Origin of the sequence: Streptomyces sp. NPDC007084 (assembly GCF_040703595.1) — a bacterium.
Taxonomy (GTDB): domain Bacteria; phylum Actinomycetota; class Actinomycetes; order Streptomycetales; family Streptomycetaceae; genus Streptomyces.
In genome coordinates, this window is sequence record NZ_JBEYFY010000045.1 from 1 (window position 1) to 50,953 (window position 50,953).

Genomic DNA, 50,953 nt, shown 5'->3' on the forward strand with positions numbered 1-50,953 from the left:
CGGAAGCTAAGCCTTACAGCGCCGATGGTACTGCAGGGGGGACCCTGTGGGAGAGTAGGACGCCGCCGAACAATTTTTGAGAAAACCCCCGTGCCATTCGGCACGGGGGTTTTCTGCGTTTAGGGTCTTTTCCATGCGCTACGACCTGGTCATTTTCGACAACGACGGCGTCCTCGTGGACAGTGAGCCGATCTCCAACACCCTGCTGGCCGCCTACCTCACCGAGCTGGGGCACCCCACCTCCTACGAGGACTCCCTGCGGGACTACATGGGCGCCGCCATGCACCGGGTCCACGACACCGTCCTGGAGCGGACCGGGCAGCGGCTGCCGGACGACTTCGACGACGTGTTCCACGCCCGGGTGTTCGCGGCCTTCGAGCGCGAGCTGAAGCCCGTTCCCGGCGCCCTCCAGCTCGTGGAGAAGCTGGCCGCCGACGGGGTGCCGTACTGCGTGGCCTCCTCCGGAAGCCATGAGCGGATCCGGGTCGGGCACCGGACGACGGGACTCGACCGGTGGTTCGGCGAAGGGCGGATCTTCAGCTCGCAGGACGTGGGCCGGGGCAAGCCGGCGCCGGACCTCTTCCTGTACGCCGCCGACCGCATGGGCGTACCCCCGGAGAAGTGCGTGGTGGTCGAGGACAGCGCGCTCGGTGTGCGGGCGGCCAACGCGGCCGGGATGGACGTGTACGGGTTCACCGCCATGACACCGGCCGACCGGCTGGCCGGTGCCACTCAACTCTTCGACGACCTGCGGGACTTGCCTGACCTGCTGGTATGACGGCCCGTATGACGGGGGCCCGTGGAGCGCGCTGACATTTGTCATGCGGAGCACCGGACGATCGTTTCTGTCGGCGACGGGGGGCCGGCCGCCAAGCTGAGTACATCGGAACGGGACGTACACAGTGACGACGGAGGGACCCGATCATGCTCATCACCGCCACCGACCCCAGCACCGCGACGACGGACCGCCTCGCCCCCGCGGTCTCCGCACCGGCCCGGGGCGTGAGCGGCGCGGAGGCCACCGGTACCCGGCCGAGCTTCCTGCCGCTGATCGTGGACGTGGCCGTGCCCGTCGGGTCGTACTACCTGCTCAAGAACGGGTTCGGGATGGGCACCGTCGCCGCGCTGGGCTGGAGCAGTGTGGTGCCGGCCGTGCGCACCGTGTGGGGCGTGGTCAGGGAGCGCACGCTCAACGCGCTCGCCGGGCTGATCCTCTTCGTCAACCTGGTCGGTCTCACGCTCAGCCTGGTCGCCGGTGACCCGCGGCTCATGCTGGCGAAGGACAGCGGGGTCAGCAGCGCGGTCGGCATCGGCATCCTGCTGTCGGTGAAGATGGGGCGGCCGATGATGACGCAGGGCATGAAGCCCTTCGTGGTGAAGGGCGACGCGGTGCGGGCCGCCGCCTGGGACCGGCTCGCGGCCGGCTCGGAGCGGTTCCGGACGGCCGAGCGGACGTTCTCCCTGGTGTGGGGTGTGGCGCTGCTCGGCGAGTGCGTGGCCAGGGTGGTCGGCGCGTACACCCTGCCGATCGACACGATGGTCTGGCTCGGCACGGTCGTCATGGTCGCCTCGATGGCCCTCGCGTTCCTGGTCAGCGGGCGTCTCGCGGTCGTCCCGATGGAGGAGATGCTGGAGCGCGAGCTGGCCGCCGGGACCGGCACGGGCCGCTGACGGCCTCCCTTCCGAACAGCCGGCCGGGGCACCGGCCCGGCCACCGGCCGAAGAGTTGAACAGAATTCATCTTCGGCTTGATCTACCCACCGGTAAGCCGGGGCCCTACGCTCGCCGCCATGACAGATGTGCTGCGGCGCGGTAGGGCCTCTTTGGCGTTCGGTTTCTTCGCTCAGGGCGTCGCCTTCGCGCTGCTCGTGACGCGTATCCCGGCCATCCAGGACCGTTACGGGATCTCCGACGGGCTGCTGCCGGTGTTCCTGGCCGCCGTCCCGATCCTCGCCGGGGTCGGCAGCGTCACCACCGAGCAGCTCGTGAAGCGGATACCCCCCAGCCGCGTCCTGCGGTGGTCGCAGCCGGTCGTGCTGCTGGCGCTGCTCGGCGTCAGCGCCGGTGACCGGCTCGCCGAGGTGGCGGTCGCCCTCGGCGTCTTCGGGCTCTCGGTCGGCGCGCTGGACGCCTCGATGAACATGCTCGGGGTGAGCCTCCAGCGGTCGTACGGGCGCAGCATCATGCTCGGTTTCCACGCCACGTACAGCCTGGGCGGGATTCTCGGGGCCTCGCTGGCGTGGGCCGGGGCGCACTGGCACCAGTCGCTGTTCGTGTCGTATCTGCCGGTCGTGCTGGTGCTGCTGCCGCTCACCCTGCTGGGGAGCCGCTGGTACGTCGACTCGGGCGCGGCCGGCGGGAAGGACGCGGCGGGGGAGGGCGGGGCCGGGTCGGGACAGCTGGTCTTCCGGCTGCTGCTGCCGCTGTGCCTGGTGATGACGTTCGCGTACATCGGTGACTCGACGGTCTCCAACTGGAGCGCGAAGTACCTCCAGGACGTGCTGGGCAGTTCGGAGCAGCTCTCGACCGTTCCGTACAACGTCTACATGGTGATGACGCTGGTCGGGCGGGCCGTCGGGGACTTCGGGGTGCGGCGGTTCGGGGCGGTGGCCGTGGTGCGGCTGGGCGCGGTGCTCGCGGCGGCCGGGTTCGGGGTGGTGGCGGTGGCGCCGGGACCCTGGGTGGGCATGCTCGGGTTCACGCTGCTGGGGCTCGGGCTGTGTGTGATCGTGCCGCAGACCTTCGCGGCGGCCGGGCGGCTGTTCCCGGGGGCCTCGGACGCGGCGATCGCCCGGCTGAACATCTTCAACTACGTGGGGTTCCTGGTCGGGTCGCCGTTGGTGGGGGCGCTGGGTGACGCCTGGAACTACCGGGGCGCGATGCTCGTCCCCATGGTCCTGGTGCTCGCGACCCTCGGGTACGCCCGGTCGTTCGCTCCCGAACCGGACCGATACGGTGACGTGCATGAGCGGCCGCGCAGAGCTGATGTGGGACGAGAGAGTAACGGGGTATGACTTCGGGCCGGACCATCCGATGGACCCGGTCCGGCTCGCGCTGACCCGCAGTCTCGTCGGCGCCTTCGGACTGGACCGGGAGGCCGCCGTGGTGGCGGCGAAGCCGGCCGGGGAGTCGACGCTGCGGCTGGTGCACCGCCAGGACTACGTGGACGCGGTGCGGGCCGCGTCCGCCGATCCGGCGGCGGCCGATCCCGCGTACGGGCTGGGGACGACGGACGATCCGGCGTTCGCCGGGATGCACGAGGCGTCGGCGCTGATCGCCGGGCAGTCGGTGGGGGCGGCCGAGGCGGTGTGGCGCGGTGAGGCGCTGCACGCGGTGAACTTCACCGGCGGGCTGCATCACGCGATGCCCGGTGCCGCGTCCGGTTTCTGTGTCTACAACGACGCCGCGCTGGCCATCGCCCGGCTGCTGGAGCTGGGCGCCGAGCGGGTCGCCTACGTGGACGTCGACGTGCACCACGGTGACGGCGTGCAGGCGGCGTTCTGGGAGGACCCGCGGGTCCTGACGGTGTCGCTGCACGAGCATCCGCGGACGCTGTTCCCGCAGACCGGGTGGCCGGAGGAGACCGGCGCGGACACCGCCGAGGGTTCGGCGGTGAACGTGGCGCTGCCTGCGGGCACCGGGGACGCGGGGTGGCTGCGGGCCTTCCACGCGGTGGTGCCCGAACTGCTCGCGGACTTCCGTCCGCAGGTCCTGGTGACCCAGCACGGCGCGGACACCCACTTCGAGGACCCGCTCGCGCACCTCGCCGTGTCGCTGGACGCGCAGCGGGCGGTGCAGGTCGCCTGTCACGAGCTGGCGCACCGGCACGCGGAGGGGCGCTGGGTGGCGCTGGGCGGCGGGGGTTACGCGGTGGCGGACGTCGTACCGCGGTCGTGGACCCATCTCGTGGCGATCGCGGCGGGGCGGCCGGTGGAGCCGGAGACGGTGATCCCGGAGAGCTGGCGGCAGGAAGTCTTCGCGCGGACACGGCAGTTGGCGCCGATGCGGATGACCGACGGCCGGTGGCCGGTGTCCTGGAAGGACTGGGACGCCGGTTACGACCCGGCCGACCGCCTCGACCAGTCCATCCTGGCGACCCGTCGGGCGGCCTTCCCCCTGCGCGGACTTCTCCCGTAGCCCCGCCCCCGATCCAGCGCCAGGCCTACCACCGGCTCCGCCCCTGCCGGCAGCCGGTCCCGGCGCGGTGACGCGCGCGGGGATGCCCAGCTCCCGCGCGGGCATGCCCAGCTCCCGCGTGGCGAGCCGGACTTGGCGGCGCCCCGGGGTGGCATTAGCCCAACTGTGGGGCTTTTTACGGGTTTCGGGCGTTTGATCTTCGGGGATGCGTCAGCATCGCTGCGTGTTGAGCAGCGGAGCTTTGCGTGCGCATCTGCTGGCCGCCCGGCTGGCCGGGCCCGTGGCCACCACCCGTGAGGAGAGCCTGCGCAGTTACCGGCTCTTCGCCGCCCGCGACCCCCGGGTGCTGCTCGGGCTCGACCCCGAGTGGACCTGGCGGCAGCGGGACCTCATCGAACTGATGGCGGACAAGTGCGGGGTTTCAGCCGACCCTTCGAACGTTTCGGGGCATGATGTGATCGACCCGGAACGGACCCTGGCGGCTCTCGACGCTTTCGCGGAGCGGCTCGCCCGGGCGGCCCGTCATCGTCACCCTGTGCTCCTGGGCACGGGTCACCCGCACCGGCTGATCGCCTTCTACGCCGCGATCGCGGACGCCTTGTCGGCGGCAGGATGTACTGTCCTCACCCCGGCGCAGGGTGGCTCTGTCGACATAACGACCCGGTTCGGTCTACGCACCCACACCCTCGACTACGTACAAGGCGTCGCGCTGGTACGCGAACCCGGGGCCCCGGCCGCCGGGCGCGCGACCGGCGCGCACAGCCATTCCCCGCTCCCGGTTCGGACGGTTCTGGCGGCCGCGGCGGCTTGCGGCGGGCCCCTCCCGGAGCTGGTCATCGGAGACCACGGATGGGTCTGCGGAGCAGGTCAGCTGGGGTTCGAGGCCATCGGGCTCGCCGATACGGACGATCCCGCGCTCTTCGTGGGAGAGGCGGAGGGACGGGTGGCCGTCGCCGTTCCGCTTGATGACGCTGTGCGGTCTGATTACTACCGACCGCTTACTCGCTATGTACTCAATCGAGCGTGTCTGTCACAGTAGGCGGCCGATGCCATCCCCTCTTCCCCACTCGCATCACCCGCCCCTACATTGGGGAGTGAGCACGCAACGACGAAGAGTCACCGGAAGGGGAAGCCGGTGACCGTCGAGTGCGGAAGGTTCAGGTGTGTCATGGCTGCAGGCGAGAGGCCTCTGAACGAGGTTCAGTTCCTTACCGTGGCGGAAGTCGCCTCGGTGATGCGAGTGTCGAAGATGACCGTGTACCGCTTGGTGCACAGCGGTCATCTGCCGGCGATCCGGGTGGGGAGGTCCTTCCGGGTGCCGGAGCAAGCGGTTCACGAGTATCTCCGCGAGAGTTACGTGGGGGTGGAGACCGCCTGACGGCGTTCCGGGGGACCCTCCGTGATCTCCCGGAACACCTCGATTACGACCTCAGCGTTCGGACGGGTAGGCTGGCCCCTCATAGGTCGTGTGGGCCCATGCAGCCCAGCACCGAGTAAAGAGAAGTGAGCGAGGGTAGTCGTGGGCTCTGTTATCAAGAAGCGGCGCAAGCGGATGGCGAAGAAGAAGCACCGCAAGCTGCTCAAGCGCACTCGCGTCCAGCGTCGCAACAAGAAGTAGGCGACGCCGCGGAAACGCGCGCGTACTGTGGCCCTCCACCAGCGGGTGGGGGGCCACAGGCATGTCCGGCCCCGGCCGGGTCACCCGGACGAGGGGTACCGGGTCCCCGCGTGTCCCGCCGGAGCCTGTGGGCCGAATGGCTTGGTCTGGTCGCACGCCCGCGGCTGCCGTCACGTCATGCGTCGGGCAGTCATCACAGCGCAACATCGACCCGCTAAGTTGGCGGCACACGGGGAACTCGGAGCGGACGGCACACGCGGAACGCGGCAGGTACGGGCGAAGCCGCGTACCAGAGCGGGAAGGAAGGCGCTGATCTTGGGGAAGGTCGTGCTCGTCACCGGAGTGGCCCGCCAACTGGGGGGCCGGTTCGTACGACGGATCCAGCGTGACCCCCGGGTGGACCGGGTGATCGCCGTCGACGCCGTGCCGCCCGAGCACCACATCGGCGGCGCCGACTTCGTGCAGGCCGACATCAGACAGCCCACGATCGCGCGGCTCCTCGCCGAGCACTCGGTCGACACGGTCGTGCACATGGACGTGACGGGCACCGCGCTGGGCTCCGGCAGCCGGACCACGGTCAAGGAGACCAACGTCATCGGCACCATGCAGCTCCTCGGCGCCTGCCAGAAGTCCCCGACGGTCAAGCGGCTCGTCGTGAAGTCCAGTACGAACGTCTACGGTTCGGCACCCCGCGACCCCGCCGTCTTCACCGAGACCACCTCGCCCAAGTCCCTGCCCAGCGGCGGCTTCGCGAAGGACACCGTCGAGGTCGAGGGCTATGTGCGCGGCTTCGCCCGCCGCCGGCCCGACGTCGCGGTGTGCGTGCTGCGCTTCGCCAACATCCTCGGCCCGAGCGCGGACTCGCCGCTCGCCTCGTACTTCTCGCTGCCGGTCCTGCCGACCGTGTTCGGCTACGACCCGCGGCTCCAGTTCGTGCACGAGAACGACGTCATCGAGGTCCTGCTGCTCGCCTCCGACGAGCCGCGCCGGGGCACCCTCAACAGCGGCACGTTCAACATCGCGGGCGACGGCGTCCTGCTGCTCTCGCAGTGCGCCCGGCGCCTCGGCCGCCCGACGGTCCCGCTGCTGCTGCCCGCGCTGAGCTGGGCCGGTACCGCCGTGCGTACCCTGGGGGTGACGGACTTCTCGCCCGAGCAGCTCCGGCTGCTGACGCACGGCAGGGTGGTCGCGACGCACCAGATGCGCGAAACCCTGGGCTACGACCCGAAGTACACGACGGCGGAGACCTTCGCGGACTTCGCCCACAGCCGGGGGCCCGGACTGCTGCCCCCGGAGGCCCTCGCGGGGGCCGTGGACCGGATCGCCGCGCTGCCCGTCCTGGGCGGCGGCCACCCGAAGCAGAGCGCCAACTGAGGAGCGCATCAACGATGGCGGACGCCAAGGTCATTCCGTTCGACGACGACCGGTCGCGCGGGGGCGCCGCGCAACGCCCGCCGCGGCGCCGGACCACCGGGACCCGGCGCACGGGCGAGCCGCCGGCGGTCCGGGAGGTCCAGCCCCTGCCCGGACCGGCCGCCGCGCAGGATGATGTTCCCGTGACGCACGACGAACAGCCGCCCCGGGAGCCCCACCAGGACGGTGCCGGCCTGGAGCAGCGCATCGCGGGCGGTCTCGCCTTCCTGCGCCGCCGGCTGACGGGCGACTACGAGATCGACGACTTCGGCTACGACCAGGAGCTGACCGACCAGGTCCTGATGTCCCTGATCCGGCCGCTGTACGAGAAGTACTTCCGCGTCGACGTGAAGGGCATCGAGAACATCCCGTCCGAGGGTGGCGCGCTGATCGTCGCCAACCACTCGGGCACGCTGCCGCTGGACGGGCTGATGATGCAGGTCGCCGTCCACGACAACCACCCCGCGGGCCGGCATCTGCGGCTGCTCGCCGCCGACCTGGTCTTCATGCTGCCGGTCGTCAACGAGCTGGCCCGCAAGGCCGGTCACACCCTGGCGTGCGCGGAGGACGCCGAACTGCTGCTGGAGCGAGGCGAGCTGGTCGGTGTGATGCCGGAGGGGTTCAAGGGCATCGGCAAGCCGTTCGGCGAGCGCTACAAGCTCCAGCGGTTCGGCCGGGGCGGCTTCGTCTCGACGGCGCTGCGCCAGGGCACCCCGATCATCCCGTGCTCGATCGTCGGCGCGGAGGAGATCTACCCGATGATCGGCAACGCGAAGACCCTCGCGCGGCTGCTCGGCTTCCCGTACTTCCCGATCACGCCGACGTTCCCGTGGCTCGGCCCGCTCGGCATGGTCCCGCTGCCGACGAAGTGGACGATCCAGTTCGGTGAGCCGATCCCCACGGACGGCTATCCGCCGGAGGCGGCCGAGGACCCGATGCTGATGTTCAACCTGACCGACCAGGTCAGGGAGCAGATCCAGCACACCCTGTACAAGCTGCTGGTGCAGCGCAGGTCCGTGTTCTTCTGATCATGCAGTTACGGTTCTGCAGATGATGTGCCGATATGCCCTCGCCCCTGCGGCGGTACGGCGAGCGATACGGCGATGGGGGCGCCCTTCCTGAGAAGGGCGCCCCCATCGCCGTAAGCGAGGCGGCCGGGTCAGTCGCTGTCCTCGGTGTCGATGCCGAGGCCGGGCAGCAGTCCGGGGAGGAGCGGGGGAAGCGTGACGTCGGGCTTGCTCGGCGTGCTGCCGCCGCTGCTGGACGGCGAGGAGCTGGTGTCGTCCTTCGGCGGGTCGAGCAGGCCGCCGGTGTTGCCGCCGAGCAGGCCGTTGTCGCTGTCGCTGCCGGAGGTGGACGGCTTGGGCTTGCCGCTGCTTCCGGTGCTGCCGCCGCGGTGGCCGTCCTGGGCGGAACCACTGGTGGCGCTGGGCCGCGGGGTGTCCGCTTCGGGGGAGCCGGTGGACTCCTCGCTCCGGCCGCGGTGCCGCCCGGTGCCCTCGGGGGCGGGGGTGGTGGGCAGCAGCGAGCGGAGCGGGCCGACCTCGTCGTCTATGGCGTCGAAGACCGAGGAGACCTGCTCGCTGACGTCACCGAGCTGCACGGGCAGCCGGTCGCGCAGCGCTCCCCAGGCCTCGCGGTGCGACTGGGTGAAGGCGGACAGGGCCTGGATGGCGCCGAGCGAGCCGTCCCGTTCGTATGCCTCGTGCAGCAGGCGGTGGCCTTCGGAGGCGTCGTGCTGCATGCCGTTCAGCGTGCGGCGGACCTCGCCCAGGGACTCGTGGTCGAGCTGCTCGGAGCGCCCGCGCTCCATCAGCCTGCGGGCCTCGCTCAGGCGGGTGGAGGCCTGGTCGAGATACAGCTCGCCCCGGTCGCTGTCGCCGTGGGCCAGGCCGAGCTTGATGTCCTCCATGCCTCGCTTGAGCCCGTAGAGCGAGTCACCGGGCAGGGCGTCGGAACTCGCGGCGGCCACGCCGCCGAGGGCTCCGGCGGCCACGCCGAGGCTGAGCCCGCCCGCGGCGAGCCCCTTGGTCAGCCGCGACCTGGGCCGCAGCTTGCCCAGTCCGGTCGCCCGGTGCGCGCCCTTGGCCCGATGGGACCGCTGCTCGGGCACGGCACGGTCCAAACCCTCGCCTCCGGCGGCGGTGCCTTCCAGCAGCATGGCCTCCATCGCGGCGACGAGCTGGGCTCGCTGCACGACCTTGACCTCGGGGTCCAGCTCCGGTTTGGGCAGCTCGCCGAGACCTGTGGCAAGAGCTGTGAGCAGCTCCTGCTCGGTCCGTTCCGCAGCAGCCCGGGACGGTGCAGACCCGTCGGGCTGCTCGGCCGCCGTGCCCTGGTCGGACTCCTCCAGGGCCTGGGCGAAGGCGTTCGCCCGCCGGTGTGCCGATACGTTCGCGATCACTGGCGGCACCTCCTCTCGTCATGACGGTCGACTCCCCAGGGGGTCCTGAGGGTTGCACCCCCTGGCCGGGTCCACACGATCGGGCGATCGGCGATGGCCAAGGCGTGACCACAGGGAGCCTGTATCCCGCACAACGAGCGTCGCGGCACTTGGGTTACGGACGACGGATGATCGGACCGCGAAGTCAACGGACTTTTACGGACAGTGAGTTGATCATCGCTGACCGTTATGGATCACTGTGGGTCGAAGCGGGTTCAGCGGACGTCGTCCGGCAGGAGCCGGGCCAGCGTACGGACGGCCCGGTACTGGAGGGTCTTGATCGCGCCCTCGTTCTTGCCCATCACCCGGGCGGTCTCGGCGACCGAGAGCCCCTGGAGGAAGCGGAGCGTTACGCACTCCTGCTGCTGCGGGTTGAGCCGGCGCACGGCGTCCAGCAGGGCCGCGTTCGACAGGGACTCCAGGACGGAGTCCTCGGGGGAGCGCTCGACCTCGTTGGCGTCGAGCATCTCGCCGGTGGTGACCTCCAGCCGGAAGCGGCTGGACTTGAAGTGGTCGGCGACCAGGTTGCGGGCGATGGTCACCAGCCAGGCGCCGAAGTCGCGGCCCTGCCAGGTGAAGGTGCCGATCCGGCGCAGTGCGCGCAGGAAGGTCTCACTGGTGAGGTCCTCGGCGGTGGCCTTGCCTCCCACCCGGTAGTAGATGTAGCGGTACACGGTGTCGCTGTACTGGTCGTAGAGCCGCCCGAAGGCGTCGGCCTCGCCGGCCTGGGCTCGCTCCACGAGATCCATCATCCGGGCGCTGTCACTGTCCGCGGCCGGACGGCGTGCGGTGGTGGCCGAGCCTGAGCGGCCGCGTCTGCCGACCGCGGCGTTGCCGTCGGCCAGGGCATAGCAAGGTCCGACAGGCGCGGCGACGGCGAAGGCGGGGACGGCGTACGCGGTGGGGACGAAGCCGCGCAGACGGTCGAGGACCGTTGCGCGCAGCGTAGCCAGGCCAGAGGCGTCAACCCCGACGTGTGAGTACACGGGACTCCCAGAGGCAGAGCTTCCATCACGTGCAGTGCGGGACCTTTCACCCCTTGTAGCGAAGGAGAGGTACCGGATTGCGTCTGAGGAGAATAACGCTTCGTACAGGCAGCACTACACCCAGTTGCTCAAATCATCGATTACGACGGTTCTGAGGCTTATTGGTGCCCGTTCAAGTGCCGTCTGGTGATCGGTTGTTGATCGGGTGGGTTCGTTTTCCGCCTGAGTGCGGGGCGTGTTGTGCCCGCCTGCGGTGGGGGGACTGGGGGGTCCACGGGGTGGGTAGAGCTAGCGGGTTGACCCCCGGGGGCCGTGGCCCCCCGCCCCTCCCCGCCGCGCAGGTCCGGGCGGTTTTTCGCCCCCTCCGCCCCTGCCCGTCCCGTACCTGGGGGCTCCGCCCCCAGACCCCCGCTCCTCAAACGCCGGAAGGGCTGAATGGTCGCGAGGGGTGGGGCTTTTTCCTGGGGTCAGCGGCGGCGGCGGTGGAGGGCGATCGCCGCCGCTGTGCCGCCGGCCACCGCGCCGACTCCGGCCGCGGCCGGGATGCCGACCTTCGCGGCCTTGCGGGCCGTGCGGTAGTCCCGCAGGCGCCAGTCGCAGTCCCGCGCGTGCCGGCGCAGCTTCGCGTCGGGGTTGATCGCGTACGGGTGTCCGACGAGGGACAGCATCGGGATGTCGTTGTGCGAGTCGCTGTAGGCCGCGCAGCGGGAGAGGTCCAGGCCCTCGGCGGTGGCGAGCGCCCGTACCGCCTCGGCCTTCGCGGGCCCGTGCAGCGGTTCGCCCACCAGCTTGCCGGTGTAGATGCCGCCGACCGACTCTGCGACCGTGCCGAGCGCGCCGGTCAGCCCGAGCCGGCGGGCGATCACCGTGGCGATCTCCACCGGCGCGGCGGTCACCAGCCACACCTTCTGGCCGGCGTCCAGGTGCGCCTGGGCGAGCGCGCGGGTGCCGGGCCAGATCCGCTCGGCCATGTACTCGTCGTAGATCTCCTCGCCGATCGACATCAGCTCGGCGACCCGGTGGCCCTTGACGATCGACAGCGCGGAGTCGCGCGCCTCCTGCATGTGCTCGGGGTCCTCGACACCGGCCAGCCGGAACCACGCCTGCTGCCAGGCGAACCGGGCGAGGTCGCGGGTCTCGAAGAACTTCCGCTTGTACAGGCCCCGGCCGAAGTGGAAGAGGGCGGCGCCCTGCATCACGGTGTTGTCGAGGTCGAAGAACGCGGCGGCCCTGTCGTCGCCGAGGACCGGGAACTCCGGTTCCTCCGCGGCGACCGGCGGCGCGAGTTCTTCCAGTTCCTGCGAGGACTTGCGGGCTGCCTCCGCAGAGGCCTCGCCTGCCAACACGCTCCGCGCGGTGGCGGAGCGCCTACGGGGAGTGAGCCATCCGAGAGCGGCCATGTCGTGAGCATAGCCAGTCCGTTCCGTGGTTCCGGAGCCGAGAGGATGCGGCGCTGTGAACTCTCCGCGACCGAGCTGTTAAAGAAGGGGTGCGGCCGGCGGGCGTGGCGGCGGGAGAATGGCGCGTATGAGTTCCATGTTCCGGCGCGGTGAGCGCCGTACGGAGAGGAAGGCGCCCGCGGAGCGTCTGGTCACGCTGATCGGGAAGCCCGGTTGCCATCTGTGTGATGACGCACAGGGAGTTGTCGAGAAGGTGTGCGCCGATCTCGGGGTGCCGTGGGAGAAGAAGGACATCACCGAGGACGAGGAGCTGCACCGCGCGTACTGGGAGCAGGTGCCGGTGGTGCTGGTGGACGGCGCCCAGCACACGTTCTGGCGGGTGGACGAGCAGCGCCTGCGCAAGGCCCTCGCGGGGTGAGCGTGGTGCGGAGGGTGCCGCCGCGGGTGTGCCGTGCCCCGAGTTGTGACCTGACCGAGTAGTCCAAGTGGCCGGGAAAGTCGCCTAGGATCGACGGCGGATTGGTCTCGGGGGCGGGATTCGTTGAGGAGAGTGTGCGGTTTTGCCCCCGACAGGAGCGGAACGTAGCTGTCCACGCGCCGGTTCCACAGGCGCGCGCCGGACATGCGTGACCCCGGTCACGTTGGCCGGGCAAATCGGACACCATCTTTGTGCACGCGTTCACAAAGACATAGCCTGCATTCGACGGGGCGGTCCAGGGACGTGTGACCGCCTGCAGCCCCGCTCTACCCGCAGGAGCACCGTGGCAACTGGCCGAACTCACCGACCGGCGACCCGCAGCCGAGGGATTCCCGAGGCCACCGTCGCCCGGCTTCCGCTGTACCTCCGAGCCCTCACCGCACTGTCGGAACGCTCGGTACCCACGGTCTCCTCGGAGGAGCTTGCGGCCGCGGCGGGGGTCAACTCCGCGAAGCTGCGCAAGGATTTCTCCTACCTCGGCTCCTACGGGACGCGCGGCGTGGGCTACGACGTCGAGTATCTCGTCTACCAGATCTCCCGCGAACTCGGCCTCACCCAGGACTGGCCGGTTGTGATCGTCGGGATCGGCAACCTCGGTGCGGCACTGGCCAATTACGGAGGGTTCGCCTCCCGTGGATTCCGGGTCGCGGCACTGATAGACGCCGACCCGGCGATGGCCGGGAAGCCCGTCGCCGGCATCCCCGTCCAGCACACGGACGAGCTGGAGAAGATCATCGACGAGAACGGTGTCTCGATCGGTGTCATCGCCACCCCGGCCGGAGCCGCCCAGCAGGTCTGCGACCGCCTGGTGGCCGCCGGAGTCACCTCCATCCTGAACTTCGCGCCGACCGTGCTGTCCGTCCCGGACGGCGTCGACGTCCGCAAGGTCGATCTCTCCATCGAACTGCAGATCCTCGCGTTCCACGAGCAGCGCAAGGCCGGCGAGGAGGCCGAGGCGCAGGCCGGTGCCGTCGAGCGGGCCGCGCAGGAGAACAACGGCAAGGGTCCCGACGGTGACGTTCCCGCGGTGATGCCGGCATGAGTCTCCTCGTCGTCGGGCTGAGCCACCGCAGCGCCCCGGTCAGCGTCCTGGAGCGGGCCGCGCTGTCCGCGGACGCTCAGGTCAAGCTGCTCCAGGACACCCTCGCCGCAGAGCCGGCCACCGAGGGCGCGGTCCTCGCCACCTGCAACCGCATCGAGCTGTACGCCGACGTGGACAAGTTCCACGCGGGCGTCGCCGAGCTGTCCACCCTGCTCGCCCAGCACAGCGGCGTCGGGCTGGAAGAGCTGACCCCCCACCTGTACGTGCACTACGAGGACCGGGCCGTCCACCACCTCTTCTCGGTGGCCTGCGGACTGGACTCGATGGTCGTCGGCGAGGGGCAGATTCTCGGCCAGATCAAGGACGCCCTCGCCACCGCGCAGGAACTGCACACCGCGGGCCGGCTCCTGAACGACCTGTTCCAGCAGGCCCTGCGGGTCGGCAAGCGCGCCCACTCCGAGACCGGCATCGACCGGGCCGGCCAGTCCCTGGTCACCTTCGGCCTGGAGCAGCTCTCCGCCGGACGGGCCGTCGAGGCCTGGGCCAAGGGCAAGAAGGCCCTCGTGATCGGCGCCGGCTCGATGTCCTCGCTGGCCGCGGCCACGCTCGCGCGCGCCGGAGTCGGCGAGATCGTGATCGCCAACCGCACCCACGACCGCGCCGAGCGCCTCGCCGAGATCCTCTCCGCCGGCGACGACACGGACGTGCTGGCCCGCGCGGTACCGATGGACGCGGTGCCGGCCGAGCTGACACGTGCCGACATCGCCGTCTCCTGCACCGGCGCGACCGGGCTCGTCCTGACGGCGGACTCCGTCGCCGCCGCAGTCGAGGGACGCACGGGCACCCCCGTCGCCGTACGCGACGAGACGCCCGCGGGACCCGACGGGCAGCTCGCCCCCACCAGCATCGGCACCGACGACGGCTGTCCCCTGGACCTGTCCGCCGTGCAGGGCGCCACCGGCTTCTCCGTCCTCGGCGAGGCCGCCGTCGCCGGCCTGGACGCGGCCACCCTGGAGCAGCACGCGGCCTGGGTCGACAAGGGCACCGGCACCGAGGAGCGCCGCGACCAGAGCGGTACGCCCGACGCCGACGCCGACCTCATCACCGCGCTGGCCGCCACCGCCGCGACCGTCGGCCGGATTCCCGAGCGCCGCGGGCCCGAGCCGCTCGCCCGGGTGCCGCGCCCCGCGCCGGCGCTCGCGCTGCTCGACCTCGCGATGCCCCGCGACATCGACGCCGCCGTGCACCGGCTGCTCGGTGTGCGGCTCGTCGACATCGAGTCGCTGGCCGAGGCCTCCGCGGACGCGCCGATGGCCGCCGACGTCGACCAGGTCCGCCGGATCGTCTCCGACGAGGTCGCCGCGTTCGGCGCCGCCCAGCGGGCCGCGCACATCACCCCCACCGTCGTGGCGCTGCGCGCCATGGCAGCCGACGTCGTCGCGAACGAGATCGCGCGGCTGGACGGACGGCTGCCCGACCTCGACGACAAGCAGCGCGGCGAGATCGGTCAGACCGTGCGCCGGGTCGTCGACAAGCTGCTGCACGCTCCGACCGTACGGGTCAAGCAACTGGCCGCCGAGCCCGGCGGCGCCGGGTACGCGGACGCGCTGCGGACCCTGTTCGACCTGGACCCGGAGACGGTCGCCGCCGTCTCGCGGGCCGAGAACAACACCGAGAACGCCAAGAACCGAGGGCGAGCATGAGTGAGCAGGCTTTGAGGCTCGGGACCAGGCGCAGCAAACTCGCCATGGCCCAGTCCGGGCAGGTGGCGGACGCCGTGAGCCGGGTGACGGGACGGCCCGTCGAGCTCGTTGAGATCACGACGTACGGAGACGTGTCCCGCGAGCACCTGGCGCAGATCGGCGGCACGGGCGTCTTCGTGACCGCCCTGCGGGAGGCACTGGCGCGCGGGGAGGTCGACTTCGCCGTGCACTCCCTCAAGGATCTGCCGACCGCGCAGCCCGACGGCCTCGCGCTGGCCGCCGTGCCGGTCCGCGAGGACGTACGGGACGTGCTCGTCGCCCGCGACGGGCTGACCTTCGCCGAGCTGCCGGACGGCGCCCGCGTCGGCACCGGCTCGCCGCGTCGCATGGCCCAGTTGAACGCGTACGCGCGCGGCCACGGCCTGACGATCGAGACGGTCGCCATCCGCGGGAACATCGACACCCGCGTCGGATACGTCCGCAGCGGCGAGCTCGACGCCGTCGTGCTCGCCGCCGCCGGCCTCAGCCGGATCGGCCGCAGCGACGAGGTCACCGACTTCCTGTCGGTCGACACCGTGCTGCCGGCCCCCGGCCAGGGGGCCCTGGCGATCGAGTGTGCCGCGGACAACGCGGACCTGGTCGCCGCGCTCGGCGAACTCGACGACCCCTTCACCCGGGTCGCCGTGACCGCCGAGCGGTCTCTGCTTGCCGCCCTGGAAGCCGGCTGCAGCGCTCCCGTGGGCGCTTTCGCCGACCTCCTGGCCGACGGGCAGACTGTCAAGGAGATGCGCCTGCGCGGCGTCGTCGGCACGACCGACGGCTCGACGCTGGTGCATCTGTCCACCACCGGTCCCGTGCCCGAGACACATGACCAAGCAATGGCGCTCGGCCGTGAACTCGCCGCCGAGATGCTTGCCAAGGGCGCGGCCGGTCTGATGGGGGAGCGAGCACTTTGAGCCCCACCGCCTTTCCCGCCGGTCCGGACCACGGGCACGTCACCTTCCTGGGTGCCGGACCCGGAGATCCAGGGCTGCTGACACTGCGCGCCGTCGAGGCGCTGGCGAACGCGGACGTCCTCGTCGCCGAGCACGACGTGCTCGACGTGGTCCGCGTGCACGCCAGACCAGGCGTCGCCGTGCTGAACACGGATCCGGACACGTCGCCGGACCCGTACCAGAGCACGGGCACGCCTCAGCTCAAGGTGGTTGACGGCACGTCAACTACCGTTGGTGACCCCGCGTCGAGGGATGCCGCCAATCTTGTCATGACGGCCGCACGGGGCGGCAAGCGGGTCGTGCGCGCGGTGTCCGGGGACCCGGGACTTGATACGTACGCGGCCGAGGAAATGCTCGCCTGCGCCGCCGCCGGTGTTCCGTTCGAGGTCGTGCCCGGCGTCGCCGCCGCCGTCGGGGTGCCCGCCTACGCGGGTGTCCCGCTGCGGGACGCGCAGGGCGCCGACGTCCGGTTCGTCGACGCGCGGACCGCCTCCGACCGCTGCTGGACCGAGGTCGGCGCCTCCGACGGCACCGTCGTGGTCTCCGCGACGCTCGACTCGGTGGCCGCCGCGGCGGCCGAGCTGGTCTCCTCCGGCCGCAAGCCCGACACCCCGATGGCGGTGACCATCGCCGGTACGACGACCCGGCAGCGCACCTGGTCCGCCACCCTCGGCACGATCGCGCAGACGCTGAAGCAGGCGAAGGTGCTGCCGTCCCCGGACGGCGGCCGGCCGGTGATAGCCGTGGTCGGTGAGCGTTCCTCCGCCGCCCAGCGCGACCAGTTGTCCTGGTTCGAGTCCAAGCCGCTGTTCGGCTGGAAGGTCCTCGTACCGCGGACGAAGGAGCAGGCGGCGTCGCTCTCCGACCAACTGCGCTCGTACGGGGCCGTGCCGCACGAGGTGCCGACGATCGCCGTCGAGCCGCCGCGCACCCCCCAGCAGATGGAGCGCGCGGTCAAGGGCCTGGTCACCGGCCGCTACGAGTGGATCGCCTTCACCTCGGTGAACGCGGTCAAGGCCGTGCGCGAGAAGTTCGAGGAGTACGGGCTCGACGCGCGGGCCTTCGCGGGCATCAAGGTCGCCGCGGTCGGCGAGCAGACCGCGCAGGCGCTGGTCGCCTTCGGCGTGAAGCCGGATCTGGTGCCGAGCGGCGAGCAGTCGGCCGCCGGTCTCCTGGAGGACTGGCCGCCCTACGACCCCGTCTTCGACCCGATCGACCGGGTGTTCCTGCCGCGGGCCGACATCGCCACCGAGACGCTGGTGGCCGGGCTGATCGAGCTGGGCTGGGAGGTCGACGACGTCACGGCGTACCGCACCGTGCGGGCGTCGCCGCCGCCGGCGGACACCCGGGAGGCGATCAAGGGCGGTGGGTTCGACGCGGTGCTGTTCACCTCGTCGTCCACCGTGCGCAACCTCGTCGGGATCGCGGGGAAGCCGCACAACGTGACCGTGATCGCCTGTATCGGGCCCGCCACCGCCAAGACGGCGGAGGAGCACGGGCTGCGGGTGGACGTGATGGCTCCGGAGCCGTCTGTGCTGAAGCTGGCGGAGGCGTTGGCGGACTTCGGGGTTCGACGGCGGGCCGCGGCGCTGGACGCCGGGGATCCCGTCACCCGGCCCAGTGAGCGGCGGCCCGGGTCCCGGCGGCGGCGGACCACCTGAGGCCAGCGGGGGGCGGAGGCAGGGCGGTTTTCGCCCCCTCCGCCCCTTCCCTTTCGCCCCCTCCGCCCCTTCCCTTCCCGTACCTGGGGCTCCGCCCCAGACCCCGCTCCTCAAACGCCGGAGGGGCTGAGTTTTGGGCTGATGCCTCCGACAGGGCGTCGGTATGGGGGGCCTGGGGGCGGGCGTAGCGTAGGTGGCATGTCGAAGTACGGATCGTTTCCCGGTGCGCGTCCTCGGCGGATGCGTACCTCGCCCGCCATGCGCCGGATGGTCGCCGAGACCCGGCTGCACCCCGCCGATCTCATCCTCCCCGCCTTCGTGCGCGAGGGTGTGAGCGAGCCGGTGCCGATCGCCGCGATGCCCGGGGTCGTGCAGCACACCCGGGACAGCCTGCGGAAGGCCGCCGTGGAGGCGGTGGAGGCCGGCATCTCCGGGATCATGCTGTTCGGCGTTCCCGAGGACGCCAAGAAGGACGCCGTCGGGACGCCCGGCACCGATCCGGACGGCATCCTCCAGGTCGCCCTGCGGGACGTGCGCGCCGAGGTCGGCGACGAGCTGCTGGTGATGTCCGACCTGTGCCTCGACGAGACGACCGACCACGGACACTGCGGTGTGCTGGACGAGCAGGGCCGGGTCGACAACGACGCGACCCTGGAGCGGTACGCGGAGATGGCCCAGGTGCAGGCCGACGCGGGCGCCCACATCGTCGGACCCAGCGGGATGATGGACGGCCAGGTCGGTGTCGTCCGGGACGCCCTCGACCAGATCGGCCGCGAGGACGTCGCCATCCTCGCCTACGCGGTCAAGTACTCCTCCGCCTTCTACGGCCCCTTCCGGGAGGCCGTCGGCTCCTCGCTGCGGGGCGACCGCAAGACGTACCAGCAGGACCCGGCGAACGCGCGGGAGTCCCTGCGGGAGCTGGCGCTCGACCTGGAGGAGGGCGCCGACATGGTGATGGTCAAGCCCGCCGGGCCCTACCTCGACATCCTCGCCCGGGTCGCCGACGCGGTGGACGTGCCGGTCGTCGCGTACCAGATCTCCGGCGAGTACTCGATGATCGAGGCCGCCGCGGAGAAGGGCTGGATCGACCGGGACAAGGCGATCCTGGAGAGCCTCACCGGCATCAAGCGGGCCGGCGCGCGGAACATCCTCACCTATTGGGCGACCGAGGTGGCCCAAAACCTCCCGCGCTAGTCCGCGGGGCCGCGGTCGCCTCGCGGTCAGGCAGCCTCGCGGTCAGTACGAGAGCGCGGTGTCCATGTCCTGCTGCCAGTACGTCACCGTCAGCTTCTCGTCGATGTACACGCCCTTCGCGGGGAGCGCGGGGCGGGCGCTCCTGCCCGTCGTGCCGAAGTACACCTCCAGCGTCTTGGCCGTGTAGCCGTGGACGCCGCTGCCGTCGGCCGCCGACAGCAGCACGCCCGCGTAGCCGGACTCGCCGGGGGCGAGGGTGACGACCGCCTGCGGGTGGGTCTCCTCCGCGACCGGCGGGACGGACTGCGCCTCGCTGAAGCGGACGAACGGGTAGCCCGTCAGGTCGCAGGTCCTGCCGCCCTTGTTGGTGACGGTGAGCAGCAGGTGGTTGAGCGGACGGGAGACGACCGTGGCCTTCATCCGGGTGTTGCCGGCGTCGCAGGCCACGTGCCGGGTCCGCGTGCTCGCGGGCCTGGCCGTCGTGCTCGCGGCGGACGTGTCGTCGCCGGGCGTGCTCGCGGCGGACGCGTTCTCGCCGGGCGTGCTCGCCGCGGACGGGTCTTCGTCGGGCGTGACGCCGGCGGTCGTCCGGGGCTGGTCGTGGCCGCCAGGCCGCGCCGAGGAGCGGGTCGCGGCGGACGAGCCCTCGTCGCGGACTCCTTCCCCGCTGCCGCAGGCCGTGAGGGCGAACGCGGCCAGCGCGAGCGTGGACGCGGCGAGCAGACGGGCGCGGGTGGTACGTGCGGACATGGGTGATCCCCCTGGGAAGTCGCTGCCGGAACGGCCGCCCGGCCGGTGGCCGGGAGCGGCGTGCTTGGATGGCAGGAGCTTGCGCGGTGATCCGTCCCGGCCGCCACACCCGGCGCGCGATACGGGACGCTGGAACGCCGGAACAGGCTCTGACCTGGGGGAACGGAAGCTCCCTGGAACGCGGTCCGGGACACGGGGAGGGGAGGAACGATGGCGGCGGACGAGTTCGCGGCACTGCTCCGGGAGTTGAAGGAGCGGTCCGGACTCAGCTACGGGGCGCTAGCCAAGCGGCTCCATGTCAGTACGTCCACCCTCCACCGGTACGTCAACGGCGACGCCGTACCGGCGGACTACGCGCCCGTCGAACGGCTCGCGCGGGCCTGCCGGGCCACTCCGGACGAACTGGTCGAGCTGCACCGGCGGTGGGTCCTGGCGGACGCGCTGCGGGGGAGGAAAGCGGCTGGGCAGGCGGGTTCCGGGGCGGGCGCGGGTGCCGGGGAGGCGGGGGAATCGGCTGACACGGCGGGCGATACGGCGGAGGGTGTGGACGGTCCGGCGATAGGGCCGGCGGAGGGTGCGGGCGGTACGGCGGGGGGTGCCGACGGCACGGCGGACCGGGGTGCGGAGGTTCCGGGCGCCGGCGGTGGGGGCGCCGCTGCCGTGCCGGTGGTTCCCGTGGGTCCCGTGGGCTCCGTGGTTTCCGGGCGGTCGCGGGGGCGGCGGGTCGCGCTGCTCGCCGCCGTCGGGGTCGTCGTCGTGGCCGCGGTGGTGTCCACCGCGCTCGCCGTGCACCCCGGGCCGGGTACGGGCGGCGGCTCCGGGGCGGGCGCCGTGGCCGCCGGTGATCCGTCCGCCGCGAGCCCGGCGGCCACCGGTGGCCCGCCTCGCGTGCGCCCCGGACCCCCGTCACCGTCCGCCTCCCGCCGCCCCGGCCCCGAGCCCTCCGGCACCGCGGCCGGCACGGCGGCCGGGACGGCGGCCGGCGGGGCAGCCGGCGGGGCGGTCGGCGGGGACGGCGCGGGCGACGGCGCCTCGTCCGGGAAGAACACGGACGGAGCCGGCGCACCGGCGGTCGTCGTGGACCCGTACAAGTGGGACGACCCGTGCAGCCAGCACTACCTGATCGACCGGCCCGCGCGGGAGGTGCCCCCGCCGCCGAGCGAGTCGTACGCGCGAGGCTGGGTCACCGCCCTCGGCGGCGTCGCGAGCGGGGAGCAGATGATCGCGCTGACCGTGCAGGGCACCGGGAAGGCCACCGTCGTCCTGGAGGGCCTGCATGTGCGGGTGGTGGACAGGGGCGCGCCGCTCGCCTGGAACGACTTCGCGATGGGGGTCGGCTGCGGGGGCGGGGTGGTGACGAGGTCGTTCACCGTGGACCTCGACGCCGGGCAGCCGGTGGCCGGACTCAGGGGCGGGCAGCGGGACTTCCCGTACAAGGTCAGCGAGTCCGACCCGGAGGTGTTCTACGTGTTCGCCGACGCGCGGGCGCACGACGTGAGCTGGTACCTGGAACTCGACTGGTCCAGCGGGACGAGGAGCGGCACCGTGCGGGTGGACGACCACGGCAGGCCGTTCAGGACCAGCGGTGGCGCGGGGCGGCCGGGGTACGGCTATCCGCTGGGCGGCAGCGAGTGGCGGAAGGCCGTTTCTCCTGGCTGAGTGGCGTCCTCAACTCCGTTCAGGGGCTAGGTTGTTGCCTGTTGTATGACGCGACTCTCCAGGGAGATGTTCCATGTCCGGTGATGCCCTCAGCCAGGACCCCGCGGAGCTGAGAAGGAGGATCGACACCACCAAGGCGCACCCGGCGCGGGTGTACGACGTCTTCCTCGGCGGCAAGGACAACTACCCGGTCGACCGTGACGCGGCCGCCGCCGCCCTCGCCGCGAACCCGCGCGGCTACCTCGACGTCCGGCACAACCGCGACTTCCTGCGCCGTGCCGTGACCGCGCTGACGACGGAGAGCGGGGTCCGGCAGTTCCTCGACATCGGCACCGGGCTGCCGACGCAGGAGAACGTCCACCAGATCGCGCAGCGGATCACCCCGGACGCGCGGGTCGTGTACGTCGACAACGACCCGGTGGTCCTCGCCCACGCGCGCGCCCTGCTCACCAGCGGGCCCGAGGGGCGTACGGATTACATCGACGCGGACCTCAAGCAGCCCGCGCAGATCCTCGAACAGGCCGCCAAGACCCTGGACTTCGAGGAGCCGGTCGTCCTGGTGCTGGTCGCGATCCTGCACTTCGTCGAGGACGAGGAGGCCTACCCGATCGTGCGGGACCTCCTCGCCGCGCTGCCGTCCGGGAGCCGGATCATCCTCAGCCACCTCACCGAGGACCTGAACCCCGAGGCCATCCGCGCGGTCCAACGCACCTACACCGAGCGCGGGTTCACCTTCGTGCTGCGGTCCCGCGCGGAGGTCGAGCGCTTCTTCACCGACAACGGGCTGGTGCTGGACGAGCCGGGTGTCGTCCCGGCCCACCACTGGCGGCCCGACGGCGGCGCCCCGGCCCCCGAGAAGGCCGACGCCGACCTGCTGGCCACGCTGGACGACATCGAGATGGTCCGCTACCGGGACATCAACGATGTGACGGACGCGGACATCAACGTGTACGTGGCGACGGGCGTCAAGCCGTAGCGGACGGCTGTGACCGACCGGCGCCGGGGGTCGGCGCGAGGCCGGAGGCGGCCTGGGGCCGGCGGTCGGCGCGAGGCCGGGGGCGGCCTGGGGCCGGCGGTCGGCGCGAGGTCGGGGGTCGGCCTGGGGCCGGGGATCGGGGCGAGGTCGGGGGTCGGCCTGGGGCCGGGGGTCGGCCTGGGGTTGAGGTCCCGCCCGGTCCTTTCCCCCGGCCCTGTCCGGATCGCGGAATTGACGGGTGTAGGCGGCACGCGTCCGCCTAGGGTGCGGGCACGGGTGGTCCCGGGGCGAAGGGGCCGCCTGCCCGCAGGCCGGGGGAGGGCCGCCTGCCCCCGTAAGGCCTCCGCCAGGACGAAGGAGCCGTCATCGTGACCGTCACCGAGCCCGCCGCCGCGACCGCCGCCCTGCCCCCGCTCGCAGCCCGGGCCACCGCGATCGGCGGCTCGCCGGTACGGGACATCCTCGCGGTCACCGCACGCCCCGAGGTGATCAACTTCGCGGGCGGGCTGCCCGCTCCGGAACTCTTCGACGCCGCCGGGATCGCCGCCGCCTACCGTGACGTGCTCGCCGAGCAGCCCGCGCGGGCCCTCCAGTACTCCACGACCGAGGGCGAACCGGTGCTGCGGGCGGCGCTCGCCGGGCGGACCGGCGCGCGCGGTCTGCCGACCGGGCCGGACGACGTGCTCGTCACCACCGGTTCGCAGCAGGCGCTGTCGCTGCTCGCCACCGCCCTGCTGGAGCCCGGGGACACCGTTCTGGTCGAAAGTCCCTGTTATCTGGCGGCACTTCAGGCGTTCGCCTTCGCCGGGGCCCGGGTGCTGGCGGTGCCGGGCGACGAGGACGGCATCGACCCCGAGGCGCTCGACGCCCTGGTCGCCCGGGAGCGGCCCAAGCTCCTCTACACCGTGCCCACCTTCCAGAACCCGACCGGCCGCACCCTGCCGGCCGGGCGGCGCGCCGCCATCGCCCGCGTCGCCGCCACCCGGGGCGTGTGGATCATCGAGGACGACCCCTACGGCGAGCTGCGCTTCGAGGGCGAGCGCGTCCCGTGGATCGCCTCCCACGACGGCGCCGGGGACCGGACCGTGCTCCTCGGCTCCTTCTCCAAGGTGATGGCACCCGGCATGCGCCTGGGCTGGCTGCGGGCGCCGGCGGCGCTGCTGCGGGCCTGCGCGGTCGCCAAGCAGGCCGCCGACCTGCACACGCCGACCGTCAACCAGCTCGCCGCCGCACGGTACTTGGCCGACCAGGACCTGGACGCCCATGTGGCCCGGGTCGCCGCCGTCTACCGCGAGCGGCGCGACGCCATGCTCGCCGGGATCGGCGACGCCCTCCCGGCCGGGTCGACGTGGACCCGGCCCGAGGGCGGCATGTTCCTCTGGGCCCGGCTGCCCGCGTCGTACGACACCACGGCCCTGCTTCGTGGAGTGGTGGAGCACGGGGTGGCGTACGTGCCCGGCGCGCCCTTCTACGCGGGGACGCCGGAGACGTCGACGCTGCGCCTGTGCTTCGTCACGCAGACGCCGGACGAGATCGCGGAGGGGCTGCGCAGGCTCGCCTCGGGTCTACGGGGCTGACTCCCCGCCGGGGAGGTGGCGGGCCAGGGGCGGTGCCGCCGGGGGGAGTTACGACCGGCGCGGGCCGTCGTGCCGGTCGGTCAGTCCCACCAGAAGGACCACGCCGGCTTGTTCAGCACCTCCTGCTCGGCATACGCCCGCAGCTTCGTGTGCGCGCCCTGGGTGATGTTGTCCGGGCAGAACGCGAAGTGCTCGGCGGCGACCGCCTCGGCCTCCTCCAGGGTCGTCGGCGGCGCCGCCACGGACACCACCAACTGGTCGAAGGCCAGCGCCACCACGCGTATCCCGAACCGGTCCTCCCACGACCGCAGGACCGCGCACAGCCGCGCCACGTCGTTCTCGTGGTTCAGCGGGCCCGACCAGCCGAGCGCCGCCGGGATGTCCGCGCTGCGGCGGGCCGGGACGAGGGCGAGTCGGGGTTCCTTCAGCCAGGAGCCGGTGTCCGCGAGGGCTTCGGCGATGTCCGCCGCGCGGGCGTCCGGGTCGGCCTGCGGGGGCGCGGCGTCCGCGAGCCCCGGCCACTCCGGGCCCTGCGGCTCCCAGAAGCCGGCCAGGACCTCTTCGGCGTCGTGATCCCCGGCGTACGACGTCTCGCCGGGCATCAACTCCCAGTCCTGCGGCCCCTTATGCGGGCCGCCGACGTCCAGCAGCACCGGCAGCAGGCCGAGCGCGCGGGCGGGGGCCGTGGCGGACCAGGCCCCCGGGGCGGGCCGCTCTTCGCCGTGCCACAGCAACGGCTCGTGCCACGGCCCGTCGTGGGTCGCGTCGATCAGTCTCCCGGCGGGGAGTTCAAGCCCGAGCGTGCGCCCGCTCGGATCTGCCGCCAGCCGCGGCAGCGGATTGGGAAGAGTCGCCATGCCCGCGACTGTAGGGGCCGCCACTGACAACGGGCGGCCCGCTCTCCTACTGGGCCGAGGCGAACGCCGTCCAGGCGTCCGGACTCACGTGCAGGACGGGTCCGGTTTCGGGGTTCTTGGAGTCGCGGATGTGGATGGTGTGGGGGCAGGCGGCGACTTCGACGCACTGGCCGCCTTCATCGCTGCTGTAGCTCGACTTCCGCCAGGTGTAGGCGACTTCGAGGCAGGCGCCTCCCTCGTCGCTGCTGTAGGTCGACTTGAACCACTGAAGCGCTTCGGTGCTCATGGCTCTCCTACTGGGCCGAGGCGAACGCCGTCCAGGCGTCGGGACTCACGTGCAGGACGGGCCCGGCCTCGGAGTTCTTGGAGTCGCGGATGTGGATGGTGTGGGGGCAGGCGGCGACCTCGACGCACTGGCCGCCCTCGCTGCCGCTGTAGCTGGACTTCCGCCAGGTGTAGGCGACTTCGAGGCAGGCGCCCCCCTCGCTCCCGCTGTAGGTCGACTTGAACCACTGAAGCGCTTCGGTGCTCATTGCTCTCCTAGCAGGCGGTCTAGCAGGCCCAGGGAGTCCTGATGCGTCAAGGCCTGCGTCCGCAGCATCGCATATTTGCGCGCCAGGATGGACACCTCATCCGGGTCGGAAACCCACTGGCTGCCACGTTGCGACTCGGTGTAGGCGAGGTGCTGGTGGTCGGGGGTCTCCAGCAGGGTGAAGGGGCCATCCAGCCCAGCATGGTGAGGGCTGTCCAGAGGCAGTAATTGCAGTGTCAGGCCGGGCAGTTCGGCGAAGTTGCGTAGCTGGCGGAGCTGTTCGCTCCGTACGCTCTCGCTGCCGATCGACAGGTGCAGTACCGGTTCCCAGATGATGAAGCTGAGGGTCGGCGGCTCCTTCCGGTGCAGGATCTCCTGGCGTTCCACGCGGGCCGCCGCGCGGGTGCCGATCTCGTCATCGTCGTAGGCGGGGACGCGGTTGCGCAGGACCGCCCGGGCATACGCCTCCGTCTGGAGCAGGCCCGGCAGGACCATGGCGTCGTACCAGGACAGGGTGATGGCCTCCCGCTCGTGCTCCATGTACAGCTCGGCCCACATCGGGAACTGGTCGATCTCCGGGAGGTTGTGCACGCCCGCCACCAACAGGCCCTTGGTGTCGAGGATCTGGTCCAGCAGCTCGGCCAGGTCGGGTTTCAGCGGGCGCCTGCCCTGCTCGATGGAGGCGATGGTCTCCTCGTCGATCATCAGCAGTTCGCTGAGCGCCCGTTGGGTGAGTCCGGCGGCGCGGCGGGCGGTGGCGAGCTGGATGCCCAGCATCTTCATGGCCGAATGGTTCTTCTTCCGCGGAACATTCCTGGAGTTCATGCTGGTTCCACTCCCCACGCCCGCCCGAACACGACCCCGCACGAACCCGTACAGAAAATCCGTACTGCCTCACGCAGTGATCCACGGTAGTGACTGTGCGCAACTCTCGTCCCATGAACGAGACCATCCATCTCCCGCCCCTGCGCGAACGCTTCTTCCGACGGGACCGGCGGTCGATCCCGGCCGCCAGGCGGTTCGCCCACGAGACGCTCGCCGGGTGGGGGCTCGCCGGTACCGAGCGGGCCGACGACGTCCTGCTGTGCGTGAGCGAGCTGGCGACCAACGCCCTGCTGCACGCCGTACCGCCCGGCCGGCACTTCCGGGTCTTCCTGCGTTACGCCGGCGCCGTCCTGCGCGTCGAGGTCCACGACAGCGGCCCGGGGACCCCGAGGATCGTCGACCGTGCCGACGAGGGCGGCCGGGGCCTGCTCCTGGTCGCCGCGTTCGCCGACCGCTGGGGGGTCGCCGAACGGCACCCGGGGAAGGCGGTGTGGTGTGAGTTCGCCGCGTCGCCGGAACCGGTGGCCGCGTGTCGCGGGCGGGACGAGTCAGAGCAGCGCGGCCAGGGCGCCGAGGCCGGCGAGGTAGTCCTCCGCCGAGATGCGGGACTTGACCATCGAGGCCGGGCGGGCGCCGGCCGGGCTGAACACGTCGGTGCGGCCGAGCCGTCCGCCGCCCGTCTCCAGGAACAGCGTGACCGTCGGCTCCCCGGGGTCGCACGAGGCGCGGTGCAGGGTGTGCGCGGGCAGCGCGTAGGAGGAGCCCGCGGCGTAGTGCGCCGTGTGCAGGAGGCGAAGCCGTGCTGTACCCCGGGGAGTGAGGAGCCAGCCGGCGTGACGCTCCGGCAGACGCTCCTCGTAGGCCGTCGTGACGAGGTCGGTGTCCGCCTCCGGGCCCGGGGCGCGTTCGTACAGCTCCATGCGCAACCGGCCCCGCACCACGTGGGAGGCAAGCGCGGAACGGTGGTTGTGCACGTCCTTCCCGCCGACGGCGTCGTTCCCCGCCTGCCACAGATGGGCCCGCAGCCTGTGCTCGGCCCCGGCGTCGATCAGCAGGAGTTTCCGGAAGCCGAGCACGTGCTGGTAGGAGCGCTCCGCACAGTGGGCCGTATCGCCCTCTCCCGCGGCCAGTTCCGCGATCAGCCCCCGCAGGAAGTCCGGCCGGGCCAGTGAACTCACCACGGAGCGCGCGGCGTCCACCAGTTCCGCCGCGGGCAGCGCGGTGCCCAGGGTCTCGGCCATCGTGCGCCTCGCCGCCGTGATCCGTACCCCCATGAGCACCTCGCTGTCCGTCGAACGGTTTCCATTCGGCTCGGTCGGCCGGCGTCAGGGGGACGGACGATGCCCGGCTCCGGTGGCCGGCCGGAAGGACGCGAGGCAGACCCGGTGGTCGGAGAAGTTCTCGACGGCGTCAACTCCCGTCAGGGTGACGGCGGCGCCGTGGAGGATGTCGTCGTAGGCCCTGTCCCGGTAGGTGGGGCGGCCTTCGAGGGAGCTGGACAGGGGCAGGCTGTCCGCGCGCAGCATCAGTGAGCGGTCGTCCGTGTTGAAGTCGCCGCACACCAGGAGGCGGTCGTGCTGGCCCCGGCGGCGCAGTTCGTCGGCGAGGGCATCCCAGACCTCCTTGAACTCGGCTTCGTCCGGGGCGCGCCGGAACAGGTGGAACGGGAACGCGTGCAGGCTGACCACACGGAGGTCGAGGCCCCACAGCGAGACCGTCGTGCCGACCAGGCCCTTGTCGTGGCTGTGGATCTCCTCGCCGTCGATCTCGGTGCGCAGTCGGGGATTGGGCAGCATCGCGGCCTCGGGGTCCCGCAGCGGGTACCGGCTGGCCACGGCGACCCCGCTGAGACGTCCGGGGAAGAACGAGGACGCGTGCAGCGGACGGGCGGCGACGTGCCGCAACTCCGTCCGCCGTCGCACCTCTTCGAGGAGTTCCGAGCCGCCCCCGGCGTCGAAGCCGACTTCCTGGAAGGCCGCGATGTCGACCCGCCGGTCCGTCAACAGGCGGACCACCTCGTCCGTCGCGGGTTCCGGGCCGGCCCCCCTTCCCCCCGCTGCGGGCAGGCCCTCGTGGAGGTTCCAGGTCGCGACGGTCAGCGGGTCACCGGCGCGGGTCACGTCCATCCCGTCACCCTCAGCGCGTAGTCCCTGACCACCACCGCCCCCTGGTACGTCATCCAGATCGGTTTCGTGTCGTCGTGCCATCGCCAGGTGCCGTCCTTGTAGCTCTTGAGGGTTTCGTCCACGGCCTCGGCCAGTTTCTCCTCGCCGCCCCGCGCGCCGGGAAGCATCAGGGCCCGCGCGACCCAGGCAGGGGTGAAGTGGCCCACCATCAACGCGTCCACGGTCCCGTCGTCCACCGGCCGGCGGAGCTGTTCGTCGGTCGTGCGCAGATCGAGGTCGGACGCGCACAGCCATCCGATGCCCGCGCGGGCGCTGTCCTCGAATATCGCGCCGTCGGACAGCACACCGGCCGCGCGGTGCAGGGCGATGGCGGCGCGGGCGGTGTGCGCCGCCGACCTGCCCGAACTGTGCAGGCTCTCCGACCAGTAGGCGACGCTCCCGCCGTCGGCGTCCTCCGTGTGGGCGCCGTCCAGGAGCCGCCTCGCCAGCCAGCCGAGCTTCGGTGAGGCCGGGGCGATCTCGGACAGGGTGGAGACGGCCACCGTCAGTACCGTCGTGCGGTCCATGCCCAGGGGGTCCTCCGCCGGGTCGAGCATGCTCTCCAGGAGCCGGACCAGGTCCGATTTCGTCGCGGCGTCCAGACCGGCGCGGAACATCGCGGCCAGCACCCACGCGGTGATCTCGGGGCGCCCCCTGTTCCGCTGGGTGCTGGCCGCCCACCCTCCGCCCGGCTTCTGGAGGGCGAGCAGCGAATCGACGACCTGGCGCCGGTCGATCCGGGGATCACGTATGTCGAGGGCCGTGACCAGCCTCAGCCCGTACGAGGAGCCCACTGCCGTGGGCGGCACCTGATGGTCGTTCAGATACTGCGACCAGCCGGCCAGATCGACGCCCCGGTGCCGCCTCTCACGGAATTCGGCGAGGACGCTCCGGGCGGAGTCGTCGATCACCCGGCGTACGGACACCGACGGGGTCCGGAGCTGCGGCGGGGCGGCGGGTGCCGCGCCGGGGCCGGGCGAGACGCGCGGCCCGAACAGGCGCAGCAGGAGCCCGATACACAGGGCGCACAGGCCCGCGAACAGATACCGGAGGAGGGAGACGCTGAACCAGTCCTCCGGTAACGCGTAGTCCAGGAGCCCTTTGTAGGCGACGAGGGCCGCGGTGAAGGGGCCGAGGGAGACCAGGGCCTCCCTGAGACGGAAGCGCGCTGGCGGGGCTGGTGTGGCAGGGGCAACCGGTGGAGTCGGCGTGGCCGGTCTCACCCGGTTGACGTGGGCCATCCTGTTCCCTCCCCCTGGAGGAACCTCCGCGACGCGACGGCTCAGGATAACGCGCCCGGCGCGGCCGGGGTGGCGGTCGGCGAAGCCGGCGGCTGCTCCACCGGTACGGGGGAGGAGCCGCCGGGCCCCGCGCGTGCCGAAGGGGTGCCGGACTCGCGGAACGTACCGCGATCAGAGCCGCTCAGGCGTCCTGATGCCCAGCAGGGACATGCCCTGGTGGAGGGTGCGGGCCGTCAGGTCGCAGAGGAACAGGCGGTTCTCCGCGACCTCCTGGGCGGGGGCCGGCTTGATGACCGGGCACTGGTCGTAGAACGTCGTGTAGAGCGAGGCCAGTTGGTACAGGTACGCGGCGAGCTTGTGCGGCGCGTACTCCGCCGCGACCTCCTCCAGCGTCTCCCCGAACCGGTCCAGGTGCAGGCCCAGCTCCCGCTCGGCCGGGGCCAGTTCCAGCTCCGGGTGGGCCACCGGGGTGCGGTCGCCCGCCTTGCCGAAGATCGACCGGATCCGGGCGTACGCGTACTGGAGGTACACCGAGGTGTCGCCGTTCAGCGAGACCATCTGGTCCAGGTCGAACTTGTAGTCCCGCACGGCCGAGGTCGACAGGTCCGCGTACTTCACGGCACCGATGCCGACGTACCGGCCGTTCTCCTCGATCTCCGGCTCGCTCAGGCCCACCTTCCCGGCCTTCTCCCGCACCACCGACGTGGCCCGGTCGATCGCCTCGTCCAGCAGGTCCACCAGCCGCACCGTCTCGCCCTCACGGGTCTTGAACGGCTTGCCGTCCTTGCCCAGCACCGTGCCGAACGCGAGCTGGTGCGCCTTCACGTCGTCGTTCAGCCAGCCCGCCCGGCGCGCCGTCTCGAAGACCATCTTGAAGTGCAGGGACTGCCGGGCGTCCACCACGTACAGCAGCGTCGACGCCTTCAGGTTGAACACCCGGTCGCGAATCGCGGACAGGTCGGTCGCCGCGTAGCCGTAGCCGCCGTCCGACTTCTTCACGATCAGCGGCACCGGGTTGCCGTCCGGGCCCTTCACGTCGTCGAAGAACACGCACAGCGCGCCGTCCGAGCGGACCGCGACGCCCGACTCCTCCAGGAGCCGGCAGGTCTCGTCCAGCATGTCGTTGTAGCCGGACTCGCCGACGACGTCCGCGTCCCGGATCTCCATGTCGAGCTTGTCGAAGACCGAGTAGAAGTAGATCTTCGACTCGTCCACGAACTTCTGCCACATGGCCAGCGTCTCCGGCTCGCCCGCCTGGAGGTCGACCACCCGGCGCCGGGCCCGCGTCTTGAACTCCTCGTCGGAGTCGAAGACCGTCCGCGCGGCCTTGTAGAGCCGGTTCAGGTTCGACATGGCCTCCTCGCCGGAGACCTCGCCGCCCTGGTGGTCCAGCTCGTGCGGGTGCTCGATCAGGTACTGGATGAGCATGCCGAACTGGGTGCCCCAGTCGCCGATGTGGTGCCGCCGCACGACGGACTCGCCGGTGAACTCCAGGCTCCGCACCACCGCGTCGCCGATCACCGCGGACCGCAGATGGCCGACGTGCATCTCCTTCGCCACGTTCGGCTGGGCGTAGTCGATCACCGTCGTGCCCGGGTGCTCCGCGAGCGGCACACCGAGGCGCGCGCTGTCCGCGTACCGCTCCGCCAGGTTCCGCACGATCGCGCCGTCGGTGATCGTGATGTTCAGGAAGCCGGGCCCGGAGACCTCGATCTCCTTGATCACGTCACCGGACGCCACCTCGGCCACCACCCGCTCCGCCAGGTCCCGCGGGTTGGCCTTCGCCTTCTTCGCGAGGGCGAGGATTCCGTTGGCCTGGAAGTCGGCCCGGTCGCTTCGGCGCAGCAGCGGGTCCGCGGAACCGGCCTCCGGCAGGGCTGCCGAGAGGGCGTCCGCGAGGCGCTGGTGGACGGAAGCGGTGAGGGACGTGACCGAGGCCATGGAGTGGCTGCCGTTCTAGTCGGGTTCCGGGTTCGTGCAGTACAGGAAAGCCAGTATCCCACGCGGTGAAAAGCCGTTTTCGCGGTTGCGGCCCGAGCTGGGAGAATGGTGCGGTCAGCCGTACTGGCGTATGAGACGTATGAGAAAGAAGGACGTGCCGATCGTGGCTCAGAGCACCGAGACCACCGACTGGGTCTCCCGTTTCGCGGACGAGGTCATCGAGGAGTCGGAGCGTCGGGCCCCGGGCAAACCTGTGGTCGTCGCGTCCGGTCTCTCCCCCTCCGGCCCGATCCACCTCGGCAACCTCCGCGAGGTCATGACCCCGCACCTGGTCGCCGATGAGATCCGCCGCCGCGGGCACACCGTGCGCCACCTGATCTCCTGGGACGACTACGACCGCTACCGCAAGGTCCCGGCCGGGGTCGCGGGCGTCGACGCGTCCTGGGCCGAGCACATCGGCAAGCCGCTGACCTCCGTCCCGGCGCCCGAGGGCTCCGCGTACCCGAACTGGGCCGAGCACTTCAAGGCCGCGATGACCGAGGCGCTCGCCGACCTCGGCGTCGAGTACGACGGGATCAGCCAGACCGAGCAGTACACGGCGGGCGCCTACCGCGAGCAGATCCTGTTCGCGATGAAGCACCGCGCCGACATCGACGCCATTCTGGAGCAGTACCGCACCAAGAAGGCCCCCGCCAAGAAGCAGCAGGGCCAGAAGCCGGTCGACGAGGCCGAGCTGGAGGCCGCCGAGGGCTCCGGCGCCGCCGCCGAGGACGACGGCAGCTCCACCTCCGGGTACTACCCGTACAAGCCCTACTGCGGCCAGTGCGGCAAGGACCTCACCACCGTCACCTCCTACGACGACGACACCACCGAGCTGACCTACACCTGCGGGGACTGCGGCTTCTCCGAGACGGTCCTGCTCAGCGAGTTCAACCGCGGCAAGCTCGTCTGGAAGGTCGACTGGCCGATGCGCTGGGCGCACGAGGGCGTGATCTTCGAGCCCAGCGGCGTCGACCACTCCTCGCCCGGCTCCAGCTTCCAGGTCGGCGGCCAGATCGTCGGCCTCTTCGGCGGCAAGCAGCCCATCGGCCCGATGTACGCGTTCGTCGGCATCAGCGGCATGGCCAAGATGTCCAGCAGCAAGGGCGGCGTCCCCACCCCCGGTGACGCCCTCCAGATCATGGAGCCCCAGCTCCTGCGCTGGCTCTACGCCCGCCGCCGCCCCAACCAGTCGTTCAAGATCGCCTTCGACCAGGAGATCCAGCGGCTCTACGACGAGTGGGACAAGCTCGCCGGCAAGGTCGCCGACGGCACCGTGCTGCCCGCCGACGCCGCCGCGTACAGCCGCGCGGTCGGCACCGCCGCCGGGGAACTGCCCCGCACCCCCCGTCCGATGGCCTACCGCACCCTGGCCTCCGTCGCCGACATCACCGCCGGCGCCGAGGACCAGACCCTGCGCATCCTGAGCGAACTCGACCCGGAGAACCCGCTCGCCTCCCTCGACGAGGTCCGGCCCCGGCTCGACAAGGCGGAGACCTGGATCAACACCCAGGTCCCGGCCGAGGAGCGCACCGTCGTCCGCGACGAGCCCGACGTCGAGCTGATCGCCTCCCTGGACGACCAGGGCCGCGAGTCGCTGCGGCTGCTCCTCGACGGACTGGAGCGCAACTGGTCCCTGGACGGCCTCACCCACCTCGTCTACGGCGTTCCCAAGGTCCAGGCCGGCTTCTCCGCCGATGCGACCGCCAAGGAACTCCCCGCCGAGATCAAGGTCGCCCAGCGCACCTTCTTCGCGCTGCTCTACCACCTGCTCGTCGGCCGCGACACCGGCCCGCGCCTGCCCACCCTGCTCCTGGCGGTCGGCCAGGACCGCGTCCGCAAGCTGCTGTCGGCGTAGGACTTCGGCCCAGGCCTTTCAGGCGGTACGTGGAAGGGGGGGCGCCCGGTGATCACCGGGCGCCCCCCCTTCCACGTAAGCCGTGGCGCGGCTACGCGATGTGGTCCTCCTGCAGCTCCGCCGTGTGGCGGTTGGTGAAGCGGGCCACCATCCGGTCGGCCTCGCGCTGCGGGAGCATGATGCCGTACGTGGCCTCCACATTGCCCCTGAACTGGCCCGAGGTCGGGTAGCTGCCGTCTATCGACTTCTTGAAGACCAGGTAGTAGTCGTCCTCCGTGGGCTCCGAGCCGCCGCCGGCGCCCATCTCCCGGGTACGGCCCGGACCGGCCGGGATCGGGAAGGTGCCGGTGTCCTCCGGGGACGGGTCCGGCGCGGGCTGCTCCTCGTACCGCTGCCGGGCGAGCGCCTGCTGCTCGAACCGCCGCTGCTCCTCCTCGTACTGCCGGAACTGCTCGGCCTGCGCGAACTGCTCCTCCTGCGCGGACTGCTCGGCCTGCGCGAACTGCTCCTCCTGCGCGAACTGCTCCTCCTGCGGGAACCGCTCGGACCGCGGGAAACGCTCGCCCCGCTGCTCCGCGTACTGCTGGAACTCCTCGGCCCGCTGCTGCTCCTCGTACCACTGCCGGTCCGCCGCGTCCGGGTCGTACGTCGGGTCGTAGCCGCCCTGGTACTCGACGGACTGGGGGTCCCGCGCCTGGAGCCACGGGCTCTGCGACTCGGGCGGCTCGGGGTAGCCCTCCGGCTCCTCGGGGAGCTGGTCCGCCTCGGCGGCGGGAAGCTGCTCGCGGACCGGCGCCCGCTCGCCCCGCACGGCGGCGGCCGCCGGCTCGGCCTCGCGCGTTACCCGCACGGCCGGCGCCGGGGGGAGGAGGGCCGGTTCGATGCCCGCGGCGGCCAGGCCGGAGGGGGCCGTCTCGGCGAGGGGGACGCCGTAGCGGGCGAGGCGCAGCGGCATCAGGGACTCCACCGGGGCCTTGCGGCGCCAGGCGCGGCCGAAGCGGGAGCGCAGCCGGGCCTGGTAGACCAGCCGCTCCTGCTCCAGCTTGATGACCTGCTCGTAGGAGCGCAGCTCCCACAGCTTCATCCGGCGCCACAGCAGGAAGGTCGGCACCGGCGAGAGCATCCAGCGGGTGAGGCGGACACCCTCCATGTGCTTGTCGGCCGTGATGTCGGCGATCCGGCCGATCGCGTGCCGGGCCGCCTCGACGGAGACCACGAACAGCACCGGGATCACGGCGTGCATGCCCACGCCCAGCGGGTCGGGCCAGGCCGCCGCGCCGTTGAACGCGATCGTCGCCGCCGTCAGCAGCCACGCCGTCTGCCGCAGCAGCGGGAAGGGGATGCGGATCCAGGTCAGCAGCAGGTCCAGCGCCAGCAGGACGCAGATGCCCGCGTCGATGCCGATGGGGAAGACGTACGCGAAGTTGCCGAAGCCCTTCTTCAGGGCCAGCTCGCGGACCGCCGCGTACGAACCCGCGAAGCCGATCCCGGCGATGACGACCGCACCGGCGACGACCACACCGATGAGTATCTTGTGCATCCGAGTCAGCTGTATGGGCGCGGACACCTGTACTTCCCTCCCCTTGCGTGTTGTTGCGCGCAACAGAGTGGCACATGTGTGCGGCGTACGGGTGCTCGGCATGAGGGGAGCCCGGTCCCTGGGGGACCGGGCTCGCGTCATCGTGCGTACAACTGTCCTGCTCAGAGCGGAGGTTGGGCCTCCGGAACAGTCCGCGTACGGGTCAGTCCTTCTTCGCCGCCGACTTCGCCCCGTCGTCGGACGGCGACTTCGACGCCTTGTCCGAACCGGCGGAGGACTTGGAGGCGGCCTTGGAACCGGGCTTGGAGGCGGCCTTCGAGGACGGGCCGTCGGACGGGGCGCCCGACTGGTCGTCCGACGGGGAGGCGCTCCCCGAACCGTCGCCGGCGCCCTTGCCGTCCGCGTCGCCCTTGCCGTCCTTGTTGGCCGCGGACACCGCCGCGACGGCCTCCTTCGTGGCCTTCTCCGCCGCCTTCAGCAGGTCACCGGAGTCCGGGGTCTTCTCACCCGCGAGACCGGCGCCGTTGTAGTCGACCGTGACGACCACGTTCTCCACCCGGGCCACGACCGTCTGCTGCTTGAAGGAGCCCTCCTTCTTCTTCAGGTCGTAGCGCACGGCCGTCGCCTCGTCGCCCGTCCCGGCGACCGGAGCCGAGGTGGCGCCCTTCGCGCCCTCCACCGCCCGCGCGCCCGCGACCTGCTTGCCGAAGTACGCCCGTGCCTGCTCCTCGCCCGAGCCGCGCGCGTCCGATTCGAAGCGCAGCAGTGCCACGTTCAGCCAGCGGAACTGGGAGCCCTTGACGCCGTTGTTGTCGAGGCTGCTCCAGTTGCAGTTGCCGCGCTGCCCCGCGTCGTCCGAGAGGCCCTTCTTGCCCGACTTGTCGGCCTTGGGGACCAGTTCGCCGAGGGTCTTCTTCGACAGCACCGAGCACGGCCGGGGAAGCGTCGTGTACTTGGCGGGCTGGACGGCCTCGGAGGTCGGGCTCGCGGACTTCTTCGCGTCCGGGGTGGCGCTCGCGCTCTGCCGGGCGCCGGCGGAGCCGGAGTCCGAGCCCGAGTCCGAGGAACAGCCCGCTGCGACGAGCACCGCCGGGACGGCGGCTGCGCTGACAAGGATGCGGGTGAGTCGCGGTGCTCGGCCTACTCGCTGTACTGGTCGGTGCATGGTTCCTTCACTCGTGGCGCTCGTGGTACGGCCGCACCTGGAGGGTGCGACCGGTCGGGTCCGAGGGGCCACGGTACGCGGTGATCCGCCGGGCCGGTTCCCGTTCGGGCGGTTCGCGCCGGGGTGCCCGAGGGGGCCTTCGGGCCGTCAGCCGTTGAGCTTGTCGTCCAGTACGTCGGCCAGTTTCCGGGCCCTGTCCTGCATTTCCTCGCTGTCGGGGACGCCCCCGGAAGCGGTCGGCTGCTCCGCGTACTCGATGGTCACGATGACGTTCGACGTGCGGAACACCACAGTCACCGTGCGCTGCCGGGCGGTCGAGGAGCCCGGGCTCAGCGCGTCGTCCAGGAAGGCCTGGTCGCCCAGGTCGTCGAGGACGCGGGGCTGGAGCGCGGCGGGCGTCTCGGCGGGGGAGCCGGAACCGGAGGGCGAGCCCGAGTGGGAGGGCCCCGGCGTGCCGCCGTCCCCGTCGTCCTCACTGTCCCCGCTGCCGCTGCCGCTGGTCGGGGTGCTGGAGGCGGTCGCGGAGGCGCTTTCGGAGGAGGAACTGTCGGAGGCGCTGTCGGATGCGCTGTCGGAGGCCGTTCCGGAGGAGCTTCCGGAGGCGACGGGCTCGGGGAGGTTCGCCTCCGTCTGGCGGGAGTTGTACAGCTCCTCGGCCTTGTTGTCGTCGCTCACCGCGTTGTCGTACGACACCACCCGCTCGAAGTTGACCGAGAGGTGGTCGGTGGCGGCGGCGGACTCCACCTTCCAGCGGCAGCCGTCACGCCGGTCGGTGTCATAGGTGAGCGCGGCCTCGCCCGCGTACGCCTTCTCCTGCTGCGCCGGGTCGGTGAGCTGCGCGATCCCCGGCAGGAGCGCGTCCAGCGTCTTGTGGTCGACCGCGCCGCACGCCTCCGGGAGGGTGCGGTACTTGCCCGGCTGGGCCGCCACGGTCGTCGTACCGGAGTCGCCGCCCTTGGAGTCGCTCGGCGAACCCCCGTCGCCCGAACCGCCGGAGCACCCCGCCAGCAAGGCCGCGAGGAGCACGGCGGCGCCGGGTACGTACGCCTTCCGCTGCACGGTCAGGCTCCTCTCGACGGTTCCCCGGGGCGCTTCGGCCCGGGTGTCCTGTGGTTATTCGGTTGCCGCACGGGGGCGACCCCTGGAGACAATGTGTATCGCACGCACAGCCGTGGACGCCGGTCCGTTGTCCTATACGTCGACCTAGGCGCCGGTTTTGCGATTTAAGACTTCTGTTGTTTTCCGGGGGATTGAGGACGTTATGTCGTACGTAGAGGTGCCGGGGGCGAAGGTTCCCATCCGCATGTGGACCGACCCGGCGTCGGTCGAGGACGTGGCACTCCGCCAGCTCCAGAACGTGGCGACCCTGCCCTGGATCAAGGGCCTCGCCGTGATGCCGGACGTGCACTACGGCAAGGGTGCGACGGTCGGCTCCGTGATCGCGATGCGGGACGCGGTGTGCCCGGCGGCGGTGGGCGTCGACATCGGCTGCGGCATGTCCGCGGTCCGCACGTCACTGACGGCCAACGACCTCCCGGGCGACCTCTCCCACCTGCGCTCCCGCATCGAACAGGCGATCCCGGTCGGCCGCGGCATGCACGACTCCCCGGTCACCCCGAACGCCTTCCACGCCCTGCCCACCGCCGGGTGGGACGACTTCTGGGGGCGCTTCGACGGGGTGGCGGAGGCGGTCAGGTTCCGCCGGGAGCGGGCACTGAAGCAGATGGGGACGCTGGGCTCGGGGAACCACTTCGTAGAAGTTTGTGTTGATACGTCCGATTTCGTCTGGATCGTGCTGCACTCCGGGTCCCGGAACATCGGCAAGGAACTCGCCGAGCACCACATCGGCGTGGCCCAGAAGCTCCCGCACAACCAGGGCCTGGTCGACCGGGACCTCGCCGTGTTCGTCGCGGACACTCCGCAGATGGCGGCGTACCGCAACGACCTTTTCTGGGCCCAGGAGTACGCCAAGAACAACCGGACGATCATGATGGCGCTCCTGAAGGACGTGGTCCGCAAGGAGTTCAAGAAGGCGAAGCCGGTCTTCGAGCCGGAGATCTCCTGCCACCACAACTACGTGGCGGAGGAGCGGTACGAGGGGATGGACCTGCTCGTCACCCGCAAGGGCGCCATCCGCGCGGGCTCCGGCGAGTACGGGATCATCCCGGGCTCGATGGGCACCAGCTCGTACATCGTGAAGGGCCTCGGCAACGAGAAGGCCTTCAACTCCGCCTCCCACGGGGCGGGCCGGCGCATGAGCCGGAACGCGGCGAAGCGGCGCTTCTCGACGAAGGACCTGGAAGAGCAGACCCGGGGCGTCGAGTGCCGCAAGGACTCCGGCGTCGTGGACGAGATCCCCGGCGCCTACAAGCCGATCGAGCAGGTGATGGAACAGCAGCGCGACCTCGTGGAGGTCGTGGCCAAGCTGAAGCAGTTCATCTGCGTGAAGGGCTGAGCCGCCCGGCGGCCGGTCACTTCGCGTGGAGGACCGCGTAGATCATGACGAAGGCGATGATGTGGATGCCGAAGAGGAAGTACGCGAGGTAGTACCAGACGTAGCGTTCGCGTTTTTTCTCCAGGGCGAGGCGGGCCTGTTCGGCTGTCGCCTCCGGCTTCTCCTCGGGGGACGGCTGGTCTGATGCCCGGTCCGGCATCACTGCTCCCTGTGGACCTTGGTGTTCGACGCCTGGGCGCGGGGGCGCACCACCAGGAGGTCGATGTTGACGTGGCTCGGGCGGGTGACGGCCCAGGTGATGGTGTCGGCGACGTCGTCCGCGGTGAGCGGCTGGGCGACGCCCGCGTAGACCTTCGCGGCCTTCTCGGTGTCGCCGCCGAAGCGGGTCAGCGCGAACTCGTCGGTCTTCACCATGCCGGGCGCCACCTCGATCACCCGGACCGGCGTGCCGACGATCTCCAGGCGCAGCGTCTCCGCGAGCACGTGCTCGGCGTGCTTGGCGGCGACGTAGCCACCGCCGCCCTCGTAGGTGCCGTGGCCCGCCGTCGAGGACAGCACCACCACCGTGCCGTCGCCGCTGGCGGTGAGCGCGGGAAGCAGGGCCTGGGTCACGTTCAGGGTGCCGATGACGTTCGTCTCGTACATCTGGCGCCACTGGGCCGGGTCGCCCGTCGCGACCGGGTCCGCGCCGAGCGCGCCGCCCGCGTTGTTCACCAGCACGCCGATCGTCTTGAACGCCGTCGCGAACTCGTCCACTGCCGCCCGGTCCGTGACGTCCAGCGCGTACGCCGTCGCCTGGCCGCCCGCCGCGGAGATCTCCTCCGCCAGCGCCTCGATACGGTCCTTGCGGCGCGCGGTGATCACGACGCGGTAGCCCTCCGCGGCGAGCTGCCGGGCCGTGGCGGCGCCGATTCCGCTGCTGGCACCGGTGATGACGGCGATACGGGACGCGGCGGCGGGGGTCATACGGCTGCTCCTGCTTCGTGGGCGGGGGTGGGGTGGGGTGGGCGTGGGGCGCTTCGGGGGCGGGGCTGGTGGTGCTTGCGGTGCTCGTGGTGTCTGCAGTGCCTGTGGTGCTCGCGGTGTCTGTGGTGCTTGAGGTGTCTGGGGGGGGCTTGGCCGGGTGGGTGGGTCTCCTCTGTCTCCGGCAAGGATAAGTGGGGGCGCTGAGGGGGCGGGGTGAGGGGGAGTGGGGGCTTACGTGCCGCTGCGGGGGCCGTACATGATCACGGCCATGCCGGCCAGGCAGATCAGCGCGCCGGTGACGTCCCAGCGGTCGGGGCGGTAGCCGTCGGCGACCACGCCCCAGGCGATCGAACCGGCCACGAAGACACCGCCGTACGCGGCCAGGATGCGGCCGAACTCGCCGTCCGGCTGGAGCGTGGCCACGAAGCCGTACACCCCGAGGGCCATCACGCCCGCGCCGATCCACAGCCAGCCGCGGTGCTCGCGTACGCCCTGCCAGACGAGCCAGGCGCCGCCGATCTCGAAGACGGCGGCGAGGGCGAAGAGGGCGGCCGAGCGGGCGATGAGCATGCGGTCACTCTTCCATGCGGGTTGTGCGAGGGCTTCCATGCGGGTTGTCGGGGGGCGCGGGGGGTCTGGGGGCGGTTCCGGGCGGGGGATACATCGCCGCGACGACGGGTTGATGACCCGATGATCGTGACGGTCTCGGGCCGGTGGAGGAAATGGCCATGTGGATGCAGGGTGTGGTGGGTCTGATGGGGGCGGGGGCTGTGCTGGTGGGAGGGGTGGGACTCCCGGGAGCGGGTGTGGGCGTGGGTGTGGGGGCGGGGGTGCCCGAGGCCGATCTCGCGTATCACGGGGTCGTGTCCATGGCCGCCGGGCGGGTCGACCTCCGGATGACCCCGCGCAACCACGGGCCGGACCCCGTCGAGGACGCGACGGTGCGGCTGCGGTGGTCGGCCGCGCTGGGCGACTCCCAGCGGTTGCCGGAGGGGTGCGCGCGCTCGGGGGAACGGGAGCTGGTCTGCCGGACGGGGGCGTTGCCGGCGGACGGGGCGGGGGAGGAGATCCGGCTGACGGTACGGCTGCGGGAGGTCGCGTCGGAGGTGACGGTGGAGTTGGAGACGGTGTGGGGCGGGGGGTCGGTGGACCGGAACCACGCGAATGATCGCCAGCGGGTGTTGGCGTTGGATACGGGGGATGTCTACGCGTTCTAGGGGGCGGGGGCGGGGGCGGGGGCGGGGACGGGGGCGGCCGTGCCGGTACATCCGTAGGGGGCTGCTCGATCCGGGCGTAAGCGACGGACATGTGATGTACCGGCAACGGCCCCTTCCGCCGGATGCCAGATGCCAGATGCCGGGTGCGGGCAGAGATTTCAGCCCCTCCGGCGTTTGAGGAGCGGGGTCCGGGGCGGAGCCCCAGGGGCGGGACGGGTAGGGGCGGAGGGGGCGAAAGAAGGCTGGTGGTCGGGTCGGTGACCGCGCCGGGAGGGGCGGGACGCCGGGGGAGGAGCCGGCGCCCGGGGAGTCGCGGGAGCCGGGGTGACTACGCGGAGTCGGTGGACGCGTCGTAGCGTTCGCGGGCCTCGGCCACCTCCTCGATGTGCTGCTCCGCCCAGTCCTTGACCGCGGTGAGCAGCAGGCTCAGATTCACCCCGAGCGGAGTCAGCTCGTAGTCGACCCGCACCGGCACGGACGGAGTGACCGTCCGTGACACGATCCCGTCGCGCTCCAGCGACCGCAGAGTCTGCGTGAGCATCTTGGGACTGACCCCGGCGATCTTGCGTCCGAGGTCGCTGTAGCGCATGGCCCCCCGCGCCTCGGCGAGCGCACTCACGATCAGGCTGACCCACTTGTCGCTGATGCGGTCGAGAAGCTGGTTGGTGGGACAGCTCTTGATGAACGCGTCGTACTCGACGCGGGCCTGCTGCCGCCGCTGCGCCGCGGTCGTGGTCCCCATCGCTCACCTCCGGGTGGCGTACGCACCTTCAGGTGCCTACTTACCGGCGGATAGTAACTCTTCCTAGGGTTGTCGCAACGGGTGAAAGGCCCGGTCAAATGGCCTGAGAATGAGGTGAGTTGGCATGCGCGCTGCGGTGGTGACGACGTTCGGCGGCCCGGAGTCCGTCGAGATCGCCGAGGTGCCGGTACCGGAACCGGGGGCCCGGCAGGTGCGGATCAAGGTGGCCGCCGCGGCGGTCAATCCCGTCGACGCCGGAGTCCGCGCCGGGGTCTTCGGAGGCGCCGGCAAGCGGCTCGGCCTCGGCTGGGACGTCGCCGGTGTGGTGGACGCGGCCGGGGTCGCCTCCGGGTGGGCCGTGGGCGACGAGGTGGTGGCGCTGGCGTACGGGACGGCCAAGGCGGTCGGTACGCACGCCGAGTACGTGGTGGTCGACGTCGACGCCGTGGCCGCCGCGCCCCGCTCGGTCGACCCGGCGCACGCCGCGACCCTGCCGCTGAACGCCCTGACCGCCGCCCAGGCCCTCGACGCGCTCGCCCTGGAGGCGGGGCGGAGTCTGCTGGTGACGGGTGCGGCCGGCGCGGTCGGCGGATACGCCGTGGAGCTGGCGGCCGGGCGCGGGCTGGTGGTGACCGGCCTCGCCCGGGAGGGTGACGAGCGGCTCGTCCGGTCCCTGGGTGCCGAGCGCTTCGTGTCGGGCCCGGTGGCGCCGGGGAGCGTGGACGCGGTGCTGGACGCGGCGATCGTCGGCGCGGACGCGCTGGAGTGGGTGCGGGACGGCGGCGCCTTCGTCGGCGTCATCCCGGGCGCGCACCCGGCCTCCGTACGGGGTGTGCGGACCGGATCGGTGGAGGTGGCCGCCGACGGGGCTCGCCTCGCCGAGCTGGTGGCGCTGGTCGACCGGGGAGCGCTGACGACGCGCGTCGCGCGGACCTACCCGCTGGACGAGGCCGCCAAGGCGCACGCCCGGCTGGCGGAGGGCGGTCTGCGCGGCCGGCTGGTCCTCGTGCCGTAGGGGTTGCGTGGGCCGGGTGGCGGACGGGGCGTGTGTCGGGCCGGGGGGCGGGGTGCGGGGCGGTCGTGGAATACCCGGGGTGGGGTGATGGTTCGAGGGTATAGTTGAACCGTCAACAACTTGGAGGGTGAGCGACCATGCAGTTCGGGATCTTCAGCGTCGGCGATGTGACTCCGGACCCGACCACGGGCCGGGAGCCGAGCGAGCACGAGCGCATCAAGGCCATGGTCGCCATCGCGCGCAAGGCCGAGGAGGTCGGCCTCGACGTCTTCGCGACCGGCGAGCACCACAACCCGCCGTTCGTCCCGTCGTCCCCGACCACCCTGCTCGGCTACATCGCCGCGCAGACCGAGAAGCTCGTCCTGTCCACGTCCACGACGCTGATCACCACCAACGACCCGGTGAAGATCGCCGAGGACTACGCGATGCTCCAGCACCTCGCGGACGGCCGCGTCGACCTGATGATGGGCCGCGGCAACACCGGTCCCGTCTATCCCTGGTTCGGGCAGGACATCCGGCAGGGCATCAACCTCGCCGTCGAGAACTACGCGCTGCTGCACCGGCTGTGGCGCGAGGACGTGGTGACCTGGGAGGGCAAGTTCCGTACGCCGCTCCAGTCCTTCACGTCGACGCCGCGCCCGCTGGACGGGGTCCCGCCGTTCGTCTGGCACGGCTCCATCCGCTCGCCGGAGATCGCCGAGCAGGCCGCGTACTACGGCGACGGCTTCTTCCACAACAACATCTTCTGGCCCGCCGACCACACCAGGAAGATGGTCGAGCTGTACCGCGAGCGGTACGCGCACTACGGGCACGGCACCGCCGAGCAGGCGATCGTCGGCCTCGGCGGCCAGGTCTTCATGCGGCCCAACTCGCAGGACGCGGTACGGGAGTTCCGGCCGTACTTCGACAACGCGCCGGTGTACGGGCACGGGCCCTCGCTGGAGGACTTCACCGAGCAGACCCCGCTGACCGTCGGCTCGCCGCAGCAGGTGATCGAGAAGACGCTGGCGTTCCGCGACTACGCCGGTGACTACCAGCGCCAGCTTTTCCTGATGGACCACGCCGGGCTGCCCCTCAAGACCGTCCTGGAGCAGCTCGACCTCCTCGGGGAGCAGGTCGTGCCGGTGCTGCGCGAGGACTTCGCCAAGGGGCGGCCGGCCGATGTGCCGGACGCGCCGACCCACGCGGCCCGGGTGGCCGCCGCCCAGGAAGAGGTGACCGTCTCATGAAGCTCGTCGTCGTCTCGGCGGGACTGAGTGTTCCGTCGTCCACGCGGCTGCTGGCCGACCGGCTGGCGGCGGCGGCCGCCGGCCGGGCCGCCGGGTCCCTCGACGTCCAGGTCGTCGAGCTGCGGGATCTCGCCGTCGAGATCGCGCACAACTTCACCAACGGGTTCCCCGGGCGGGCGCTGGCCGGCGCGATCGACGCGGTGACCTCGGCGGACGGGCTGATCGTCGTCACGCCGGTGTTCTCCGCCTCGTACAGCGGGCTGTTCAAGTCGTTCTTCGATGTGCTCGACAAGGACGCGCTGGCGGGGAAGCCGGTGCTGATCGCGGCCACCGGAGGGACCGGGCGGCACTCGCTGGTCCTCGAACACGCGTTGCGGCCTCTGTTCGCCTATCTGCGGGCTGTGGTGGTGCCCACCGGGGTGTACGCGGCGTCCGAGGACTGGGGGGCCGAGGGGCTCTCCGAGCGGATCGAGCGGGCTGCGGGGGAGCTGGTGGTGTTGATGTCCGGCCTCGCGGGGCGGCCGGCGCCCGCTGGTCCGGAGGTGCCGGCTGGGTCCGGTGTCCCTGTGCCGGACGCCTCCGGTGGCACCGGAGAGTCGCCGGCGCTTCCTGGCCAGGCGGCCGGGGCGGGGCGTGCGGGCGGGTTCCGGGTGGTGCCGTTCGAGGAGCGGCTCGCGGCGCTGCGGCGGTAGGCGTTTCTCGTTCCCTCCGCCCTTGCCCTTCCCGTACCGGGGGCTCGGCCCCCCGGACCCTCGCTTCTCAAACGCGGGAGGGGCTGGGCTTTTCGCGCCCTCGGCCGGTTGCCGTGAAGCCGATTACCGTGCCGCCGCCCGGGCGGGCGTAGGCGAAGGGGGTGCCGCCGTGGGACTTGGCCACCTCGCGGACGATGGACAGGCCGAGGCCCGAGCCGGGGAGGCTGCGGGCGTCGGCGGTGCGGTAGAAGCGGTCGAAGACGCGTGCGAGGTCGTCCTCGGCGATGCCGGGGCCCCGGTCGAGGACCTCGACGCGTACCGGGCCGGGATGTCCGGCCGGTTCGCCGAGGGGCCCGGTCACCACCACCTCGATCGGCGCCGTCCCGCCTTGGTCGAACTTCGCCGCGTTCTCCACCAGGTTGGAGACCGCGCGCTGCAGGGCGGTCGGCCGTCCGTCGACCGTGGTGTCGCCGGTGACGGCGAGGGTGATCTCCCGCCCGGTGCGCCGGCGCGCGACGATCACCGCGTCCTCGGCGAGTTCGGCGAGGTCGAGCCGCCGTACCGGCTCGGTGTCGGACTGGCCGGCCGCGAGGGCGACCAGCTCGTTCACCAGGTCGGTCAGCTCCCGGGACTCCAGGGCGAGGTCGGCGACGAGTTCCTCGCGCGCGTCGGGCGGCAGCTCGTCGATCCGGCGGAGCATGGAGATGTTGGTCCGCAGCGAGGTCAGCGGCGTACGGAGTTCGTGGCCGGCGTCCTGGACCAGGCGGCGCTGGTCCTCCTCGGACTGGGCGAGCCGGCCGAGCATCCGGTCGAAGGAGCGGCCGAGCCGGCCCACCTCGTCGTAGCCGGTGACCGGCACCGGGATGCCGAGACGCCCGGTGCGCGCCACGTCCTCGGCGGCCCCGGCGAGCCGTACCAGCCGCCGGGTGATGCGCCGCGCGAGCCACCAGCCGAAGAGCCCGGCGGCGATGACGACGGCGCCGACGAGCAGGACGGTCCGCTGCTGGAGTTCCCGCAGCAGGTCCTCCGTGTCGCTGAACTGCTGGGCCACCTGGACCGCGCCGCGTCCGCCGCCGAGGGAGACGGTCGCGAGCCGGTAGCGGTCCCCGTCGACGTCGACGTCCTTGTGCTGCGCCAGTTTTCCCGCCGGGCGGTCGTCGGCGACCGCCCGGTCCCGTCCGTCGACGGGCAGCGGCGGGCTGCCGCGGTCGGCCACCGTCCCGCCGGGGCCGAGGACCTGCACGTCGGTGCGGCTGGGCCGGATGATGTCGTCGAGGGGACCGTTGTGACCGGGGTCGGGGGTGGCGAAGTCCGCGGGGCGCAGCGGGTGGGCGCGGACCTGGTCGCGCAGGTCCTGGACGACCTCGGCGAAGACGGTCTGCTGGTCGACGCGGACGAGCCGGGCGGCGGCGTCGTAGCTGAGGAAGCCGACGAGGACGGTGACGGCGGCGGCGACGGCCGCGAAGGAGACGGTGAAGACGGCCCGCAGGGAGGACAGCCGCCGCAGCCGCCCCAGCCGGCCGGACACCCCCGCCCCGGCGAGGCGGGGCCCCCACGCGTCACCGGTACGGGGCCCCCACGCGTCGCCGGTACGGGGCCCACACGCGTCGCCGGTACGGGACTGTCCGCCCGGCGACGGCGGCTCCGCCGGGCCCCCCTCCGGCGACGGAGCCGACGGCACTCAGTCCTCCCGGAGGACGTAGCCGACGCCCCGGACGGTGTGGATCAGGGAGGGCGTTCCCGGCTCGTCCAGCTTGCGGCGCAGGTAGCCGACGTAGACCGCGAGGTTCTTGGAACCGGGGCCGAAGTCGTAGCCCCAGATGCGGTCGTAGATCGTGGAGTGGTCGAGGACGATGCCGGCGTTGCGGACGAGGAGTTCGAGGAGTTCGAACTCGGTCCGGGTCAGCTCCAGCTCGCGCTGCCCGCGCCAGGCGCGCCGGGCCTGGACGTCCATGCGCAGCCCGGCCACGGCGATCTGCCCGGCGCCGGCCCGCGCCTCGCGCGGGGCGGGGGCCGCGCTCGCGTCGAGGGGGCCGCTCCCGGTACGGCGCAGCAGCGCGCGGAGCCGGGCGAAGACCTCCTCGACGTCGAACGGCTTGACCACGTAGTCGTCGGCGCCCGCGTCGAGGCCGGCGATGCGGTCGGCGGTCTCGACCAGCGCGGTGAGCATCAGGATCGGCGTGCGGTCGCCCTCGGCGCGCAGTACGCGGCAGACCTGGAGGCCGTCGATGCCGGGCATCATCACGTCGAGGACGAGGACGTCCGGCGGGGTGCGGTGGGTCTGGGCCAGTGCCTCCACGCCGTCGGCGACGGCCGTCACCTGGTAGCCCTCCAGGGTGAGCGCCCGTTCCAGGGCGTGACGGATGGCGCGGTCGTCCTCGGCGAGCAGCACAGTCTGGGGCACCCGACCAGTCTGCCAAGCGCCGGCCGGGCGCGGCCTGGCGGGCGGCTCCCGGGCGGGGCTTCTTACCGGCCTCTCACTCCGTACCGGGCGGGTCGGCCGGCCCGCCCGGTACGCGGCCCGGCCGGTGGTCAGCCGACGTGGACGCGGGGGCGGCGGGCCGGGTCGGGCTCGGCCTCGCGGAGCACCTCGCGGGTGACGGGCGCGACCTCGCCCTGGCCGAAGAGGAAGAACCGCAGGAAGTTGGCGAACGGGTTGCCCTCGGTCCACTCGAAGTAGATGTGCGGGATACGGCCGGTGGTGTCGCGGACGTGCAGCAGCAGGGCGGCGAGCGCGTTGGGGATGGAGGAGGACTCCAGGGTCAGGACGCGGTAGCGGCCGTGCAGCACCTCGCCCCGTACGTTCATCACGGACTCGAACTCGGAGGGGTCGCGGACGGTCACCTCCAGGAAGACGAAGTCCTCCTGGGCGGGGAAGTCGTGTTCGGCGCGGATCTGCTCGACCTTGGCGCGGTACTCGGCGATGTCGCGCTTGTCGGGTTCGTTGGCGACGAAGCGGATACGGCGGCTGGCGATGTCGCGGACGAACCGGTCGGCCAGCGGGTCCACGCTGACGCTGGTGACACGCAGCTCGAAGGAGCGCGCGAGCCGGGAGAGGAAGGACACCAGGATGATGCCGGCGATGAAGCAGGCGCCGATCTTCACGCCGTCGGGGCGTTCGATGACGTTGACGACGGTCGTGTAGAGGAAGACCGCCGAGATCACGGCGAAGCCGGCCGTCCAGTGTCTCTGGCGGGCCTTGCGGGCGGCGATGGTGACGGCGATCGCGGCCGAGCTGATCAGGACGAGCACACCGGTGGCGTACGCGCTGCCCTGCGCGTCGACGCTCGCGTCGAAGATCCAGGTGACGAGGAACGCGACCAGGATGAAGACGATCACCATGGGGCGGACGGCGCGCGCCCAGTGCGGGGCCATGCCGTAGCGGGGGAGGTAGCGCGGCATGAGGTTGAGGAGCCCGGCCATGGCGGAGGCGCCGGCGAACCAGAGGATGGCGATGGTGGAGGCGTCGTAGACGGTGCCGAAGGCGTTGCCGAGGTAGTGGTGGGCCAGATAGGCGAGGGCGCGGCCGTTGGCCTGGCCGCCGGGCTCGAACTCCTTCTCCGGGATCAGCACGGTGGTGATGAAGCTGGTCACGATGAGGAAGACGCTCATGACGGCGGCGGCGGTGGTGAGGAGTTTGCGGGTGCCGCGGATACGGCCCGCCGGGTGCTCCTCGGTGTCGCCGGGGTCGCCCTCGACGTGCGGCATGACGGCGACGCCGGTCTCGAAGCCGGAGAGGCCGAGGGCGAGTTTCGGGAAGACGAGCAGGGCGACGCCGACCATGGCGAGGACGTTGCCGTGCTCGGCGGTGAGCGCGCTGGACCAGTCGGTGACGACGTGGCCGTGCGTGGCGACCTGCCACAGGCCGGTGACCGCGACGACGACGTTGAGGCCGAGATAGCCGCCGACGAGCACCACGGCGACGCCGACCGCCTCCAGGAAGCCCTTGAGGAAGACCGCGCCGAGCAGGGCGATGAGGGCGAGGGTGATGACCATCTGCCGGTCGTGCAGGGCGCTGTTCAGGTGCGGGTTCTCCACCAGGTGGGTGGAGGCGTCGGCCGCCGACAGGGTGATGGTGATGAGGAAGTCGGTGGCGGCGAAGCCGAGCAGGGTGAGGACGAAGAGCTTGCCCTGCCAGAACGACAGGAGCCGTTCCAGCATCGCGATCGAGCCCTCGCCGTGCGGGCTCTCCTCGGCGACGCGGCGGTAGACGGGCAGGGCGCCCGCGAGGGTGACGACGATGAGCACGACGGTCGCCACGGGGGAGAGCAGTCCGGCGGCGAGGGCGGCGATGCCGGGCTGGTAGCCGAGGGTGGAGAAGTAGTCGACGCCGGTCAGGCACATGACCCGCCACCAGCGCTGGCCCCGGTGGGCGGGCTCGGGTTCGGCCGGGCGGGGGAGCTGCCGGCCCGTGCCCTTGCCCATGTCGGACAGGCCTTCCAGCATCCAGGCGCGCAGCCGGCTGGGCGGGGCGGGCTCGGGGCTGGCCATCGGCGGCTCTCCTGACGTACGGCTCGTCGACGCGTCCCGGGGGCCCGCGCAGCGCCCCGGCGGCGGGGGTGCGTCAGACGAGGTGCGCGAAGACCACCAGGTTCTCGGTGTAGTCCTTGGCGGAACGGTCGTAGTTGCCGGCGCAGGTGATCAGGCGGACCTGGGCGTCGGGGGTGTCGGCGTAGACGCGCTCGTCGGGGAAGTTGTCCTTCTCGAAGGTGTCCGAGCTGTCCACGACGAAGTTCGCCGTACGGCCGTCGGCCCGCTTGACGCTGAACTTGTCGCCCTTCTTCAGGTCGCTCAGCCCGGCGAACACGGCGGCCGAGGTCTTCGTGTCGACGTGCCCGGCGATGATCGCGGCGCCCAGTTCACCCGGGGAGACGCCCTTGGCGTACCAGCCGACCAGGTTCGTGTCGTTCGCCGGCGGTGGTTCGAGCCTGCCTGAGTCGTCGATGGCCAGCTCGGTGAACGGCGCGTCCACCTCGATCTTCGGGATGAGCAGCCGGGTCGGCGCGGACCGGGGGAGGTGCTTGGCGGAGGGACTGGCGGAGGAGGACGCGGGGGCCGAGGCGGCGGGGGCCGCGGCGGCACGTGAGGTGTGCGAGGGGCCGGACGGGTCGTCGTGACCGCGGAACACGCTCGTGGCCAGGACGATCGCGATGCCCGCGCACCACACGATCCAGGTCAGGCCGCGCCGGGGGTTGCGGGTCTCGTCGGGAGAGGACAACCGGGCTGCCATCGGGGACCACCTCATCGGGGCATGGGGTTGGGCGGGGGGAGTACGTATGGGTGCAGGGGGGCGGGCGATGCAAGGGGTGCGGGTGGTGCGGGTGGTTCAGGGGGTACAGGTGGCGCCAGTGGTGCAGGGGGATTCGGCCGACGGCGGGGCGGGGCGGGGCGGAGGCGGCGGTGGGGGCGGGGGCGCCGGGCGGGGTGACGGGAGGAAGCCGGCCGGGCCGCCACGGAAAGCGTGGGGTGGCGGCCCGGGCCGCTATGTCGTCAGGCATGGTCAGGCCACACCGCCCCCGGCGTTCCTGCGGCGCAGCATGTAGGCACCCGCGGCGCCGAGACCGAGGACCGCGACACCGCCGGCCGTGACGCCCGGCGTGGCGAGCCCGCCGCCACCGGTGTGCACGCCGCCGTGCGGCTTCTCCTCCTCGTCCTTGCCGTGGTCGTCGCCCCACGAGCCCTTGTCGTGCTCGGACTCCCAGCCCTTCTCGTGACCGGAGTCGGAGTCCGAGGACCCCTTGTCCTTGTAGGTCTCCGGGTCGTACTTCTTGTCGCCCTTCGAGGAGTCGTCCGTCTTGAGGGCCGTCAGCGCGCCGCCGCCGGTGTGCATACCGCCATTCGGCTTCTCGTGCCACGAACCCTTGTCGTGGTCGCTGTCCTTGTCGTGCTCCTTGCCGTAGGAAGAGGAGGAGTCGTCGTGCTCCTTGCTGCTCGACGAGGAGGACGAGGAGTCGTGGTCCCAGTCGCCCGCCGTGACGGCGTAGGCGCCGGGGGCGGCGATCGCGAGGGCGGCGGTGGCCGTCGCGGCGGCGAGGAGCATGCGGGCAGATCGCATTGTCGGAGTCCTTCCGTCGCGGCCGGGCAGCTGACCTCTTGTCAGCACACATGAACCCGGCCCGACGTGATCCACCGTCAATCCGATCCGCCGTGCCCACCACTTGGGACGCCCGCTCGGCCCACCCGCCCGGCCGCTTGCCCCCGCCCGCCCGTTCGCCCACTCGGGAACTACCCCACCTCGCTGACCTGCCCGTTCGGCAGACGCCTCCGGCGTGTCGCCGGGCCCGTACGGCGCGCCGTGCTTGACCCGATCGGCGGCGACTCGTCTGCTCACCTCGGCGGGCGTGTCGGGGCGCGGGGCGCGCGCGGCGGCGGGGGGCGTGGGTGCGAGGGGCACGGGGTGCGGGGGGTGCGGGGGCGCGCCGGTGTGAGGGTGCGGGGCCGG

The 50,953-nt window shown here is 71.8% G+C and carries 48 protein-coding genes and 1 pseudogene; 25 read left to right on the top strand and 24 right to left on the bottom strand.

All coding sequences use genetic code 11. From position 1 onward, the window contains the following. The first annotated feature begins 133 nt into the window (after window positions 1–133). From AB0912_RS27215 to AB0912_RS27255, 9 genes are all read left to right on the top strand, one after another. On the top strand, window positions 134–778 hold the full coding sequence (locus tag AB0912_RS27215; protein ID WP_366704253.1) for an HAD family hydrolase: 645 nt from the start codon (window positions 134–136) through the stop codon (window positions 776–778). A gap of 146 nt (window positions 779–924) precedes the next feature. Further along, a complete protein-coding gene (locus AB0912_RS27220) occupies window positions 925–1,671 on the top strand; it encodes a VC0807 family protein (RefSeq protein WP_366704255.1) in 747 nt (248 codons plus the stop codon). A 119-nt stretch (window positions 1,672–1,790) separates the two neighbouring features. After that, window positions 1,791–3,014, top strand: coding sequence for an MFS transporter (locus tag AB0912_RS27225; RefSeq protein WP_366704257.1), 1,224 nt, complete (start codon window positions 1,791–1,793; stop codon window positions 3,012–3,014). Continuing rightward, window positions 2,965–4,137, top strand: coding sequence for an acetoin utilization protein AcuC (locus tag AB0912_RS27230; RefSeq protein ID WP_366704259.1), 1,173 nt, complete (start codon window positions 2,965–2,967; stop codon window positions 4,135–4,137). Before AB0912_RS27225 ends, AB0912_RS27230 begins: the two co-directional genes overlap by 50 nt. A 223-nt stretch (window positions 4,138–4,360) precedes the next feature. Continuing rightward, window positions 4,361–5,176 carry a phosphatase gene (locus tag AB0912_RS27235; RefSeq protein WP_366704336.1) on the top strand — a complete coding sequence of 272 codons (816 nt, stop codon included), beginning with the start codon at window positions 4,361–4,363 and terminating at the stop codon, window positions 5,174–5,176. A 129-nt stretch (window positions 5,177–5,305) separates the two neighbouring features. Continuing rightward, complete coding sequence (locus tag AB0912_RS27240; RefSeq protein WP_093781815.1) at window positions 5,306–5,515, top strand: helix-turn-helix domain-containing protein; 210 nt, start codon at window positions 5,306–5,308, stop codon at window positions 5,513–5,515. A 141-nt stretch (window positions 5,516–5,656) separates the two neighbouring features. Next, window positions 5,657–5,755, top strand: coding sequence for an AURKAIP1/COX24 domain-containing protein (locus tag AB0912_RS27245; RefSeq protein ID WP_003948845.1), 99 nt, complete (start codon window positions 5,657–5,659; stop codon window positions 5,753–5,755). 315 nt (window positions 5,756–6,070) lie between these two features. Beyond that, window positions 6,071–7,129 (top strand): NAD-dependent epimerase/dehydratase family protein, encoded by a 1,059-nt coding sequence (locus tag AB0912_RS27250; RefSeq protein ID WP_366704262.1) that lies wholly within the window; start codon window positions 6,071–6,073, stop codon window positions 7,127–7,129. A 14-nt stretch (window positions 7,130–7,143) separates the two neighbouring features. Continuing rightward, complete coding sequence (locus AB0912_RS27255; protein ID WP_366704264.1) at window positions 7,144–8,196, top strand: lysophospholipid acyltransferase family protein; 1,053 nt, start codon at window positions 7,144–7,146, stop codon at window positions 8,194–8,196. Window positions 8,197–8,327: 131 nt separating this feature from the next. Here the strand turns inward: AB0912_RS27255 and AB0912_RS27260 are convergent, their stop codons facing one another. The 3 genes from AB0912_RS27260 to AB0912_RS27270 all read right to left on the bottom strand — a co-directional run bounded on the left by AB0912_RS27260 (window position 8,328) and on the right by AB0912_RS27270 (window position 11,997). Then, window positions 8,328–9,572, bottom strand: coding sequence for a DUF5667 domain-containing protein (locus AB0912_RS27260; RefSeq protein ID WP_366704266.1), 1,245 nt, complete (start codon window positions 9,570–9,572; stop codon window positions 8,328–8,330). A gap of 254 nt (window positions 9,573–9,826) precedes the next feature. After that, window positions 9,827–10,597, bottom strand: a complete 771-nt coding sequence (locus AB0912_RS27265) for an ECF subfamily RNA polymerase sigma factor, BldN family (RefSeq protein WP_081218669.1) — start codon at window positions 10,595–10,597, stop codon at window positions 9,827–9,829. Between the two features lie 467 nt (window positions 10,598–11,064). Then, window positions 11,065–11,997 carry an HAD-IB family hydrolase gene (locus AB0912_RS27270; RefSeq protein WP_366704268.1) on the bottom strand — a complete coding sequence of 311 codons (933 nt, stop codon included), beginning with the start codon at window positions 11,995–11,997 and terminating at the stop codon, window positions 11,065–11,067. Window positions 11,998–12,115: 118 nt separating this feature from the next. Between AB0912_RS27270 and AB0912_RS27275 the strand changes: the two genes are divergently transcribed. The 6 genes from AB0912_RS27275 (at window position 12,116) to hemB (ending at window position 19,070) form a co-directional block, all read left to right on the top strand. Beyond that, window positions 12,116–12,415, top strand: coding sequence for a glutaredoxin family protein (locus tag AB0912_RS27275; protein WP_366704270.1), 300 nt, complete (start codon window positions 12,116–12,118; stop codon window positions 12,413–12,415). 343 nt (window positions 12,416–12,758) lie between these two features. Next, window positions 12,759–13,517 (top strand): redox-sensing transcriptional repressor Rex, encoded by a 759-nt coding sequence (locus AB0912_RS27280; protein ID WP_366704272.1) that lies wholly within the window; start codon window positions 12,759–12,761, stop codon window positions 13,515–13,517. Then, complete coding sequence (locus AB0912_RS27285) at window positions 13,514–15,220, top strand: glutamyl-tRNA reductase (protein WP_366704274.1); 1,707 nt, start codon at window positions 13,514–13,516, stop codon at window positions 15,218–15,220. Before AB0912_RS27280 ends, AB0912_RS27285 begins: the two co-directional genes overlap by 4 nt. Then, window positions 15,217–16,176: a hydroxymethylbilane synthase gene (hemC, locus tag AB0912_RS27290; RefSeq protein ID WP_366704276.1), complete on the top strand. Its 960-nt coding sequence runs from the start codon at window positions 15,217–15,219 to the stop codon at window positions 16,174–16,176. The genes AB0912_RS27285 and hemC overlap by 4 nt, the downstream gene beginning before the upstream one ends. Continuing rightward, window positions 16,173–17,876: a bifunctional uroporphyrinogen-III C-methyltransferase/uroporphyrinogen-III synthase gene (locus AB0912_RS27295; protein WP_366704278.1), complete on the top strand. Its 1,704-nt coding sequence runs from the start codon at window positions 16,173–16,175 to the stop codon at window positions 17,874–17,876. The genes hemC and AB0912_RS27295 overlap by 4 nt, the downstream gene beginning before the upstream one ends. Before the next feature lie 198 nt (window positions 17,877–18,074). Then, window positions 18,075–19,070, top strand: a complete 996-nt coding sequence (hemB, locus tag AB0912_RS27300; protein WP_366704280.1) for a porphobilinogen synthase — start codon at window positions 18,075–18,077, stop codon at window positions 19,068–19,070. A gap of 42 nt (window positions 19,071–19,112) precedes the next feature. Here hemB and AB0912_RS27305 read toward each other — a convergent pair whose 3' ends face one another. Beyond that, on the bottom strand, window positions 19,113–19,820 hold the full coding sequence (locus AB0912_RS27305; RefSeq protein ID WP_366704282.1) for a DUF4232 domain-containing protein: 708 nt from the start codon (window positions 19,818–19,820) through the stop codon (window positions 19,113–19,115). Window positions 19,821–20,030: 210 nt separating this feature from the next. Between AB0912_RS27305 and AB0912_RS27310 the strand changes: the two genes are divergently transcribed. The 3 genes from AB0912_RS27310 (at window position 20,031) to AB0912_RS27320 (ending at window position 24,032) form a co-directional block, all read left to right on the top strand. After that, window positions 20,031–21,479 carry a helix-turn-helix transcriptional regulator gene (locus AB0912_RS27310; protein ID WP_366704284.1) on the top strand — a complete coding sequence of 483 codons (1,449 nt, stop codon included), beginning with the start codon at window positions 20,031–20,033 and terminating at the stop codon, window positions 21,477–21,479. A gap of 73 nt (window positions 21,480–21,552) precedes the next feature. Next, complete coding sequence (locus AB0912_RS27315) at window positions 21,553–22,455, top strand: SAM-dependent methyltransferase (RefSeq protein WP_366704286.1); 903 nt, start codon at window positions 21,553–21,555, stop codon at window positions 22,453–22,455. A 368-nt stretch (window positions 22,456–22,823) separates the two neighbouring features. Further along, window positions 22,824–24,032 carry a PLP-dependent aminotransferase family protein gene (locus AB0912_RS27320; protein WP_366704288.1) on the top strand — a complete coding sequence of 403 codons (1,209 nt, stop codon included), beginning with the start codon at window positions 22,824–22,826 and terminating at the stop codon, window positions 24,030–24,032. Window positions 24,033–24,112: 80 nt separating this feature from the next. Here the strand turns inward: AB0912_RS27320 and AB0912_RS27325 are convergent, their stop codons facing one another. The 4 genes from AB0912_RS27325 to AB0912_RS27340 are packed head-to-tail and all read right to left on the bottom strand — an operon-like array spanning window position 24,113 to window position 26,246. After that, window positions 24,113–24,889 carry a DUF4253 domain-containing protein gene (locus tag AB0912_RS27325; protein ID WP_366704290.1) on the bottom strand — a complete coding sequence of 259 codons (777 nt, stop codon included), beginning with the start codon at window positions 24,887–24,889 and terminating at the stop codon, window positions 24,113–24,115. 46 nt (window positions 24,890–24,935) lie between these two features. Continuing rightward, a complete protein-coding gene (locus AB0912_RS27330; protein WP_366704292.1) occupies window positions 24,936–25,175 on the bottom strand; it encodes a DUF397 domain-containing protein in 240 nt (79 codons plus the stop codon). A 7-nt stretch (window positions 25,176–25,182) separates the two neighbouring features. Beyond that, window positions 25,183–25,422, bottom strand: coding sequence for a DUF397 domain-containing protein (locus tag AB0912_RS27335; RefSeq protein WP_366704294.1), 240 nt, complete (start codon window positions 25,420–25,422; stop codon window positions 25,183–25,185). Then, window positions 25,419–26,246, bottom strand: coding sequence for a helix-turn-helix transcriptional regulator (locus AB0912_RS27340; protein WP_366704296.1), 828 nt, complete (start codon window positions 26,244–26,246; stop codon window positions 25,419–25,421). Before AB0912_RS27340 ends, AB0912_RS27335 begins: the two co-directional genes overlap by 4 nt. Window positions 26,247–26,359: 113 nt before the next feature. On the opposite strand from AB0912_RS27340, the pseudogene AB0912_RS27345 reads away from it, so the two are divergent. Continuing rightward, a pseudogene (locus AB0912_RS27345) lies at window positions 26,360–26,749 on the top strand (ATP-binding protein); the annotation flags it as partial. 45 nt (window positions 26,750–26,794) lie between these two features. Here AB0912_RS27345 and AB0912_RS27350 read toward each other — a convergent pair. The 4 genes from AB0912_RS27350 to argS form a co-directional block, all read right to left on the bottom strand. Beyond that, complete coding sequence (locus AB0912_RS27350) at window positions 26,795–27,487, bottom strand: hypothetical protein (protein ID WP_366704298.1); 693 nt, start codon at window positions 27,485–27,487, stop codon at window positions 26,795–26,797. 84 nt (window positions 27,488–27,571) lie between these two features. Further along, complete coding sequence (locus AB0912_RS27355; protein ID WP_366704300.1) at window positions 27,572–28,372, bottom strand: endonuclease/exonuclease/phosphatase family protein; 801 nt, start codon at window positions 28,370–28,372, stop codon at window positions 27,572–27,574. Continuing rightward, window positions 28,363–29,652 carry a hypothetical protein gene (locus AB0912_RS27360; protein ID WP_366704302.1) on the bottom strand — a complete coding sequence of 430 codons (1,290 nt, stop codon included), beginning with the start codon at window positions 29,650–29,652 and terminating at the stop codon, window positions 28,363–28,365. The genes AB0912_RS27355 and AB0912_RS27360 overlap by 10 nt, the downstream gene beginning before the upstream one ends. Window positions 29,653–29,823: 171 nt before the next feature. Then, entirely contained in the window at window positions 29,824–31,593 is a 1,770-nt protein-coding gene (gene argS / locus AB0912_RS27365) for an arginine--tRNA ligase (RefSeq protein WP_366704304.1), read from the bottom strand. A gap of 154 nt (window positions 31,594–31,747) precedes the next feature. On the opposite strand from argS, the gene lysS reads away from it, so the two are divergent. Next, window positions 31,748–33,490 carry a lysine--tRNA ligase gene (gene lysS / locus AB0912_RS27370; protein WP_366704338.1) on the top strand — a complete coding sequence of 581 codons (1,743 nt, stop codon included), beginning with the start codon at window positions 31,748–31,750 and terminating at the stop codon, window positions 33,488–33,490. A gap of 91 nt (window positions 33,491–33,581) precedes the next feature. Here lysS and AB0912_RS27375 read toward each other — a convergent pair whose 3' ends face one another. From AB0912_RS27375 to AB0912_RS27385, 3 genes are all read right to left on the bottom strand, one after another. After that, window positions 33,582–35,030 (bottom strand): DUF2637 domain-containing protein, encoded by a 1,449-nt coding sequence (locus AB0912_RS27375; RefSeq protein WP_366704306.1) that lies wholly within the window; start codon window positions 35,028–35,030, stop codon window positions 33,582–33,584. A 202-nt stretch (window positions 35,031–35,232) separates the two neighbouring features. Further along, on the bottom strand, window positions 35,233–36,195 hold the full coding sequence (locus tag AB0912_RS27380) for a DUF3558 domain-containing protein (protein ID WP_366704308.1): 963 nt from the start codon (window positions 36,193–36,195) through the stop codon (window positions 35,233–35,235). A gap of 147 nt (window positions 36,196–36,342) precedes the next feature. Continuing rightward, window positions 36,343–37,254 (bottom strand): DUF3558 domain-containing protein, encoded by a 912-nt coding sequence (locus tag AB0912_RS27385; protein ID WP_366704310.1) that lies wholly within the window; start codon window positions 37,252–37,254, stop codon window positions 36,343–36,345. Between the two features lie 202 nt (window positions 37,255–37,456). Here AB0912_RS27385 and AB0912_RS27390 point away from each other — a divergent pair, with 202 nt between their 5' ends. Further along, window positions 37,457–38,650, top strand: a complete 1,194-nt coding sequence (locus AB0912_RS27390; protein ID WP_366704312.1) for an RtcB family protein — start codon at window positions 37,457–37,459, stop codon at window positions 38,648–38,650. Window positions 38,651–38,666: 16 nt separating this feature from the next. Here the strand turns inward: AB0912_RS27390 and AB0912_RS27395 are convergent, their stop codons facing one another. The 3 genes from AB0912_RS27395 to AB0912_RS27405 form a co-directional block, all read right to left on the bottom strand. Beyond that, complete coding sequence (locus AB0912_RS27395) at window positions 38,667–38,849, bottom strand: hypothetical protein (RefSeq protein ID WP_366704314.1); 183 nt, start codon at window positions 38,847–38,849, stop codon at window positions 38,667–38,669. Further along, complete coding sequence (locus AB0912_RS27400; protein WP_366704316.1) at window positions 38,849–39,616, bottom strand: SDR family NAD(P)-dependent oxidoreductase; 768 nt, start codon at window positions 39,614–39,616, stop codon at window positions 38,849–38,851. The genes AB0912_RS27395 and AB0912_RS27400 overlap by 1 nt, the downstream gene beginning before the upstream one ends. A gap of 231 nt (window positions 39,617–39,847) precedes the next feature. Continuing rightward, window positions 39,848–40,186 carry a YnfA family protein gene (locus AB0912_RS27405; protein WP_366704318.1) on the bottom strand — a complete coding sequence of 113 codons (339 nt, stop codon included), beginning with the start codon at window positions 40,184–40,186 and terminating at the stop codon, window positions 39,848–39,850. A gap of 164 nt (window positions 40,187–40,350) precedes the next feature. On the opposite strand from AB0912_RS27405, the gene AB0912_RS27410 reads away from it, so the two are divergent. After that, window positions 40,351–40,833, top strand: a complete 483-nt coding sequence (locus AB0912_RS27410) for a hypothetical protein (RefSeq protein ID WP_366704340.1) — start codon at window positions 40,351–40,353, stop codon at window positions 40,831–40,833. Between the two features lie 328 nt (window positions 40,834–41,161). On the opposite strand, the gene AB0912_RS27415 is transcribed toward AB0912_RS27410, so the two are convergent. After that, window positions 41,162–41,575, bottom strand: coding sequence for a helix-turn-helix domain-containing protein (locus AB0912_RS27415; RefSeq protein WP_366704320.1), 414 nt, complete (start codon window positions 41,573–41,575; stop codon window positions 41,162–41,164). A gap of 124 nt (window positions 41,576–41,699) precedes the next feature. Here AB0912_RS27415 and AB0912_RS27420 point away from each other — a divergent pair, with 124 nt between their 5' ends. From AB0912_RS27420 to AB0912_RS27430, 3 genes are all read left to right on the top strand, one after another. Further along, a complete protein-coding gene (locus AB0912_RS27420) occupies window positions 41,700–42,590 on the top strand; it encodes an NADP-dependent oxidoreductase (RefSeq protein ID WP_366704322.1) in 891 nt (296 codons plus the stop codon). Window positions 42,591–42,727: 137 nt separating this feature from the next. After that, window positions 42,728–43,819, top strand: a complete 1,092-nt coding sequence (locus tag AB0912_RS27425) for an LLM class flavin-dependent oxidoreductase (protein WP_366704324.1) — start codon at window positions 42,728–42,730, stop codon at window positions 43,817–43,819. After that, window positions 43,816–44,511, top strand: a complete 696-nt coding sequence (locus AB0912_RS27430) for a CE1759 family FMN reductase (protein WP_366704326.1) — start codon at window positions 43,816–43,818, stop codon at window positions 44,509–44,511. The genes AB0912_RS27425 and AB0912_RS27430 overlap by 4 nt, the downstream gene beginning before the upstream one ends. A gap of 67 nt (window positions 44,512–44,578) precedes the next feature. On the opposite strand, the gene AB0912_RS27435 is transcribed toward AB0912_RS27430, so the two are convergent. The 5 genes from AB0912_RS27435 to AB0912_RS27455 all read right to left on the bottom strand — a co-directional run bounded on the left by AB0912_RS27435 (window position 44,579) and on the right by AB0912_RS27455 (window position 50,566). Further along, window positions 44,579–46,039 (bottom strand): HAMP domain-containing sensor histidine kinase, encoded by a 1,461-nt coding sequence (locus AB0912_RS27435; RefSeq protein WP_366704328.1) that lies wholly within the window; start codon window positions 46,037–46,039, stop codon window positions 44,579–44,581. 153 nt (window positions 46,040–46,192) lie between these two features. Continuing rightward, window positions 46,193–46,903: a response regulator transcription factor gene (locus AB0912_RS27440; protein ID WP_366704342.1), complete on the bottom strand. Its 711-nt coding sequence runs from the start codon at window positions 46,901–46,903 to the stop codon at window positions 46,193–46,195. 140 nt (window positions 46,904–47,043) lie between these two features. After that, a complete protein-coding gene (locus AB0912_RS27445) occupies window positions 47,044–49,002 on the bottom strand; it encodes an amino acid transporter (protein ID WP_366704330.1) in 1,959 nt (652 codons plus the stop codon). Between the two features lie 73 nt (window positions 49,003–49,075). Then, on the bottom strand, window positions 49,076–49,741 hold the full coding sequence (locus tag AB0912_RS27450) for a class F sortase (protein WP_366704332.1): 666 nt from the start codon (window positions 49,739–49,741) through the stop codon (window positions 49,076–49,078). 270 nt (window positions 49,742–50,011) lie between these two features. Continuing rightward, complete coding sequence (locus AB0912_RS27455) at window positions 50,012–50,566, bottom strand: hypothetical protein (RefSeq protein ID WP_366704334.1); 555 nt, start codon at window positions 50,564–50,566, stop codon at window positions 50,012–50,014. Window positions 50,567–50,953: the final 387 nt, after the last annotated feature.

Coding starts and splice junctions, on each gene's coding strand:
- AB0912_RS27340 (WP_366704296.1), bottom strand. CDS start 26,246: ATGAACTCCAGGAATGTTCCGCGGAAGAAGAACCATTCGGCCATGAAG.
- AB0912_RS27220 (WP_366704255.1), top strand. CDS start 925: ATGCTCATCACCGCCACCGACCCCAGCACCGCGACGACGGACCGCCTC.
- AB0912_RS27445 (WP_366704330.1), bottom strand. CDS start 49,002: ATGGCCAGCCCCGAGCCCGCCCCGCCCAGCCGGCTGCGCGCCTGGATG.
- AB0912_RS27305 (WP_366704282.1), bottom strand. CDS start 19,820: ATGTCCGCACGTACCACCCGCGCCCGTCTGCTCGCCGCGTCCACGCTC.
- AB0912_RS27215 (WP_366704253.1), top strand. CDS start 134: ATGCGCTACGACCTGGTCATTTTCGACAACGACGGCGTCCTCGTGGAC.
- AB0912_RS27275 (WP_366704270.1), top strand. CDS start 12,116: ATGGCGCGTATGAGTTCCATGTTCCGGCGCGGTGAGCGCCGTACGGAG.
- AB0912_RS27225 (WP_366704257.1), top strand. CDS start 1,791: ATGACAGATGTGCTGCGGCGCGGTAGGGCCTCTTTGGCGTTCGGTTTC.
- argS (WP_366704304.1), bottom strand. CDS start 31,593: ATGGCCTCGGTCACGTCCCTCACCGCTTCCGTCCACCAGCGCCTCGCG.
- AB0912_RS27310 (WP_366704284.1), top strand. CDS start 20,031: ATGGCGGCGGACGAGTTCGCGGCACTGCTCCGGGAGTTGAAGGAGCGG.
- AB0912_RS27430 (WP_366704326.1), top strand. CDS start 43,816: ATGAAGCTCGTCGTCGTCTCGGCGGGACTGAGTGTTCCGTCGTCCACG.
- AB0912_RS27420 (WP_366704322.1), top strand. CDS start 41,700: ATGCGCGCTGCGGTGGTGACGACGTTCGGCGGCCCGGAGTCCGTCGAG.
- AB0912_RS27240 (WP_093781815.1), top strand. CDS start 5,306: ATGGCTGCAGGCGAGAGGCCTCTGAACGAGGTTCAGTTCCTTACCGTG.
- AB0912_RS27350 (WP_366704298.1), bottom strand. CDS start 27,487: ATGGCCGAGACCCTGGGCACCGCGCTGCCCGCGGCGGAACTGGTGGAC.
- AB0912_RS27360 (WP_366704302.1), bottom strand. CDS start 29,652: ATGGCCCACGTCAACCGGGTGAGACCGGCCACGCCGACTCCACCGGTT.
- AB0912_RS27335 (WP_366704294.1), bottom strand. CDS start 25,422: ATGAGCACCGAAGCGCTTCAGTGGTTCAAGTCGACCTACAGCGGGAGC.
- AB0912_RS27270 (WP_366704268.1), bottom strand. CDS start 11,997: ATGGCCGCTCTCGGATGGCTCACTCCCCGTAGGCGCTCCGCCACCGCG.
- AB0912_RS27425 (WP_366704324.1), top strand. CDS start 42,728: ATGCAGTTCGGGATCTTCAGCGTCGGCGATGTGACTCCGGACCCGACC.
- AB0912_RS27415 (WP_366704320.1), bottom strand. CDS start 41,575: ATGGGGACCACGACCGCGGCGCAGCGGCGGCAGCAGGCCCGCGTCGAG.
- AB0912_RS27400 (WP_366704316.1), bottom strand. CDS start 39,616: ATGACCCCCGCCGCCGCGTCCCGTATCGCCGTCATCACCGGTGCCAGC.
- AB0912_RS27380 (WP_366704308.1), bottom strand. CDS start 36,195: ATGCACCGACCAGTACAGCGAGTAGGCCGAGCACCGCGACTCACCCGC.
- hemC (WP_366704276.1), top strand. CDS start 15,217: ATGAGTGAGCAGGCTTTGAGGCTCGGGACCAGGCGCAGCAAACTCGCC.
- AB0912_RS27255 (WP_366704264.1), top strand. CDS start 7,144: ATGGCGGACGCCAAGGTCATTCCGTTCGACGACGACCGGTCGCGCGGG.
- AB0912_RS27355 (WP_366704300.1), bottom strand. CDS start 28,372: ATGGACGTGACCCGCGCCGGTGACCCGCTGACCGTCGCGACCTGGAAC.
- AB0912_RS27230 (WP_366704259.1), top strand. CDS start 2,965: ATGAGCGGCCGCGCAGAGCTGATGTGGGACGAGAGAGTAACGGGGTAT.
- AB0912_RS27450 (WP_366704332.1), bottom strand. CDS start 49,741: ATGGCAGCCCGGTTGTCCTCTCCCGACGAGACCCGCAACCCCCGGCGC.
- AB0912_RS27405 (WP_366704318.1), bottom strand. CDS start 40,186: ATGCTCATCGCCCGCTCGGCCGCCCTCTTCGCCCTCGCCGCCGTCTTC.
- AB0912_RS27390 (WP_366704312.1), top strand. CDS start 37,457: ATGTCGTACGTAGAGGTGCCGGGGGCGAAGGTTCCCATCCGCATGTGG.
- AB0912_RS27325 (WP_366704290.1), bottom strand. CDS start 24,889: ATGGCGACTCTTCCCAATCCGCTGCCGCGGCTGGCGGCAGATCCGAGC.
- AB0912_RS27285 (WP_366704274.1), top strand. CDS start 13,514: ATGAGTCTCCTCGTCGTCGGGCTGAGCCACCGCAGCGCCCCGGTCAGC.
- hemB (WP_366704280.1), top strand. CDS start 18,075: ATGTCGAAGTACGGATCGTTTCCCGGTGCGCGTCCTCGGCGGATGCGT.
- AB0912_RS27455 (WP_366704334.1), bottom strand. CDS start 50,566: ATGCGATCTGCCCGCATGCTCCTCGCCGCCGCGACGGCCACCGCCGCC.
- AB0912_RS27410 (WP_366704340.1), top strand. CDS start 40,351: ATGCAGGGTGTGGTGGGTCTGATGGGGGCGGGGGCTGTGCTGGTGGGA.
- AB0912_RS27315 (WP_366704286.1), top strand. CDS start 21,553: ATGTCCGGTGATGCCCTCAGCCAGGACCCCGCGGAGCTGAGAAGGAGG.
- AB0912_RS27330 (WP_366704292.1), bottom strand. CDS start 25,175: ATGAGCACCGAAGCGCTTCAGTGGTTCAAGTCGACCTACAGCAGCGAC.
- AB0912_RS27375 (WP_366704306.1), bottom strand. CDS start 35,030: ATGCACAAGATACTCATCGGTGTGGTCGTCGCCGGTGCGGTCGTCATC.
- AB0912_RS27395 (WP_366704314.1), bottom strand. CDS start 38,849: ATGCCGGACCGGGCATCAGACCAGCCGTCCCCCGAGGAGAAGCCGGAG.